This window comes from Bacillus sp. AY18-3 (assembly GCF_008042305.1).
Classification (GTDB): domain Bacteria; phylum Bacillota; class Bacilli; order Bacillales; family Bacillaceae_G; genus Bacillus_A; species Bacillus_A wiedmannii.
This window is the reverse complement of record NZ_QKQR01000021.1, coordinates 114,342-157,524: the sequence shown is the minus strand read 5'-3', so window position 1 is coordinate 157,524 and position 43,183 is coordinate 114,342. Positions and strand designations below refer to the sequence as shown.

The following is a 43,183-nucleotide window of genomic DNA, read 5'->3' as shown; positions in this document are numbered from 1 at the left end:
AAACCCAGCCGGCAAAGACCATTTCCCCTTTAATCCACTATATTTTTTCTTAACGAACAGCCACCTGCCATCTTTTGTAGCTACTAAGCCACCAACAGCTAGCCATACTTTCCCTCGCTTCTCCATGATGCAATACCCTCCTCTATCAGAACGGACAGAATATTCTTTCTTTTTTTATATATTATACTATATTTTTTAAATGAAAAAAGCAGAAACAGCTCTTAGCTGTTTCTGCTTTTTCTACTATATATTAAAAGAACTTTAATTTACCTTTTTTAAGAACTAATAAAGGTCCACCTAATAAGAATAGGTAACGGTTATCGATAACTTTCTTCATGAAGGAAGCTTTCCAACCTGTTAACTTTTTGCCCATAACAACGCCCATTGCATCGTCATGACCTAAAGAACATACAGATCCTTTATTGTCGAATGCGAATTTTTTCATTTCGCCTTTACCACGAACTAACACAGTTAAGTTGTGTGCAATGTTGTAACCTTCTTGAATTGCGATTTGTGCCGTTGGTGGGTATGGACGATTAATTTCTTCGTTAATGATTAACGCTGCGTCACCAACCATAAATACATCTTCGTATCCTGGAGCGTGCATGTACTCATCAACTTTTACACGTCCGCGCATTGCTTCAAAGCCAGACTCTTCTACAATACCGTTACCACGAACACCCGCAGCCCAAACTACTGTTTCAGACTTAATTAATTCAGTATCATCGCCGTTTGCAACGATAATACCTTCTTCAGTTGCTTCTTTAATTGCTGTACCGATGCGGAATTCTACACCTTTTTTCTCAAGTTGTTTTACAGCGTATTCTACTAATGCCGGATCGAAACCTGGAAGTGCTGTTGGAGCAGCTTCTACACAGATAATACGTGCTTTTTCACGTGGTACATTGTACTCTTTGCAAAGTTCAGGAACACGGTTTGCAAGCTCACCTACGTACTCGATACCAGTAAATCCAGCACCACCAACAACGATTGTTACTAACTCATCGCGCTTTTCAGCTGCATATTTAGCGAAACTAGCTTCCATATGCTCACGAATTTCACGAGTTGCATTAATGTTAGCAATTGAGAATGCATGCTCTTTTAATCCTGTAATTCCGAATGTTTCTGATTCGAAACCAAGACCGATTACTAAATAGTCATACTCTAGCTCGCCGTCTTTTAAGATGATGCGTTTTTCAGCAGCTTTAATTTCTACTACTGTGTCTTGTACAAAGTTCACTTTATTTGTATCAATAACGTCTTGAATATCTAGACAGATTTTTTCATCTTGTAATGTACCAGCTGCGCTCTCATGTAACCAAGTCGCTTGGTAGTGATAGCTGTTGTTGTTTACTAACGTAATTTCAGCTTCATTTACAGATAATGCTTTTTGCAGACGAACAGTCGTAATCATCCCGCCATAACCTGCACCTAAAACTACGATTTTTGGAGTCTTCACCAAATCACAACCCTTTTCTTTATATAATAGTAATGAAAAATAATACCAAGTACTAAAAACTATATTTGTCAAGAATGTGGAATTTATCACATTCTATATCATAACAAAACGCAGTCAAAAAATCGTACGAATTTTGTCATAGAAATTTAACATAATACTTCCCTATATTAGTCGGTTTTATTCCAGAATTCAAGCGTCTGGAGAATTATCAATATTTTAAAATAACATAGCGTTTTCAAGGGTTTTTCAGCCTTTTTTTCATGTATTTTCCTTTCACCATATTTTATACAATTAAAAAAGCATCTATGCGAAAACTTACACACAATTCAGTCGTTTTCAGAAGTATTATGAACTCAAATATGCTATCATTTATTTGAAAGTGTCATCATTTGCAGGATTTTCGTGTACATATGAACAATATATGAAATCAATATCAAAATTCCATCTATAGGGGGAATGAAAGTGGCAGAAAATCAAAAAGTTTACGACATAACGATTATTGGTGGTGGTCCAACAGGGCTGTTCACAGCATTTTATGGCGGTATGAGACAAGCAAGTGTAAAAATCATTGAAAGCTTACCTCAACTTGGAGGACAATTATCCGCACTCTACCCTGAAAAATACATTTATGATGTAGCTGGATTTCCAAAAGTGCGCGCACAAGAACTAGTTGATAACTTAAAAGAGCAAATGAAGAAATTTGATCCAACCGTTTGTTTAGAAGAAGCTGTTGATACGCTTGAGAAACAAGCTGACGGTATATTTAAACTTGTTACGAATAAGCAAACTCACTATTCTAAATCAGTTATTATTACTGCTGGCAATGGTGCTTTCCAACCACGCCGCTTAGAATTAGAAGGTACAGCAAAGTATGAAAAGAAAAACTTACATTATTTCGTTGATGATATGAATAAATTTGCTGGTAAGCGCGTCGTAGTATTTGGCGGCGGCGACTCAGCTGTTGATTGGACAATGATGTTAGAGCCGATCGCTGAAAAAGTTACAATCGTTCATCGCCGTGATAAGTTCCGTGCACATGAACATAGCGTAGAAAGCTTAATGAATTCTCGTGCAGAAGTAAGCACACCGTACATACCAGTAGAACTCATTGGTGATGACAACATTGAACAAGTCGTTCTTCAGCATATAAAAACGGAAGAAAAAATTATCATCGATGTGGATGATGTCATCGTAAACTACGGCTTCGTTTCCTCTCTTGGCCCAATTAAAAATTGGGGCTTAGATATACAAAAAAACAGCATTCTCGTGAATTCGAAAATGGAAACAAATATTCCTGGCATTTACGCTGCTGGTGACATTTGTACATATGAAGGAAAAGTAAAACTCATTGCTTGCGGCTTCGGTGAAGCACCAACAGCAGTAAACAATGCAAAAGCTTACTTCGATCCAAACGCAAAACTTCAACCGATGCACAGCTCTAGTATGTTTTAATATAGAAATGAAAAGAGCTCCTTTTATGCGAAGGAGTTCTTTTGTTATTGTGCTACCGTATCCTTCCAAAATATGTTACAATCGATAAGAACAAACGTTCTGATTAATAAGGGGGATATTTTAAAATGAAAGAACCTATTATCGTAAAAAAAGAAGCTTTCCAAGCAATCGGTATTTCGATTACGACGACAAATGAAATAGAGGCATCTACTGAAGGAAAAATTCCAGGGCTTTGGAACCAATACTTCCAAGAACAAATGATGCATCACATCCCAAATCAACAAACGACAGAAACATTCGCGTTCTACTCAAATTACGAATCAGATGAAACTGGTACATATCAATTTACGATCGGTATGCCCGTTTCTTCATTAGAAGACGCACCTGAAAATATGACAACTTTAACAATACCTGCTGCTACGTATGCGGTATTTACAACGAGAAAGGGTCCAGTTGCTGAAGTCGTTTGTGAGGCTTGGGAATATATTTGGCAATGGTCAAAAGAAAACAAACGTGCTTTTACAACAGACTTTGAGCTTTATGATGAAAAAGCAACAGATCCAACCAACGTACAATTGGATATTTATATTGCATTAGCCTGAACGACAAAAAAGAAGATACATCTTCTTTTTTGTCGTTAAATAGCCACTGTGCAAACCCAACATTATTGTCTACAATGAGAAAGTGCAGTATAGAAATATTAGAAACTGTATAAAACGATTGTTAATAGGTTTTTCAGTTTAAATTTGTCACATAGAAAGGAAGCAATATGGAGGAACTACAACAAAATAAATCTGCTTTAAAAGAAAATGCGAAACCGTTATTAAAAAATACGAATTTCCTTTTTCTTTGGGCAGCTACTCTTTTTTCAAGTTTTGCTTTAGCCTTTTTTACTTTTTCACAAACGTGGTACATAGCAAAAACATTAAACCTTGAGGCTTTACTCGGTGTTGTTTTCGTAGCTCTTAGTGTTCCAAGGCTTATTTTTATGATTATCGGCGGTGCTGTAGCTGATAAATTCCCGAAAAAAAACATTATGTTTTATTCTAATATTATTCGTGCTATTCTCGTCGCAACCATCCTTACATGGTTCATCGTAGGTGATGTAACACTATATACATTTGCTTTATTCGCTTTATTCTTTGGGCTTGCTGATGCTTTTTTCTGGTCAGCTGATGGATCTATCTTACCTGAACTTGTAGAAAAAAGCCGTTTAACACAAGCAAATTCACTTACACAAATGACAAACCAAGCATCGGTCATCTTAGGCCCTGTACTTGGCGGAATTCTTATCAAATTTACGAACTATGAAACGATCTTTTCGATCACGATTTTATTACTGATCGTCGCAGCCATACTCGTTCAAAAAATACAATTTACGATGCCAGAACAGCAAAATACAGACAAAGGCATGTTCACTTCTATTAAAGAAGGAATCTTATATGTAAAGGAATCACCATTCCTTTCAACTTTCCTTCTTTGTAGTGCCTTTTTAAACTTATTTTTAATCGGTCCAATGCAAGTCGGTTTCCCGCTTTTCGTTAAAAATGTTCTGCACGGTGACTCGCTTCAGTTTAGTTACTTAGAAGCATCTGTAGGAGGCGGAATGGCGATAGGCGCTGTCATTGTCGGTTTAAAAAATATTAATCGTAGACGCGGTCTATTTTGCATTATCATGATGCTACTATCTGGTGTATTCTTCTTATCCATCAACTTTAGCACCGTACTTTGGCAAGCATTATTAGCTGGCATGTTTTACGGTATTACAATTGCAATGGCTATCGTTCCGCTTATGGCGATGATTCAATCGACAGTAAAAGAAGAAATGATGGGACGCGTAATGAGTTTACTTATGCTCTCATCAATGGGCTTTATCCCGCTTTCTTATGCATTCACATCAATCGCACTTGCAATAGGAATTCCAATCGTAACCGTTATGAAAAGCGGTGCAATCGCCGTTATCGTCTTCGTACTATTTGTAGCGATTCGTGTTCCAGTTGTAAGGAAGTTTGATTAACTACTTGGAGTCATGTGTTATACGCATGGCTCTTTTTTAAACGGATCAAATAATGGTATCCCCTTACTTCTTCTCACGGCTGCCCCCCATTCTAATCCAATTTCTAAAAATAAATCCCGCACTGTACTATATAAAAGAGCCTTCACATTTTTACGGATTTCCCCGTATTTATACGCTCTCACAACACTCTTTACTCGCCAAATGAAATTTCCATACACTTCTTCATCAGCTAATATTTGCTCCAGTAAAACACCTTGCTCTAGTAACCCGCTCTTTTTATATGCAAGTTCCACCTTCCTCCAAAATATATTAATCTTTTTCGGATTACGCGTCATTGGCACAAGTGCGTATATAAAAGGCTTCGGTATATCATGACGGCAATACGTCTCATCAAGTTCGTACGTTTCTTTTCTATTCTCTTTTATTTGTGGAATGTTTTTAGAAAAAATTGTTTCCCCTTCACTTTTTTTCTCATTTTTACTACAGCCATCTACACGATCATCACTTTCACATGCGGACAGTTTCATACGGTCATCCATGCGGTCAATTGCAGATGTAAGAAATACATATAAGTTCGCACTATATCCGCCGCGCTTATGTCTTTCTTTTGTCGCAACACGCTTTATAATTCCTAGTTCCTCTAACTTTGCAATTGAACGGCGTACTGTACGAATACTTTTTCCAACATTTGTAGCAATCGTCTCCATTAACGGACAAGCAACTCCCACTGTTTTCTGTTTCTCATTCACCGCATACTTCCCTAAAAAATGAATGATGGTTGTATCCGTTTTATTTAATTCAAATCGATAGCACTTCAAAATTTGTCTTTGATATGTATTAAACTCTTCTTTACTTCGAAATTCACTATATGGTTTCATTAAATTATATAAGCTTCCCATTTTTATCACCTCATTTATAGGTAAGAGTCAGGAAGCAAAATTAGCGGGGTATTTTAAAATTTTTTGGAGGTGACAATATGATCGTAATTAGCGCTTGTTTAGGTGGCATCGCTTGTCGGTATGATGGAAATGACAATCTCGTTTCAAAAATACAGGAGCTACTGCAACAAGAAGATACAGTCCTCATTTGTCCTGAAGTATTAGGAGGATTACCAACGCCTCGTCCTTCAGCTGAAATTATTGGCGGGAATGGCGATGACGTTTTAGATGGAAAAGCAAAAGTGGTGACAAAAGACGGTGAAGATGTCACAGCAGCTTTCGTGAGCGGTGCTTATAAAGCTCTAGAACAAATGAAAGGTTTACACCCAGAATATATTATTTTGAAAGAACGCAGTCCATCTTGTGGTAGTTCTACGATTTACACTGGAGAATTTAACGGGAATAAACAAACTGGTTACGGGGTAACAACTGCTTTATTCAAAAGACATGGATTTAAAGTCATTTCAGAAGAGGATTTTGAGAATATAAAAAGGAATTGACCCTATTCGTCAATTCCTTTTTTCTGTCTTATTTCACGCCTAGTTTTTCTTTCACTTTCGCAGGAAGCTCATCTTTCTTTACTTCTTCCCAAGCTGTTACACCTTTTTTATCTGAGTGATATACACGTAAGAATGCATCTTTACGTAAGTTTTTTTGAGCTGTGAATTCTAATTCTTTTTCTTTTCCGTCTTTATCAAAACCAGTTAACTTATATTCGTAATCTTTATATGGTTCACCATTATCAGATTTACCATTATACTCTTTTCCATCTACTGTAATTTGAACATAATACTCATCTTTACCCATACGATTTAAATCACAACCAACTAATAGGCTTGCAAATACAACTAAAATACTAAAAAGTGCAATATATCTTTTCATTTCCTTCACCTCATGTGTTTTTCTTATATTGTTATCTTAAAGCCTAAGCTTTAAAGAAGAAATTCAAAAACATGACATGAACATTACACTTTTGTAAGATAATAATTATTTCTTCACTTTAGAAACCGTCATCCCATCACCAATTGGAATAAGTACGGATTCTAAACTCAGATGAGTTGCTATTACTTCATTAAAATTCTTCATACACATAAACCAACCTCTAATTATGCAAAAGACAACAATCGTAAGAAAATAGATGAAAAATACTAATTCCTTACTCAACCAACTAGCGGTAAGGACTTCGAGCGTGAGGGCTTTCAGAATATGCTTAAAGCAATGCGTGAAGGTGATACGCTCTATATAAAATCTATCGACCGACTAGGCAGAAACAAAGCGCAGATAAAAGAATACCTTGAATACTTCAAGAAAGAAAAGATTCGTGTTAAAATCATCGACTTACCTACGACTATGGCAGACATACCAGCGGGTCAAGACTGGGTTATTGATATGATTAATAATATTATTATCGAGGTTTATACATCTATCGCAGAACAAGAAAGAAGAACGATAAAAGAGCGTCAACGTGAAGGTATCGACGCAGCAGCAGCGAAGGGAAAACACCTCGGGCGTCCTGTTATGGCACTTCCCGAAAACTGGGATAACTTATACTGCGATTGGAAAGGCGGAAAGATAAAAGCAGTCGAGTTTATGGCGGCTGTTAATATGAAGAAAGCAACGTTCTATAAGAAGATAAAAGAATACGAGGCAGCGCAGTAATTGGCGGTGTCTTTTTTTTATGATTAGGTACGTAAAGAATAAACCCCGTGAGTTTTAAGACCTCCCTCCAGCAGAACGAGCAGCAGTTATATAGCCGCCAACCACAGCGCTACACACACGCCAATCTGACGATATTTCCCCCCGTGACATCGCTTATTTTGTAAATTTCCGTAACCATTTAAGTTACACGTAAATCATCGTAAACATTACAGTCGCAAGGGGTTCGCTATTTCATCGAAAATATTATACGAGTTTACATCAATTAACCTTTTATAGCTTTCGATAACTTTTACCAACTTTCGCTACACATAAATATAAAACGCTAACTTACTCCGCACATCAAATGGTAGATAACGCTACATTCTATTACATTCGAATGCAAATTAATAGCTTTTCATAGCTTTCGATAACTTTCATTACATACCGCAAATATGTCCTTTTATCACACATCGACCAATGCATATATATGGTATAATTTTCTTGCAAAAATATTAAGAAAAGAAGGGATGGTATGGTACAAATAAAAGTAACACCTGAACGTTTAGAGCAAGCAGCCAAGACAGTAAAGGACGTACGGTACACCTTAGAACAGATACATAACGATTTATATAATCAAACAGAACACATTGCCGCGACCTGGATAGGAGCAACCAGTCAACATTTCTATCAAATGTTTAACGAAGCTAAGCCGAAAATGTTCACTGTTTTAATGGAATTCGATAAAATAGCTGACGAACTAGAAAGAGCTGCGGAAAAATTCCGCACGGCAGATGCTGAGTACGACGGCAATCTAGTTGAAGGTGAGACCGCAGCTAGTGCATCTTCTTCGGAAAAAGGTGACGATAGTTTAGAGAAAGCTGCTAGAGACTTAGCGGGCGAGCTATCGGGTGAATACGATGTGCGACGCGTTATGGAAGGTGTTGGATCCTGACACTGGCGAAAAACTTTCGTGGTGGGATCGCACTGGCGCTGGTGTTATGGTTTTTGCGGGTCTTACTCCGCTAGGAAAAGGAATAAAAGTAGTTAAAGGTGCCAAAAAGGTAGCTGATGCCGTAGATACTGCGAAAAAGATAGACAAGACCGCGGAAGCAGTAAAAGCCCAAAGACAGGTACAAATAGGAATAAATCAAGCAACTGGGAGAGCATTTGAAAAAGAAGTATATAAGGACTTCTCAAAAGAAGTAGATACAGTAGTAGAACAAATAACTTTAAAGACTAATAAAACAGGGACAAAGACAAGGCTTGATTTTCTAGGGGCGAATAAAGATTTAGAAGATATAAGAATAGTTGAAGCAAAAGGTTCGCCAACTGCTCCCCTTACTAAAAAACAAAAAATTGCGATTCCCGAAATTGAAGAACACGGCGCAACAGTTGTAGGTAAAGGAAAACCACCATTTGTAGGTGGCACGGAAATACCTCCAACTAAAGTTGAAATTAGAAGAAAACAATAGATAAGAGGTGTTTTTATGTCTTTATATGAATTAGAAAAAGTTGACTTTATGGGCTACAATCAAGAAGAAAAAATAGCCTATTTAGTCATTGCTGATGAATTAGACTGGACTGATGAAGAAAAACATATTGAGTTACTGCAAGAAAAAATCAATTTGTATTTAGGTTTTATAGAAAGTGAAGAAGTTTACGAAAGATATCCCGAAGTAAAAGGGTATAATTTTGTTATTAAAATCTACGGTAAACATCGTTGCACTAAATGGGGCAAAGAGTTTTTAGAAAAGGTTGACGAAGTCCTTGTAGAAGCGGGATACGGTTTTCAATACGTGCATGAGCCATATGATGAGATTAAAGAAACAGATAATACAATTAACTAAGCGACGTATAAACGCCGCTTTTTTTTATTTCCCTCTCCGCTTTCGCCAAGCACCTATCATATCTGTAATATTTGCCGCAAATACAGCTAGTCCGAATCTTACTGCGACTGCACTAAGATTTTACTTTTATTTTCTGTAATGTAAATGGATCACAGCCGTTTAAAATCATATTTTTAGCCCACGTATGACGATAAATATGCGCAGTTACCTTCTTACCTTTAATACCTGCCTTTTCTGCGTAATACTTTAAGCGCTTATTAAAATGATTCGCTCCTAGTAACTCACCGAAGCAAGAAAGGAATATGCGGTCTGTTTTAAAATGCGCCCTATTCTCTTCGATAAGCTGTAGTAAGAGCTTCGCAACAAATGCCGATATTGGTACATATCTAGGTTTGCGGTTTTTATTCCGTTCACCCGTCAACGTTATAAAGCGTGTTTTAAAATCAATCTCTTCCACTCGTAAATTAAGAGCCTCATTAATACGTAACCCGCTATCTAATAACAAATTAATAATTACAAAGTCTCGAAAACCTACATAATCTCGTTGATTAGGTTGCGCTAAGACCGCTTTTACTTCATCCTCTGTTAAACAATTCGTAAGGTCTATGTCTTGACGCAACAATCTTACATTGTCCATCGGATTGTACTCTATTAACTCTCCACGCTCTAAGTAATTGAACATTGAGCGGTAAGTACGCAGCCTTATATTAATTGTCGTTTCTTTTACCCCTCTTTCTTCTCGATTAGTAATAAACTTGTGACCATCGTAACGTATGGCATCGTACTGTAAATAGTTAATATAGTTACGGAAAATATCTGCTGTAAGTTCGTTAACATAATCTATATCGGAATAATTTTCTGCAAGCCAATCGGTAAAATAGCCCCACATCTTCATATAGTCTGTTAGCGTTCGTTCTCGCAGACCCTCTGCTTTTTTACCTGCTATCGCTATATCGAGAGCTTGCTGTAAGGTTATCTTAGGGTACGACTTGTGCGTAGTGCGCTCAGCTCGCTTCTTCTTACGTTTTAATGCCAATAAAAAAAACCCCTCAACGAATGAATTTTGTAATTCACCGTCAAGAAGGGTCGGTATTATTAATCCTTATAGATGCGCAGTAGGGTTACGTAGATACACTTAGTTACTTGTGTATGGTCGAATTTCGAACGTTATCTACCGCCCTCAATTCTCCATCCTCACCCTATACGCTTCATGTTTACGAAAAGATTTCACGCTAATATCTCGATACTAAAAACGTTGATTTGACGCACTTTTTCGCACTAGCACTCTTCCGGCTTACCAGCATTCGTCGCTGTACGGAAAGATGATCCACATCCGCATGATGCGATTGCGTTTGGATTGTCGATTGTGAATCCACCGCCAAGCATAGATTGTTTATAATCAATTTTTACTCCTTTAACAATTGGAGCACTTTCTGTATCGATAACAAATTCAACACCGAAAAATTCAAGAACTGTGTCGTCTTCTTTTGGTTCTACTTCAAATCCTAAGCCGTAAGAAAGGCCAGTACATCCGCCGCCATGTACAGCAAGGCGCACGTACTTCTCTCCATCTTCAGCATCTTTTAACATATCTTTAATTTGAAAAGCTGCTTGTTCTGTTACTTCAATCATGAAATACACCATCCTTTCTGTTCTCATTCTATTATACATCTTTACGCTTCTATCTTGTACTCATACACTCCGCGGCAAATTACTTCCGCTGGTCCTTTCATTAACACATTATCTTCTTCTGTCCATGCAATCATTAAATCGCCACCAGCTAAATGAACTATAATTTCCTTACCACGTTCCATTTTCCCATTTAAAATAGAGGCTACAACTGCAGCACACGCCCCTGTTCCGCAAGCTTGTGTTACACCAGATCCACGTTCCCAAACACGGAAGTTCATCTCTGCATCATTCAAAATTTCGACGAATTCAACATTTACTCGCTCTGGGAACATTTCATGTGTCTCCAGGACTGGACCAAGTGTTGTAAGAGGTGCTTGCTCTACATCATCAACAAAAATAACCGCATGCGGATTCCCCATTGAAACAGCTGTAAATGCATAACGATGATTATTGTATAAGAAGTTTTCACGAATAAATGGTGTTTCACCTTCACCAAGCATCGGTATTTCTGCACGTGTTAAACGCGGTGCTCCCATATCGATTTTCGCTAATGTAACTTTCCCTTCTTCTACCGTTACTTCCGCTGTTACAATACCAGCTAACGTTTCAATTTTGAAAACTGTTTCTTCTACTAGTTTATGCTCATACGCATATTTCGCTACGCAGCGTAAACCGTTACCACAGCTCTTTCCTTCTGAACCATCATTATTAAACATGCGCATTTTCACCGGAGCTACGTCAGATGGACAAATTAAAATCATTCCATCTGCTCCAATACCAGTATTAATATTTGAAACCTTTTCCGCCACAAGAACTAAATCTTCTTCAGGAATTTGTTCTTCAAACATATTTACATATATATAACTATTGCCAAGACCATGCATTTTTGTAAAAGAAAATTGGCTCATTTGTATTCACTCCAAAAATAGTTTGTTATTTTAAGTATAAAATGCACGCTTTTAGAACACAATATGAATGTCCCCCGTTTCTCATATTTGACAACATTTGGCGATGAGCCATTCTTGCACAAATTGTGTAAGAAAAAAAGCCCTTCTACAAGGGCCTTTTTTATTTATATACAATATTATCCTCCCCCGCGAAAGAAGATTTTATCTAATAGAAAAAGGTGCTGCTGATTGCAACACCTTAAAACATTGGATTTTCATCCAAATACTCATATACATTATGGACAAGTTCTTCTACTGTAGCACCTTGTACGACTTCACCATTTACAAGTGCAAACGGCCCTTCAAAACAAATACCACAATATCCTAAACAACCATATTCCATTACATCTAAATTCGGATCTTTTTCTAATTTCTCTAAAGCTGCTTGTGAACCACTCGCAAGGTTACCTACACAAAATTCAATTAATGGTTTAATCAAAATTCTCCCCCCTGTACTACAAAACAAATTACCTTCTGACTATCTATAAGAAGAAAACTAAGCTGTCTCTTGTTGTTTTCGTTATACATTCTAAACTATTTAGTTACTTCACTATTTCACTTCAAAGTAGATGGACTTATTTTATATAACATGCTACTCGCAATGAAATAGTAATTAAAAAGGAAAAACAGTTTACTTTACTTTTCTTCTTATTGTACAACAGAGTATTCATTCATGCATTGTTATTTGTTCACAAATTCGATATAATTTGATTGAGTAAAGTCAAAATATTTTATTAATATAAAATTGTATGATTAGGGGATATTTCAACAGAAAAGGGGTAATCCATCATGAAACACCTCGTAATACTAGGTGGCGGCTACGGTGGAATGAGAATTCTGCAGCGGCTACTTCCAAGCAACCAACTTCCAGATGATGTACAAGTGACATTAATCGACAAAGTACCATACCATTGCTTCAAAACTGAATATTATGCATTAGTTGCGGGTACTATTTCAGAAACACATATTCGTATACCGTTTCCCGAGCACCCACGCCTCAATATTCAATACGGCACAATAACAAATATTGATCTCGAAGAAAAAGCTGTTCATCTCGATGGCGGCGAAGCAATCCCATATGATGATTTAATTATCGGTCTTGGCTGTGAGGATAAATATCATAACGTTCCTGGGGCGAAGGAATATACACATAGCCTACAATCGATTGAACAAACACGTAAGACATATGAACAATTAAATAGTCTAGAACCAAACGCAACAGTAGCTGTCGTTGGTGCTGGATTAAGTGGCGTTGAAGTTGCAAGTGAACTTCGCGAAAGCCGTTCTGATTTAAAAATTCACTTATTTGATCGAAAAGATAGAATTCTATTCCCATATCCAGAGAAATTAAGTAGATACGTAGAAGAATGGTTCGTAAAACATAAGGTTACTATTATACGAAACTCTAACATTACAAAAGTAGAACCAAATATTGTGTACAACCACGATGAACCACTTGAATGTGATGCAATCGTCTGGACAGCTGGTATTCAAGCAAATGAAGTTGTTCGAAACCTTCCAGTTGAACAAGATGGTAGCGGACGGGTTGTTTTAACAAAATATCACAATATTCCAAATAACGAGCACGTGTATGTTGTAGGAGATTGCGCAGCACTTCCACACGCTCCATCTGCACAACTTGCTGAAGGTCAAGGAGAACAAATTGTCCAAATATTATTAAAACGTTGGAATAATGAACCACTTCCTGACGAACTACCTGTAATTAAATTAAAAGGTGTTCTCGGCTCTCTTGGTAAGAAGCACGGCTTCGGTTTACTAGCAAACCAACCATTAATGGGACGTGTACCGAGATTATTAAAATCCGGTCTTCTTTGGATGTACAAATATCATAAAGGTTAATACTTTACAGACTGTCTACTAAATAGGCAGTCTCTTTTATGAGTTAAAATATAATTATCAGACACATCTTTCTCAATATGGATGATGATTTATTTTTCATTTTTATATTAAAAACTATTGATAAACAGTGTATGCTATTTATAAGTTGTTTTATTATTTCCTTTAAGACCGAAGTCATTCGGTCTTATTTTTTATGTTGTAAATACTTTTACAGGAGGTATTCCATTTCACTTATGAACTTAACGAAACTAAACGATCGAATAGAAGCGAAGAAGATAGAATTGATCTATCTCGTTGAAAAGTACGGATTCACTCATGATAAAGTGATTTCTTTCAGCCAAGAATTAGATCGTTTACTTAACTTATTAATAGAACTCAAGACGAAGAAAAAACGTTGCTCTTTATAACCGTTACCTTCTCTTTTTTGATACGATAGAACTAGAATCAGAAAGGAGCCATCTATGTTTATATTAAAAGACGTTACATATAAAGATATACTACACATTCCTTATTTACAGATTCAAAAAGAAAAAATTACATGTATTATCGGTGAGAGTGGGAGCGGAAAAAGTACATTGCTCCGCATGCTAAATGATTTGCAATCTCCAACATCCGGTACAATTGAATATAACGGAAAACAAATTTCCGATTATCCTCCAATTCAATTACGACGTGACGTAGTCATGCTTGGGCAAACGCCACCTATTTTTGATGGAACGATTAAAGACAATCTATTAATGGGACTTCGTTTTTCTGAAAAACCATTTCCAAATGATGATGCCTTGCGAAGCGCATTAACGACTGTTAGCTTAGAAAAAAATTTAGAAGACAACGCTAATTCATTATCAGGCGGAGAAAAACAACGACTTGCTTTTGCACGTATCGTACTTATGGATCCACCTGTTTATTTATTAGATGAACCAACCTCGGCACTAGATAGCGATACAGAACGCCGCGTTATGAAACAATTTACTATGCTAGCAAGAGAAAAGAAAAAAACAGTTATCTTCATTACACACTCACAACAACTTCCAGAAGAAATTGCAGACGATATTATTGAAATTAGTAAAACAAACGGTGCAACTAGAAAGGAAGTGCTCTCAGTTGAAGGGCGTTATTGAACTCCAAATTTGGCAACTTGCCGCTGCATATATTTTTATTCTTATTTTAATTGGACTTGTAAAATTAAAAGGGATTCCTCGTGAAAAACAAATTGCGCTCGCAACATTCCGTATGACGATTCAGCTCGTACTTGTTGCATATGTCCTTACATACGTATTTGAAAATAGTAATCCATTTTATACAATTGCTCTTATTACTTCTATTACTACCTTTGCAATTTTTAATATTTATAAACGAGTCAATATCCCGATGTCTAAAGAATTAAAACGAGTAGCCGCGCTTTCCATGGTTGCCGGATCAATTGGCCCACTTCTACTATTTATCTTTGTTATTATCGGGCACGACCCTTGGTATGCACCGCAATATATCGTTCCGATTACGGGAATGTTAGTTGGGAATGCGATGACAGGTGTTTCCCTTGGTGCAAATACGTTCTTAAATAATATGAAATCGCAAAGAGGTCAAATTGAAGGCGCACTTATGCTCGGCGCAACACCGAAAGAAGCCGCTGCGCCGCTCATACGAGACGCTTTTGACTCTGCTATTTTACCAACGATCAATTCTATGGTCGGAATGGGGATTATAAGCTTACCAGGCATGATGACTGGTCAAATCTTATCTGGTGTATCACCATTTACAGCCATTCAATATCAAATCGCCATTATACTTGGTATTTCAGGAAGCACTGCCTTTGCTGTTATTATCTTCTTACAGCTTGGATATAAAACATTCTTTAATAAGCGGTGTCAGTTGAAAGAGATTGACTATGGTGCACAGTAAATGTTGCACTGTTCATGGTAAATAAAATTATATCGACTTACCGATAAAAAATGACAATAAAAAAGAGGAGGCTAATCGCCTCCTCTTTTTATTTACGCCTTCTTAACGAACTGTGATTTTAATTTCATAGCTCCGAAACCGTCGATTTTGCAATCAATATCGTGATCGCCATCAACTAGACGAATACTCTTTACTTTCGTACCGATCTTCACAACTGAAGAAGTTCCTTTTACTTTTAAATCTTTAATAACAGTAACAGCATCGCCGTCTTGAAGAACGTTTCCGTTCGCATCTTTTACAACTTTTGCACCATCATTATTTTCAGTTTCTGCTTCTTGGCCCCACTCATGAGCACATTCTGGACATACGAAAAGAACGCCATCCTCATACGTATATTCTGAATTACATTTTGGACAATTAGGTAAAGTAGCCATAAATTCATTTCCTCCGTTCATTATTTATACGTAAAAATCAAAATTGATGTTTACATCTCGATAAATAAAATTTGTATAGCATTTCTTTATAGTGCCATAGTCTCACGTTATTGACAACCCTACCTCAAATTCTCATTTTTTATTGTATTTTACAAATTTTTAATTCGTATGGTGTTTCCAATAAAAAAGAAGAACCTTCACAAGATCCTTCTTTTCAAAATGAACGAGTTCTCACTAGAACCCCCAACCATTCTCTTCAATATAAAATTGATACTCTTCCAACTCTTCTTCACTTAACTTCTTATTATTCTCGTATACCTCTTGCCACTCGAAATAATCTTCATCGAAATAAACAGCAAATTTAATTTTTACGTTTTTCTTCTCTGTATAATCATAACCAGTAAATTCTACTACATCATAATCTTTTTCTTTCGTTACAAGCTTCCACGTTGGATTATCCGTCATAATCTCTAAAGTAAATCCTTCACCACTTGCACGAACAACGTTTTTTATATTTGGTTCAGTTGGTAAAAAGGAGAGTCCGAACGTGGCTCCGCCAAATACTAACCCTACTATGATGTGTAAACCAACCATACCAGCAAAACTAGCGCCACCCTTTAATTGTAAGTAATATGCCTTCTCATGATCTGGCATATTTTCTTCCTTATGTAAAATACGGACAGCATGCTTATAATATAAACGATTTCCTTGCCATCCAGTAAATATCATCATTCCTAATTGAAAAACTAAACTAATTGATAAAAAAATCCCATCTGGAATGTCTATAAAAGGGGGTATAAGTATACTAGGTACCGCCAGTAACGTAAGTATAATAAACAACTTATACATTTTACGATAAGCTAACCAAAAAGTTGGGAAGAAAAAGGCTACCCAATTCCACGTATTCCCTTGCGCTGGATTTTCTACTTTCCCCCACTTAAAGTCATAATACGCCGTATTCTTTTGAACGACTGTATGTAACTGTTGCGAAGAAATTGTTTCTTGTAAAACAGTGTCCCTCACGTACATCATCCTTTTCTCATTTCTACATACGTGTATTTTATAGAAATAAAAAGAAGGAATCTAACAAAAAGTACATATATTTCATAAAAATGAACGGAAATCGAATATATTCCGACAATTATCCGTTTATTATTTCATTTTACTTTTAAATATATTAGAATACTTATGAATGATACATTTAATACACTAAGTTAATCATTTTGTATATTTGATAATAAAAATGTTTCACATGAAACTATCTATATTTCGTATTACCTTTCCTCTACACAGTACATGTAAATCCATTTCTACAAAATACGAAAGACGCCCTTTTCAAAAGGCGTCTTTTTATAGTTGAAAATTTACTAATATGAAAAATGCATTATTTAATAAATGAATCCCCCATGGGACGAGTAAGTTATTTGTTTTCTTATACGTATAAGCTAAACATATACCACCACCAAAAATATATAAAACACTCCCTACTGTAAGGGGATGACCTAAAGTAAAGATAACAGCACTTATAACGGCACTACTAAGTGTAGAAAAGCGCTGAGATAATTTCGTGAAAAACATCCCCCGAAATAAAAGTTCTTCCCAAATCGGTGCAAAAGTGGTGAGTACAACTACATATACAATGATTTCACTTTTAGTAGGCTCTATTACTAGATTAGATTCATCCACACGAAGCCCCCATGTGGTAAAACTAAATTTAATACTGCAAGATATATAAGCAGTACGATCATCGTCATTACTATTGTTACATAATGTTTGAAATTATTGAACTGTATTGATTTTAATAACTGTACACAATAATTTCTTGCTGGCGCATATATTAAAATAATAGTAAGAAATGTTAAAGGTGGAATAAGATAATCTACATACCATGGATATAAGGAAGAGTCATATATAATGTTCAAAAAACCAATTCCATACATTACCCCACGCCCATCAAGCTAAGCTTATATAAGTTTAATTGCATGTGAGATTTTTTCTTTTTTCTAAAGATCCATTGTAAGCTCTTTAAAGATTTGCATGCCAAATAAACCCTATCGGGTTTCAATTTTTTAGATTACGCTACATGATTGTGAGACATAGAAAAGTTGTATACGACGCCTAAGATATCAAAGACTGTTTTCTTCTCATACCTATGGGATTTTCGTCCGTTTTTCTGTAAGAAATTGAACAGACGAAAGAGAATCTTTGTTAATTCTTGGATGCCTTTTTGTAAAGATTGATAAATAAGTGGAAAATAATCTTTGATGATATAAATTGCTTTATATTCACTTAATTCTCGTTTCTTCTTGATGAGGAGTAATTGGCGCATTTGAAACATGGTGGAGGAACAAAGAAGGATACTTATTAATTTTCCGTATAAGTGACATTCTAGTCGTTCTAATTTTACAGAATTACAGTGATGAATACGAAAAAACGATTTCCATGTTTTAAAGATAAGTTCAATTTGCCATCGTAAGGAGTAAAAATCGTATACTTGTTCCTTTGGTAGATATTCTAAAGGAATATTTGTAATGTAAAAATTAATTGCGCTAAGCCGCTTACTGCGTTCTTTATAGGTGATTTGCTTTTTATGTTCTTTAGATGCTAAATCCTTTTGTCTTCGCTCCATTTGTGTTTCAGTTAATTTATACAAAATTAATCTTGCAGGAAGTTTTTGATACATTCCAATATAAATCTCAGGAATCTCATATGTTTCCCCAGGTTGTAATTGGTCAATAAATTGCTCCATATCTAGTTGGATGTACTCAGAATGCTTTTTTATGGTTCCATTGTGAAAGTATTCAGGTTCTTTATTCTTCTGATATATGCGTGTATTGAGTTTTAACCTTGAAATAAAATAAGCACCACACTCATCTATAGTATGTAGATCTTTTAAATCGAAGTATCCTAAATCCCGTATACATACGTCGTTCGGTTGAAGAGACGTTAAACATGTAGAACCATAGGTTTTATCATTGTGTTTTCCCGATCCGACATGAACATGTAGAAACTGACCACTTAATAAATCGTATTCTAGTTGAATTTTCACACCAGCATTTTGCCCACTACCTCCTGAACCTTGATATGTAGAAGCAAATTTATCTGGAACCTGAAAATGTGTGGAATCCAATATACGAATCCGATGAAAGTAGTTTATATACGATGCTTGAATCTGGCTAGATGAACAAAATTGGTGATGGAGTAACGAGGCTAATATTTGTTGTAACAACTGTACAGCTTGAGAATTAAAGCGCTGATTTAGTCCTTCTGGACTCATAGAAATACCTGTGTTAGCTTCTAATCGACTACATAGTTGTGTCAATGAAGCATTTGCTATGTTTTCGCTTAACCAAACACAAAGAGCTACTAAATCTTGTGCACGATATTTACTTTTTCGTTGAACAAATCCTATCTCTCTAGCTAATTGCTCTAAAGCACCAGGTGACATATATCTTTGCAACTCTTTAGAAAACAATTCTAGTTTATCAAAAGTCGATAAATTCATGTCAAAAACGCCATCCTTTCCTATGATTCTACAGAAAGAATAGCGTATTTTTTCATTTTAAGGAAATTTAGTTTTGTTAGCTTGATAGCGATGCGGCAGCACCCCTATTAGGGGTCACTATATCATTCTGGGAAAATTGTACGCTAAGGATTATAAAACCTTACCATTACAGCATTCTTTAAAGGTAAATCAATGTTCAGAAAGATAAAAATCTATGTTTAATTGAACATTGATTTGTTTACACACTTTATGAACACGATTATAACTAGAAAACGTTGATATTATTGAATTTTATTCTCTGTTCATAAACATACGAGTTTTGGAACAAATAATAATATGTGTGCTTTTTTAACTTTGTTCAACAATCGGGCCATATTATTGAAAAACATTTTTTAACGAACGGCTCCAAAACGACGCTTGGCGACGTTCCACTACACTTGTTAGGTGTTTTTAATAAATCTAAAAGGCTATACATAAAAAAATTCTTTTTTTCTTCCCTTTTATCATGAGTTACATGAATAAAGGAAAGGCCTATTTTAAAACGCAATCGCTGCAAATGTTCACTTAAAAACATTTTTTGCCACATGAAGAAATTCCTTAACTGCAGGAGAAGCATTTGCAATAGAATGACAGGCAAGTGCTACTTCACGGCTGTTTTCAATATTTAGTTTGCTGATTTTTATGTTTTGCTGTGTCTTTAAATATAATTCTGGACCTATCGTAACGCCAAGTCCTTCCTGTACCATATTAGCGATGGTTGTACAGTCGTGTACTTCAAAAAGAATAGATGGTTTAATTTGCGCTTCTGCAAATAATTCCTCAACATGTGATTGGTACATCCCTGTTGGCATAATAAAGGATTCATCCATTAAATCATTCATTTCTACTGTTTCTTTAAAATGGAATTGATGATTAGGGTGATAAGCGACTACCATCTTATCTTTAATCAAAGGAACTAAATCGAAATTTGGGTTTGATTTTCCTTTTACTACAAATCCAATATCAATAATGCTTGAACCCAACCACTCCGTAATCTCTTCATAGGTTCCTTCGTAAAATTTAAATTCTATTTTAGGATGTTTTTTTCGGAATTTTGCAAGTAACTTAGGCAATAAGCAAGAAGAAGCACTTGCAAAAGTGCCTATACGAATAATACCTGTTTCCAAGCTTGTCATAAGCGCAATTTCTTGATTAATGACTTCCAGTCTTTTCAATATTTCTCTAATATGCGGCAGAATTTTTTGCCCTATTTCTGTAAGTGTTATTCCTTTTTTTCGATCACGAATTAATAAAGAAACCCCCCATTCAGATTCTAAACTCGCAACTGCATGACTCACGGCTGATTGAGTCATATTTAATATTTCAGCAGTTTCTGTAAAACTTCCTAGCTCGACTACTTTTGCAATGATTTCGTAGCGTACAATAGTCATGAGTAATTACTCATCTCCTTTATTAAAAACATCAATTTTACTTATGTTAACATGGAACATAAAATAAAAACAGTAGTTCAAATATAAGGAGATGTACAAATTGAAAAATAATATGAATCAACTAATCATCATACTTTTAGCTTTAGGGGCTTTTGTAACAGGAACAGCAGAGTTTGTTGTTTCTGGAATTTTAGAACTGATTTCTTTTGAATTAGATATTTCAATTTCAATGGCTGGTCAGTTGATTACGATTTATTCTTTATCTTATGCTATTGGAGCTTTGATCTTGGTCATGCTAACGTCTAAATTGGATCGTAAAAAAGTACTTTTATATGCTATCTCTATATTTATTCTAGGGAATCTAGTTGCATTTTTTAGCTATAATTTTGTCTTTCTTATGTTATCTAGAGTCATTATGGCGATGAGTGGAGGGTTATACATTGTTGTTGCCACCAATTATGCTGCGCAAATTGCAGTTCCAGAAAAAAGAGGTAGTGCTATGGCAACAGTCATTACAGGTTTCACTGTTTCATTAGTACTTGGAGTGCCTATCGGAACATTTTTAGCTGGACATTTTGATTGGCACTATATTTTCTTAATCATTGCGCTTGGCACAGTTTTTTTAATGATAGGACTTTACAAATTATTACCAGCTACAAAAGGAAATCAACCGATGCCATTTACACAACAGCTACAAATTATGAAAGATAAACGAATCCTTACGGGTTTAATGACAACGATTTTTTGGATTTTAGGTTATACGATGGTATTTGCCTACATTGCTCCATTATTAAGTCATACTGCTGGCTTTTCTATTGAAATGACAAGTATTGCTTTATTTGTTTTAGGCACTTTTGCTTTTATTGGTTCACGCTTTGGAGGATATGCGGTAGACAGATGGGGACCTAATAGAACAATATCATTAAGTTTATGTGTTCATATCATCTCTTTATTTGTACTAGCATTTACACAGTATAGGACAGTTGGTGTATTTGTCACACTAGCTTTTTGGGGAGTAGCAACTTGGACAACGACACCAGCAAAGCAGTTTTATCTGATTTCACTGAAACCACAATCCTCTGAAACAGTACTCAGTTTTAATACCGCCTTAATGAATGTGGGAATGATGCTTGGCTCTGCATTAGGAGGAATCATTATTCAATATACTAATATAGAAAATTTAAGCTGGATTGGTGGATTATTCGTTATACTTGCACTTATTTTTATCAGATATTCTTTCTACCTAAATAAAAAAGTTATGAAGCACCATCGACTTTAATGAATTAAAAAGTAATTTCTAAACTCAACTGCCTTGCTATTCGGTTGGATTTTTTTTTTAATACTCTCCGATATTTGGCATTTTATAAAAAAACTTGTTGGAGGTTATGAAAGGGGAAATCATCACCCACATTTGCAGTTGCGAAGGGAGAGGAAATGCATGTTAGAACGATCGTACCGAATGGCAAGTTCGCTGTGCATTTAACGCCTTTTGTAAACGAGTATTGAAGAAGAGAACAAAGAACTTTCATTAGAGTATGACTAATGAGTATAGGATTTGATGAATATCTTAGTTATTCCATTAAAGGGCGCTTTTCCGGAGTAACGATAAAAGCCCAATTTCTCAATTTTAATGCGAGAAATTGGGCTTTTTTATATTTACTTATAGTGCAAAATAGCGTTTAAAATAAGCGCAAATTACCTCCTAAAGTGACAGATATGAAAGTAGAGTTGTTTATAAATTTAAAAGAACGAATTTCAGATATGATTAAAGAGGGTTATACGGAAGAAGATGCCTTTAAAAAGGGAGTCATTTCAATAGGAGATTTGAGTGACCTAGTGGAAGAAATGCAATTGTATGGGCGAGATAAAATGAACCAATCTATTGATTCTAAAGAAGCGCAACATATTTCAACAAAAGGAATGATTGGTGGAATATTATTATTTCTATTTGGGGTCCCTCCACATGCCCATCAAGCTAACCAAGTAATTTAATAGTTACGAAATGATCCTTGTTTCAAAACTAGCAAGTGATAGAAAAGTAGGCATGCTAAAGAAGCCTATTAAAACGCGATTTTTTCGCTAGGCAGCTTGTCTATGCTTCACCGCCGTTTTATACACAATCCCTAGAATATCAAAGACGGTCATCTTCTTATACCTATGACATTTACGACCGTGTTTTTTGAGCAGCTGATAAAGGCGATGCAGAATTTTTAAAAGTTCTTCTGTGCCAACGGCTATCGCTTGAAACAGTAATGGAAAGTAATCTTTAATCATATAAATCGCTTTGTATTCACTCAGCTCCTGCTTTTTCTTTTCAAGCAGAAGCTGACGCATTTGAAACATCGTAGAAGAACAGAGGAGAATGCCGATGAGTTGTCCATATAAATGGCACTCTAGGCGTTCTCTTTTTATATTTTGACATTCATCAATTTCAAAGAATGACTTCCACGTTTTAAACAAAATTTCAATCTGCCAACGAAGTGAATATAATGGATGCACGTAGTTCGTCGGTACTTCTTCTAGCGACGTGTTCGTGATATATACATTCATGCCCATTAAACGTTTACTTTTATCCTTCATGACAATGCCTTTCTTCTTTTCACGTATCGCTTGGTTTTTAAGACGTGTTTGCGTTTGATTATCGGTTAAACGATGGATAATAACACGTGCTGGAAGTTTCTGATTTTGGCCAATGTATGCCTCAGGGATTTCTATCGTTTCACCAGGGATTAGATCAGACATCATTTGTGTCATATCAAGCTGGATGTATTCTGTCTGCTTTTTTAACGTACCATTGTTGAAGTATTCGGGTTCAGGGTTCTTGGTATAAATGCGTGTATTCAGCTTCAACCGAGAGATATAGTAAGCCTTTTTATCATGAATGGTTTGTAAGTCTCCTAAATCGAAGTAACCAAGATCACGTAAACACAAATCGCCTGCTTCTACGGTTTCAAGGCAGATGGTACCATATGTTTTATCATTATTCTTTCCTGGCCCAAGCTGCACGTTAAGAAATTGACCACTAAGTAAATCGTATTCTAATTGGATTTTCACGCCTGCCTTATTACTACTCCCACCTGAACCTTGATAGTCAGTAGCGAATTGATCAGGTAGTTGAAACACTGTTGCATCTAGAATACGGATACGATTGAAAGTAGAGATTATATGTGCAGAAAGTGAGTGATTTGAACAGAGTTTTTGTGTGAGAAGGGAAGTAAACACTTCTCGAAGAAATGCGACAGCTGCTGGATTAAAGCGTTGATTCAGTCCTTCTGGGCTAATGAGTGTAGCTGTATTTGTATAAAGCTGACTACATAATCGAGTAAGAGAATCGCTTGCTACGTGTTGACTAATCCAAATACATAAAGCGGCCAAATCTCATGCGCCATATTTACTTTTACGTTTTACGAAACCCGTCTCCTGTGCGAGCTGTTGAAGGATACTTGGGGATAGATATCGCTGTAATTCTTCAGCGAATAAATGAAACTCATCTTGAATCGATAGAGTCATACAAAACGCCATCCTTTCTGTATATTTCTACAAAAAGAATAGCGTTTTTTTGATTATATGGATACAAATTTACCTTAGATTGATAGCGATGTATGGTAACCCCAATTAGACCAACGATTTCTCCTTGGCTGAGTTTCGCTCCCCGACTTTTCCTATGGAAACGTAGAAAAACAAATGATTAAACAATTTATATTTTGTCTTTTTGTGGCTTTGTAAAATAGATTGATCATTTATAACAAAGTTTGATAATTAATAATAAAGATTGATGAAATTGTTAATTCAAATAAGACTTGTATTTGAATAAGGGAGCTATTTTTAATTATTCGTAATCTAAAATAATCAAATTTTATTTTACAGTAACATTAAAACAAAATTATTGACCACACGGTACAAAAAAGAGTATTCTATTAATGTTATCTTTAAAATGAGAGGAGGATACGATTGAATAAACGCGGCAGACCTCGAGAGTTTGATTATTCCTCAATTGTAGATGTTGCAATGAAAACATTTTGGTTAAGAGGATATGAAGGGTGTTCTACACAAGATTTATGCAGTGATACAGGACTTGGAAAAGGAAGTTTATACAATACTTTCGGTAGTAAACATGAACTGTATAAACAAGTATTAGAACGCTACCATGAAATTGGGATTAGGGAACAAAGGAAATTGTTAGATACTCCAATTCCAGTTAAAGAACGATTAAGTAATTTTTTTGAATGGGCATTGAAAGAAGACTTTGAGAATATTGATCAAAAAGGATGTTTATTGATTAATGCCAGTATAGAACGTGCTAAAAACGATTTAATGGTACAAGAAATTTTCTCGAAGCATGTTGAACTTCTTAAACAAGCTATTGAAGCAGTGATGGAGGAAGGATTGCAAACAGGTGAAATTTCAAAGAAGCAATCAGCTGAGGAATTAGCTAGTCTGCTTTTAAGCAGTTATTACGGATTCCGTGTTCTTAATGTATCGATGCAAAATCGGATGTTGTCTGAACAAGTTATCAAAGGAACAATGGAGTCTATTTGTGGCGCTTAGTGCGCTCTTTTTTCGCACTATTTTTGTACCAATCATTACAATAATGAATAAGGAGTGTTTTTATGCCATCGATTATTTATTTATTAGCTTTAGCAATCTTTTGTATGACTACATCAGAATTTATGGTTGCAGGTATGATGAATGAACTTGCTGTTGCATTCCAGGTTTCTGTATCATCTATTGGGTATTTAATTTCAGCTTATGCAGGAGCAATGGTAATAGGAGGCCCCATTTTAACTGCAATCCTCTTACGAATGCGCAGCAAACAAGCATTATTGTTTTTAATGTTCGTATTTTTAATTGGTCAATCGCTCGGAGCTATTGCTTGGAACTATGATATTATGATGATTTCACGTATTATAACTGGTATTGCTTCAGCTTCATCTTTTGGAGTTGCGATTTCCTTTTCTGCAACATTGGTTCACTCTGATTCAAGGGGAAAAGCTGCATCAATTGTACTTGCAGGTTTAATGTTCGCAACTGTATTAGGTTTACCTATAACAACCGTTGTTTCGCAATATTTTGGCTGGCGTATTAGTTTTGGGGCTGTTTCTGTTCTTGTGCTAGTATCAGGGATTATGATTCAATGGTTGTTACCATCATCTTCAAATAAAGAGCAATTGAATTGGAAAAACGAACTTCTGCGATTTAAGAATATTCATCTTTGGGCAGCGTACGTAACAAGTATGTTCATTATTGGTGGTACGTTTGCAGCATTTAGTTATTTCACTCCTATCTTTACAAATGTCACAGGCTTTTCAAGTGCAAGTATTCCATATTTACTTGCTCTCTATGGTAGTGCGACGGTAGTTGGGAATATAGTGATTGGCAAGTTTGCTGATAAATATACAATGAAAATACTGGTGAGCGGATTGATTATATTAATAGTAGCATTGTCTTTATTTGCTTTAGGTGCAGAGAATAAATACATTGCGGTTATTTCTACGATTTTTATTGGTTTAACTGGTGTAGCATTGAATCCGGCTATGGTTGCGAGAGTAATGAAAACAGCTAGTAATGGAACAATGATAAATACCGTTCATAGTTCTTTTATTACGCTGGGTATTGTTATTGGTTCCTCACTAGGTGGTCTTGGAATCAGTAAAGGATATGGTTTTGTATCTCCGCTATGGATTGGAGCTTGTTTAGCTATCCTTGGGGTAATTTCATTATTCCCATATTTACATAAAGGAAAGGCAGATTAAGATGTTTAAAATTTCTTTATATGGGGTCACCATACATGCCCATCAACTTAAGAAATTGGTAGTTCCCCAAAACGAAGAAATTTTCGTTCTGGGGGTATTATAATATCTTAACTTGATGGGCATGTACATTACCCCAAAAATAATTATTATCATGCTAATTACTTCGCGCATACTTATTGCTACATTCTTTTCTTCATAAGTAGTTAATTCTGTATTCATCCTATCCCCTCCAGTATAATTAAACCTTTTAATCCATTATATACCATTCTCAACACAAAAACCGACGATACAATTTACTGTATCGTCGGTTTTTCCCCTACCATTTCTCTCTACATGTTTCAATTAAATGCAATAAGTACTTCCTCGTCATATCTGCCCTTCTCCACCTTGAGAGCATTCGCTTTTCTTTTGGATTCTGCCGTATTCTCGCTACTTCTTTTAATAAAAGCTCCCATTCTTCCCCTGAACGTTCTAACAAGTATTGCAATCCACTATCTTTTGAAACGATTGTTTTATGATTTAGTGTATATAAAATACGGCCCATCGTAACGACAGCTGATTCTACCCACTCTTCTATGAAAAATAAATACGGCTGCTTCGCTTTTTCACTCCAGTACTGTTCTACGTTGTATTTCATCGTATTGACTACATCGTCCCACCTTATTTGAAACGGAAGATCTTCCGCTTCTTTCCCGGTAACTGTAATACCTTGATTTTTCAATGTCCACCATGTGACCGCATTAATATCCCAATGACCTACATTCGCTTTACCATCTGCACAATACACGTACTCATTCATTTCATCATTGTATTTCCCTAAATCAGCAAGCGGAATATACATACCATCCATTCTCTTACCTAACGTACTACCACTAATTTTCTTATGAAGTTCGACAAGTTGCTGTTTTTCAGCTTCATTCACGGAATCACTTATTACTGTAATAAAATCAACATCGCTCGTTTCTGCATGAAATGCACCGAGTGCGATGGAGCCGTAAATATATACCCCGACTATTTTTTCATCTAAAAAAATTTCTTTTAATTCTACTGTGTACCGCTCCATTAACTGTCGTACTTCTGTTGGTAACGCATGCTTCACTCCATTTTTCACATCTATCCCTCCATTAAAAAAAGCCTTCGCAAATTCGCAAAGGCTTCCTGTTTTATAAATATTTCTCGATTTCTTCGTAAACATCCTTCAAACGAGGATTTCCTTCTCCAACAATTTCTCCATTTACAAGAACGACCGGATAAAATAGATCTTCTTCCACTACGCGCTCTGCGAATGCTTTTTTATCTTCATCTTCTTGTTCTTCTTGAAAATCAATATACTCGAAATTAAATTTATTTTTTTGTCCTTCATATTTACGACCAATCGCCGCTTGTAGCCACTCAAATGTTTCTGTTGAAGATGGCATTCCAACGCAGCTCGCACAAATTACTTTCGTCCCATACACTTGCACATTAACCATTTCTTTTCCCCCACTTCTTGTTTCAACAGTATATTCAGATGTCTTAGTACATAAGCACATCATTTTACAAACTTATTCCATACCCCTATACTGAAAAAACACGTTGTAAACATGATAAAAAATTTCGACATTAAAACAAGAACAGAAAAAATAGATTTTCCCCTCTATCTTGATTATAATAAAACTGATGAAAGGAGTCGATAAAAATGGAAAACCCACATATGGAAGAACAAGTACTAGAAGTATTAGATAAATTACGTCCATTCTTACTTCGCGATGGCGGAGACGTTGAATTAGTAGACATTGAAGAAGGTATCGTAAAATTACGCCTTATGGGTGCTTGCGGAAGCTGCCCAAGTTCTACAATCACACTAAAAGCTGGTATCGAACGCGCATTACTAGAAGAAGTACCAGGCGTTATTGAAGTAGAACAAGTATTTTAATCTAAAAGCAGAAGCGGCTCATTCAGAACAGGAGGTCATTGGAGCTCCTGACGAAGAGGCGCTTTTTGCCTCACAGGAAGGCGCGAAATGGCCGACTGTTCTAGCCGCTGGAGCTGGATATTAATCTAAAAGCGGAAGCGGCTCGTTCAAAATGTGAGGAGGATGGAGCTTCTGACATAGAGGCGCTTTTTGCCTCGGCGGAAGAAGCGAAGCCACCGAATATTTTAGCCGCTGGAGCTAGATATTAATCTAAAAGCAGAAGCGGCTCGTTCAGAATCGCTTCCTAGAAAGAGACCCATTTGGGTCTCTTTTTTTATTCAAAAAACACTTCTCCTTTAACATCATAAAACAAAATTGGAAATCCTTCTCAAAAAGTGAGATAATTAATACTATAGAATCGTTCACACATATAAAAGTAAAAAACATAGGGGGACGACACATGCCAAAAATGGGGAACACTTTCTTAACAATTCAAGAACTAGAAAAGAAAAAAGAGTATTTATTAGATCTTTCATCCGTTATACCAACATGGAATGCGAGCTATCAATTTTTATTTAAAGAAATTCAGCAAGAATTATTGAGTAAAGTAAATGAAAAAATTGAAAGACATCAATTCATTTTAAATATATGTGCAGATCAACAGGTAGGGGCATAATGTATTACATACAATTGTGATATATAAAAAAGAGACCTCAATCGGTCTCTTTTTTATATTTTAAGATAGCCAATCTAATTTCCTAATCCCTAACTTATCGACTGGTAAACGAAGTGAGCCATAAAAGTGCTTCATAAATTGCTCAGAGCGGTTCACATCGTGTAAAATGGCTTCTAAGCGATCTCTATATATGCTTTTTTGTTCTTCATTTCCCGTTTGGTAATATCGTTCGACTGTTTCAAAGTAGTGAAGTGGGAACAGGAGCCTTGCAAATAATAGGCGCCAACCAAATGAGGATAGCGAATAATTCCGTTCATAATCTGTAACAAATTGAACGATTGTTTGCTCCCAGTCTTTCTTTTTTTCTATCATCATATAGCGGATTAATTCTGCCATATCTCGAGTTGGGTGATCATACACCCAATCGAAAGGAAGTTTGAGGCGCTTCGTTTGATGCCATAATAAGGGTGTGAATCGTTCTTGGCAAATTGTTGCTGCATCAGTCATTTGCGGCGTATCATCCATCTCTGTATCGACAACATACTGAATTGCATTTTCTGCAACTCCTAAGTAATACGGGAAGGATTCAATAAACAATTGATCGAATACGTCTGTAGGGTGGTTCATCACTTGTGATTGCCAAAACTTTTCTAATTGATCGAGCCTTTTTTCCCATAACGCTTTCCATTCGCCTATGCGGCTTAATTGCTCGATTTCTTCTGGAAAGAATGCACCTCGTTTATGGAATATAGAAAGCTCACTTCCTAATGATGTAGCATGTCGTTCTAACGCACGCATACCTTTTAATAAGCAGTAATTTTGTTCTTCTATCTCACTTACATAGTAGCCGTGTATAGTCGGAACGAAAGTCGCTACAGTTATATCCCCTTGCTGGTTCATATAATCACTGAGCTTTTTCATCTCTACAAGTACTTCTTCCTCCATTTCTCCAATTGGAACAAGTACATAAATTTTGTTGCGAATCCAAAAGCTTTTATAGGGGCCAAGGGGGATTAATTCTTTAACATGCATATGATAATGCTCATAAATATGATGAATCATCGCAGTCGCCACCTATGGTTTTTCTTTATATATATGAGCTTGTGCTCGCCTTTCATTCCTATGCACATGATAAAGCAACGAAACGTATACAAATACTAAAAAGAAAAAAAGGTGATAAACATGAAAGAATCAAATCAACTACAAGAAAGAGCATTACAACTATTACAAGAACGTGGTGTAACAATTGACGATATTGCTGAGCTTGTTCATTTTCTTCAAAAAAAATATCATCCAAATTTAGAGATGTCAGAATGCCGTTATAACGTTGAGCGTGTATTATCAAAACGTGAAGTACAAAACGCACTGATTACTGGTATCGAACTCGATGTCCTTGCTGAAAAAGGAATGTTAAGTGAGCCGTTACAAGATATCGTAAAACGTGATGAAGGCTTATACGGAATTGATGAAGTGATCGCACTTTCTATCGTTAATGTGTACGGCTCTATCGGTTTCACGAACTTTGGATATATCGATAAATTAAAACCTGGTATTTTAGAATTCTTAAATGATAAATCATCTGGAAAGGTGCATACATTCCTTGATGATATCGTTGGCGGGATCGCTGCCGCTGCTTCAAGCCGTTTAGCACACAGAGCTGAGCATTCGGAATAATAAAATATGAAAGACCGTCAGTTTCATACTGACGGTCTTTCATATTTCATGAGCATAAATTCTCTTCCGCGACTCAAAAAAATAGGACCTTGCTGAAAACCTATGTTTTTATATAGCTTAATCGCTCTTGTATTAAACGTCGCTACACTAAGTCGAAACGTTTTCGGCCTAAATGCTTTAACAGCAAACGCTATGCCAGCTTGAAAAAACATTTTCCCCAGCCCTTTCCCTGTTAACGCTGGCTTCATGCCAAGTCCGATATCAATTACATCTTCTCCATCATATAAATGAGCATCTCTTCCCCCTGGCACTTGTGCATTTTCTCCAAAACAAAAATAGCCGATAAACTCCCCATTATCGTCACAACAGCCATAATACGTCCCATCTAATAATTCTTCTATTACTTCTTCCTCGCCTGAAAAACTATATAAATTATAAGGTTCTTCGTACGTCCACGTATTTATCTCATTTGCTTCTTCTACCGTTAACTTATGTATATCCATCCTTCTCTCCCCTTATCAAATATTCTATATATACTCATTCATTTTTCGTGCCTCATTTCCCTCTAATTGCAATATGCAGAATTACATACGCACAGCCATTAAACAAGTGGTACAATTTATTTGAATCGCTGTTGCTACACTTCTTGATCAAAGAAAAGGCGTTAAAACGGATATTAGCGCCTTATCAAACTCAAGCAATTGGCACATTTTGTCATCATGAAAGACACTCAAAAGAGTGTCTTTTTTTTATACCTCACAAGGACTTACTCATTTCAACATATAAACACATAAAATAATGTAACTCTTTACACGCATGAATCCTTTTCTAAAAGTTGTGAAGTAGATTCAAAATAAAAAAGCACTCCAGCCAGAGTGCTTTTTACTTTCAAACAAGGAGGTTACATATATGGATAGTACTCTCGTATTTAATTTCGGCATTGGTATTGTCATCATTTTATTTGTTTTCTTTGTTCTTTGTATGAGTGGGGTATAGCAATCTTTTATGCTGATAACTCCTTTAAAGTATCACTTAATTTAAACTTTCTTAATTGTAAGGAAGCAATCAATGCTGCCCCTGCCCCAAGCATCAGACTAGCTAGAGCCAATATGAAGACTTGATTATACGGAATGATAATAACTGTTAGCTCAAGACTTGATAACACAATATAGCTAAACAAAATCCCACCAAAAATGCCAATACAACCAGCTATCGCTCCAAGTAAAGTTCCCTCTAATAAAACGATCCGTCTCATTTGCTTCGGAATAGCTCCTACCGCACGAATCATACTAATTTCAGCACGTCTTTCATGCAAACTTGCGACAATTGCATTCATTAATCCTATGCCAGAAATAATGAAAACAATTACAACTAACAAGCGAATTAACATCATCATTTGCGATAATAACTGCTCTTGTTCTTTCAATAAATCATAACTGTTTATAACTTCTACATTCTCTTTATTCTTTGTAATTTCTTTTACTTGCTTCTTAATCCCTTCAAATGATTGATTAGAATTAGTCATAATTTGAATTGCTTCATATCCTTGTACGTGAAACTTATCGCGAGCCCATTGTTCATTCACAAAAATATCCAAACTCCTTAACCTTAATCCTTGCTCAATAATCGAAACGACTTTAATTCTTTGTTTTTCTTTCCCTTTTCCTTGTACGTCAACCGTATCATGCAACTGAAGCCCTAAGTTTTTAGCCACTTCTTTCGTAATGACTCCCTCACCATCTTGTAATGGCTTATTTAAAGGTTGTCCTGCAATCACTTTCGCCTTTGTTACTTTCTGGTACGCTACAATATCGCTACCTACAACTTCCATTGAATCATAGTTCAAATTGTTTTTTTTCATAAATTCATACCACTCTTGATTCGCTTTTTTAAAGTCATAATTCACAAGCTTTGCTGTAAAGTCAGTAGCATTCCCAACACTCGATTCCACACCATCAATTTTTCTAACCTTCTCCATCCAACTAAACGGTAATGTTTCTATTCCTTGCGACTCTACTGGAATTCTTACTACTAAGTCCGCTGGTAAATGTTTTTGTAACCCTTTTTTCATACCTTCATACATAGAATTTACATACATCGTTCCAACAAGTGCTAACATAAAACCAAATGCTAGTATAGCAACCGACACAGCTGCCTTATTCCGATAACGAATTACATTCCGGCTACTAATCGTCGTTTCAATTCGTAATATCATTTGGAACGGTTTTGCAATCACTGGTGCTATTACGCGAATAAATAACGGAATCGCCAATAACAAACCAACTGCAAATAACAGCGCCCCTATCGCACTTGGATTAAAACCGATATACTGCTCTAATATGTTGCCCGTGAGTCCAATAACAGTACCAATGATTAAAATGCTAAGGCTAAAAGTACTCCATCTTTTTTCTTTTTTCTCATTACTAGGAAGACCTGGCCGAAGTGCTTGAACTGGTGGAATCTTTCTAACCATAAAAGCTGGTATAATGGCCCCTATGATAGACATAACAATCCCTAATAAAAAAGTAATGAGTAAAATCTCACCTGAAATCGAGAATGATGCTTTCCCTGCCCCCTCAATATTCACCCATTTGTTAATGAATGATGCTGCAATTGTTTGCGTACCTGCCCCAAGAATAACCCCTGCTAGCGATCCGATTGCTCCGATACATAAAGCCTCTAATAAAACGACTAATATAATTTGATTTGGGTTACTACCGAGTGCACGTAATAATGCCCACTGCTTAAACCGACTTCTAACAGATAAGAAGAAACTTCCCATTATTAAAAGGGCTACTACAAATAAGGCAATACCACCTAAACTAAAAATTAACGGCTTCATTACATTTAGCCGTTCAAATGCCTTATCAACATAAGTACGTTGGTCCACCTTTATATTTTCAATCCTTTTATGTACATCAAAAGCAATTGCTTTTTTCACATTTACATCTTGTACTTTCACTTGAATGAGATTGAATTGATTTGGTAAATTTAATTCTTTTTGAAGCCAATAGATTGGAAAATAAGCACTATGCCCCATTGATGCCATTAACGGTGGATTTAAAATACCGACGACTTTCACAGTCTTTTCTCCATACTGCGGGAATGGCAGTTTAATCGTATCTCCTACACGTATATTTTCACGATCTGTATACCCTTTTGTCAGCGCTACTTCAGCACCTTCTTTCGGATATCGCCCTTCTACTATTTTATAAGAATGCATTTCTGGAGAATCTTGCTCAACACCCCAATAAGATGGCTTTCCCGATAACTCTTTATAATGTGGAAAAGGATACGGTATAAGTGCTTTTGATATTTTTTCGGCATTTTCTAAGCCATCTATTCCTTTTAAACTTTCATTATTTAAATACATATCATTTTTTATATAGCCAAATTGTAAATTATAATCTCCATACCGGCTTACTACTTGTTCCTTCACACTTTGTTCTACTGATTGATTACCTAGTAATAACATCGTCGCTAACATAACACCTAAAGCTGCACCGAGGGCAATCAACATATTTCGCAGCCAATTTTGTTTCATCGATTTTACCGCATACTTAATTACCCATCGCATCACCTTTACCTCCTACTTTAAAGTGACGATTCATAATTTCTTGAATGTGAGTAACTTGTTGCGAGATATTTCGAAACTTCCACCCTTTACTTTCAGCGTGTTCATGAATCACTTCACCATCTAATAAGAAAACAACTTTATCCGCATGAGCCGCTACGAACGGGTCGTGCGTTACAACAACAGCTGTTTGTCCTAACTCATCACACGCATTTCGAAGTGCCGCGATGATATTTTTGCTGTTTTCTGAGTCTAATGCCCCTGTTGGCTCATCCGCTAATATAATTGCCGGCTCATTTGCAAAAGCTCTTGCTATCGCAACCCTTTGCTGTTGCCCACCTGATAACTGCGCTGGTAAATGCTTTTCTTTTCCTTTTAACCCAACAAGCGCTAATAAACGAGTTGCTGTCACCGTTGCCTTCTTTTGCGATACATTATCCAACAGTAACGGTAATCCTACATTTTCCTCTGCACTAAACACCGGAATCAAATTAAACTGTTGAAAAATAAAACCGATTTTATGTCTTCTAAATAAAGCGAGCTCTTTTTCTTTTAACGTTGAAATCTCTGTACCGTCAACTCGAATACTACCTACTGACGGAATATCTAATCCACCTAATAGCTGCAATAAAGTTGTTTTCCCTGAACCACTTGCCCCCATAATACAAACGAAATCTCCTTTTTGAATTTGAAGATTAATACCTTTTAATATTTTTACTTTACTATCCCCAATATCAAACGATTTTTCTAACCTTTCAATTTCAATAATATTCATCCCCATATCCCCTTCTCTCTCTATTTACCAATCTATATATTCTATTCAAAAATACAAAATCCCTACTATTTTGTATTTTTTTGTCACACACTAATATTTCTCATGTCAGAAAAATTGACTCTCGTAAAAAAAGTAACCATAATAGTTACACGAATACATAAAAACTATTCACATATCCACAAATAGGAGGAAGAACAATGAAACATGTAATCGTTTATGCACACCCAAATACAGAAAGCTTCAACCACGCAATTTTAGAAACGGTAAAAAGTGAATTAGAAGAAAAAGGTCATGAAGTACGCGTTCGCGATCTATACGAATTAAACTTCAATCCAGTATTAGGCGCTTCCGATTTCATCTCATTTTCTCAAGGAAACACACCAGAAGATATTAAAGAAGAACAAGAGCATATCTCTTGGGCTGATAGCATTACATTTATTTACCCAGTTTGGTGGGCGGGTCTTCCTGCTATTTTAAAAGGATACGTTGACCGTGTATTTAGTCACGGCTTCGCTTATGCTTACGGTGAAAACGGTATTGAAAAGTTATTAAGCGGTAAAAAGGGCTTATTATTATCTACAATGGGAAATTCGAAAGAAGCATACACAGCAGGCGGTATGTTTGACGCAATGAAGAAAACAGCGGATGTTGGTATTTTTGAATTTACAGGCATTGAAACAATTGAGCATACATTCTATACGAGTGTTCCTTCTGTGGATAACAGTGTGCGTAAGCAATATCTTGAAGAAGTTAAAGATGTTGTGAATCGTGCATTCTAATAAAAAACTCCGGTTGTTAAAACCGGAGTTTTTTTATTTCATCATTAATTTCGGAATATATCTTTGAAGAATGCTTTCTAATTCATTCATATCTTCCTGTCTAATAAGTAAATTTACATTGTCATTCATTTTTTCTCGCCCGCGATATAAAAATATATTTTCTTTTGGATTTTCCCATGTTGATGTTTTATAGCCTTTTAATTCTTCGTATGAATAAAAGTTTAATCCATCTACTACACCTTTTTCATATATTTGTACACTTTTAATAAGATGGATAGCTATTAAAGTCATAAAACAACTTGCTACAGCATGAATACCTAGCTGAATGAGAAACTGTTCAACTGTATCAATATCGCCACTTACGTACTGAGCATATATATACATACATTGCCCAATGAAATATGCTGGTCCAAGTAATGCAATCCAACGTCTTTTCACTCGAGGATACATTGCAATGAGTTTTCCTGAGCTTTTTTTCATTTCATTTATTTTATATATCTTCCATAGAACAAAAAACAAAACACATAATGTAAAAACAAACATAATACATGACATCCAGTACACTCTGATCCCCCCTTGTATCATTACATATAAATTTTACATTTTATATAACAACAGCGAATATGCAATTATGCATAAAAAAACAGGTAACCTATTCCGGTTACCTGCATTTCATTACATCTTCTCAATCCACTCCGTCAAGTTATGCACAACTTGCGTTGGTTGTACTTCATATTCTGTTAACTTCTCCACAGTTGTGACTCCAGTGTGGACAAGAAGCGTATGCATGCCAGCATTTATTCCCGCTAAAATGTCTGTATCGTAGTTATCCCCAACCATTAATGCGTCATTTTTTTCTATACCAAGCACTTTTAGAGCTTGTTCCATAATGATTGATTCTGGTTTTCCAATAAAGATTGGATCTACGCCTGTTGATACGGCTACAACTGATGTTAATGAACCGTTACCTGGTAATAATCCGCGTTCAGTCGGAATGGCAATATCTCCGTTTGTAGAAATAAACGTTGCGCCGTTACGCACAGCAAGACAAGCTTTTGCTAATTTTTCATATGTGATGTCACGATCTAAACCAACAACAACGAAATCAGGATTTTCATCCACAAGTTCAAATCCTTTTTCCACAAGTGCATCATGTAAGCCTTCTTCACCAATCATATATACAGTTGCGTCTTGTTTACGTTCATAAATGAAGTTCGCTGTCGCCATACTCGTTGTGAATACTTGCTCTGCTTTCGCTGGAATATCGAAACGAACAAGTTTTTCTGCCACTTGTTCTGGTTTACGCGTTGAGTTATTCGTAACGAATAAATAAGGAATGCCGCGCTCTCCTAATGCTTTTACGAAGTCGCTCGCTTCTTCAATTTGTTCTTCTCCGCGATACATCGTACCGTCTAAGTCAATTAAGTAACCTTTATACATCATTATGTCTCTCCTTCTATGCTAACGTTCTCACCTTATCATACCACTCTTATATTACCCGCTTTTCAAAAAGAAAAAAACGCTTTACCTTAAAGCGCCCCATAACGTTCATTTTTTCTCTTTTACTTGGTAAGAACAACTACAATCGCCCTCACACATGTTTGCTAACGTCTTTACATCTGCTCCTGCAAATAAACGATTATACATCTCTTTTTCATCTTCACATACTTGCGGGAATCTCTCTGCAATTTCTTTTAACGGACAGTTTTGTTTTTCAATTACGAAAGAGTTCTCTCCATCTCTCTTTATTTGAACCATATAACCATTTTTCTCTTGCATAGCTGCTATCTCTTGCACTTTATATGCTAAATTCTTTTGATTACTCACTCGCTTTTGCAACTGTTCTTCCATTCGCTTCGTTCTCTCTGTTAAAACGTAACGAAGTATTTTTTCATCACCCATTCGAGCTAAATCTTCTAGCATATCAATCGCAAATTGCTTATACTCCTTCGGGAATGTATCTTCTCCCTTTTCACTTAATCCATATAAATAAGTTGGTCTTCCGACATGTTGTCTTACCATCTTAGAATAAATGAAACCATCTTTCTCAAGATTACTTAAATGTCTTCGGATCGCCATTTCTGTAATCTCTAAAACGTCAGCTAGTTCCGCTACTGTGTGCTCTCCCTTAACTTTCAACAATTGTACAATTTCATCTTTCGTCGTACGTGCTTCCCCCATGCTTAACCCTTCTCCCTTTTCCCTTTACTTTCTCACATACAATATAAGATCCCCAAAAGGCAGTCCCGGGGATCTTATAAGCATAATTATTCTGGTACAAATGCAGATACAGGTCCTAATTCCTTCTCTAAATAACTACGAATATTTGCTGGGTATTTCTCTACCACTGCAATATGTTTTTGAATCGTCTTATATAATTCATCATGATTCATTTGAATATAATCTTGCGTAAGCATTTTTCGAAGAAGGATAATTTCTTTCATTCCTTGTCCTTCTTCTGCACTTATCACTCGCTCGTCCATCAAAATATCAATAATATCTTCATAACTTCCTGGATCGCGCATAATAAATCCATCAATCATCGCATTCCCTACATCTAATACACAATCAATAATTAGATGAGCTATACGTTCTAATGCGTAAAATTCAAACTCGGTTTCATATATCTTTTTCTCTTGAAATGTACTTGTTGCTCGTTCTAAACATACTAGCATTTGTTCTATTTTCTTTCTGTCTACAAAATACATGAATGTCACCTACCTGGAAATTAAAGCATTTACATTTTAATTGTAACGCTTTCTTCTGAAAAAATCGACAATTTTTCGAATTCACCTTTTCTCCGTTATTTGTTATAGTTATATTTGTATGATTTTTGAAATTGGAGGAATGGAATCTTGGAACGTGAACTCGCACTAGAAATTGTCCGTGTAACAGAAGCAGCAGCATTAGCATCCGCACAGTGGATGGGCCGCGGAAAGAAAAACGAAGCAGATGATGCAGCAACTACAGCAATGCGTGATATGTTTGATTCAGTAAACATGGCAGGTACAGTTGTAATTGGTGAAGGAGAACTTGATGAAGCACCGATGTTGTATATTGGTGAAGAACTAGGAACAGGTAACGGTCCAGAAGTAGACATTGCCGTTGATCCATTAGAAGGTACAAACATCGTTGCAAAAGGTCTTGCAAATGCAATGGCAGTTATCGCAATCGCAGATAAAGGAAACCTTCTTCATGCTCCTGATATGTACATGGAAAAAATCGCGGTTGGTCCAAAAGCAGCTGGTAAAATTAGCTTAGATGATCCAATTGAAAAAACAATTGAAATTGTAGCAGAAGCTAACAATAAAAAGATTCGCGATCTAACAGTTATCGTGCAAGAACGTGAACGTCATCAAGATATTATTGACCGTGTTCGTGCAAAAGGTGCACGCGTAAAATTATTTGGTGATGGTGATGTTGGTGCGTCAATCGCAACAGCACTACCTGGAACGGGTATTGATTTATTCGTAGGTATTGGCGGAGCTCCAGAAGGTGTTATTTCTGCAGCAGCATTAAAATGCCTTGAAGGTGAAATGCAAGCTCGCTTAGTTCCAATGAACGAAGAAGAAGAAGCTCGTTGTCGTGAAATGGGATTAGAAGATCCTCGTCAACTTCTTATGTTAGATGACTTAGTATCTGGGGATGATGCAATCTTCTCAGCAACTGGTGTATCTGCTGGTGAGTTATTAGACGGCGTGAAATTCCTTGGCGGAGATCTAGCTGAAACATATTCTATCGTTATGCGTTACAAAACAAGAACGGTACGATTCATTAAAACGCATCACCATTTAGATCATAAACCACACTTAAACTTAGATATTTAATAAAGGAGCCATGTGTATGGAAGAACGTTTCTTTCTGTACGACGATACAGTCGCTACAAGAACTCGTTTCGTTAGCTTTATGGGAGAAAATGAGCGTCATGATTTAGCGCTTTTATACTCCGATCGTCATTACGGTAAAACAATTGTCCTTGATATACAGCGCAATAGATTTGCAATCATCGGTCCTGACGATTTAAACGAACCAGGCTACTTAGAGCATGCATTTTCTATGACTGAAGAAATTGCAGAAGAATTACGCTCATTTTTATTTGAACTTATATAATTTATCTTAGGCACCAGCTATTTTAGCTGGTGTTTTTTCGCTTTAAGTATTTTGAATTTTCAATCTTATATGTTATAATTAAGAATAAATCTATTTGGATAGAAAGGACGTTATCTACGTATGCCAACATTTACTTTGTAATGGACCAGCAATTGGATAGCATTACTCTCAAAAAAGCACCGTGCTTTTTCAAGGGAGTAGTCTGCCCATTCCCATTACAAAGGAACGTAACGCATCTGTAGTATGATGTTTACGGAGGTTCCTAAGGGAATCTCCTTTTATTTTTGTCTTTTTATCATGTCTTCATACTACAAGACATCCAAATAGCTGTATTACGTTCCTTTACCACTACTATAAGAGGTGAAGGAAAATGCAGAAAGTACAACTTTCTTGGAGTTTATATGAAAATGAGCAAAACACAATCGAAAAGTATTGTAAAAATTGCAGACGCACTACCTTATTTACTGACACGAATATTCGTAGGCATAACGCCAACGGAAAAAATATATATCGTTTTGCCATTTATAAATGTCCGAAAGATCATACGTGGAATCAAAAGCTTCGTATTTATAAAGCATTCACTGATCACGTTGAAACATTCGACATGACGCAGCAAGATCAAATAGAAACAACTACTACCATTTCCATTACACAACATAAAGAAAACGGCATAGCCGAAATCACGATCGTATTAGATATCGTTTTCGGTTCCCACCGAATGGATAAAGCCTTATCCACATATATTTCCGACTGGAGCCGTACACGCATTGTGGATAAAATTAAAAATGGGGATATTCAATTGAACGGACAACAAATGAAACCAAATACAATACTTTCTGAAGGCGATCATATCTCGATTTGTTTATAAGTGAAAATATGCAAAAAATCCTCTTACAATCGTAAGAGGATTTTTTTATTTCTTCACTTTTCGTAATACGAAGTGTGCACAACCGAAATTACAGTACTCGTATAAATACTCCGTTAACGTACTAATTTTCGTATCATATGTCGAACGTTGATTACTATCATCAAAGAAACCGCGCAATCTAAGTTGCTCATAACCCCAATCCCCTACGATGTAATCATATTTATTTAAGATTTCTGCATAACGCTCTTTAAATGCTTCTTCATTAAAACCGTCACGAAAGTTTTTAATTACTTCGTACTGAACATTATTAATGCTCACCGTAGCATGCATCTCTTGCTCTTGCTTTTGCTCCATCATTAACTTCCTCTCTAAGCATTCTTCTTTTTATCGTATCACAAAGCATACCAACCAACAATTTCAAATACAAAAAATTGAAAATTAGTGCATGCTATGGAGAAGGAGGTGATACATCGTGAAAAAACAAATTATACTCTCTCTCCTCACTCTTTCCTTATTTGCAGGCTGTCAATCATCTAATAAAGCCGAAATGGAACGTGAAGAAGGAAGTCGTGTTCTTGTTTCCAATAAAAACGACATGTATCATACGGAAAATACAAATACAAGATTAACGAGAGTCGGTTATTCATCTAAACAAAAACATGAAGTATCTAACAAACAAGTAGGAGCCATTAACCGTGAGAAAGTCGCTGAAATGATTACAAGCATGACAGTCAAACTTCCTGACGTTACAAACGCTGCTACGCTCGTTACCGATGATGAAGTATTTGTTGTATACCGTGCAAACACAACGGATCCAAAACTCGTAGCGGATCAAGTATATAAAGCTGCTTTGTCCATCGTCCCTCGCTATTATAAAGCATATGTATCAACAGACCAAAAGTTGATTTCTCAAATTCAAGGCCTTCAATCAGGTAGCTTAAATGATACAGAATATACACAGAGCCTCGACATGCTAAAGCGAGAAATGAGCAAAAATCCTCATTTAAACAATACGGGGGATCAGACTTTGAATGATATGATTAAAAAATAAAGAAGGTGGAGAAAACCTCCACCTTTTTTACTATTTCTTACGATCCGCATAAACCTCCATCGCATCACACATAAACTGTGCTAAACCTTCACCAAACTTATCGATATTTTTCGTAAAGCGCTCATCAGCGACGTACATTTGACCGAGTCCTTTAAAAGCATCTAGTGAATATTCTCCAAAGTTTTGCAAGTAATCGTACCATACCCCGATTGCTTCCTGTGCCTCTTTAGAATCTGGTGCGCCGTGTCTAAGCGCCGCTAAATTTCTGTAAATAGTATTAAACTCTTCTTGATTATCTTTTGACATACCTTTCGCGTATTCATTCGCTTTATCTACAGCTGCGTCTCCCCATCGTTCACGCGCTTCTTCTTCGTACGGATTATGGCTGAAATCGAAGCCTTCAAATTTCTCTTTATTCGTCATTTCAATCTCTCCTTTTGTATGCTGAATTGTTTTATCAATTGTCGCAATCACCTTATCTAATCTGGCACGTTTTTCAAGAAGCATTTTCTTATGAAGCTGTAGTGCTTCTTCGTGGTCAAATGATGGACTCATGATAATTTCTTTAATTTTCTTCAAAGGGAAGCCTAGCTCTTTAAAAAATAAAATTTGCTGCAATGTCTCTAAATTTTTATTGGAATACAGACGATATCCAGACTCTGTCGTCTCGTCTGGGGTTAACAACCCAATTTCATCGTAATGATGCAGTGTGCGCACACTAATTCCAACTAAATTAGCTACTTCTTTTACCTTCATTGTCATGTGTATCTCCCCCTTAATACATACGATAAAGTATGACGCAACGTTAGAGTCAATAAGTAAATTCATTTTTTGTTAAAAGTTTCATCTCCACTATATTTCATGCATAATAGATATGTACATATATTAGAAAGCGGTGAAAGTATGGTTTCAAGTACGGTAATTGCCAGTATCACAATTCAACTTGTGATTTCGATTCTGGTACCTAT

General features: G+C 36.0%; 48 protein-coding genes and 5 pseudogenes (1 of these 53 running past the window's edge). 25 read left to right on the top strand and 28 right to left on the bottom strand.

The window, feature by feature from the left end:
* Positions 1 to 126 (bottom strand): annotated as a pseudogene (locus DM800_RS19435) (NUDIX hydrolase); the annotation flags it as partial.
* A 124-nt stretch (positions 127 to 250) separates the two neighbouring features.
* Complete coding sequence (locus tag DM800_RS19430; RefSeq protein WP_147787370.1) at positions 251 to 1,459, bottom strand: NAD(P)/FAD-dependent oxidoreductase; 1,209 nt, start codon at positions 1,457 to 1,459, stop codon at positions 251 to 253.
* A gap of 462 nt (positions 1,460 to 1,921) precedes the next feature.
* Between DM800_RS19430 and DM800_RS19425 the strand changes: the two genes are divergently transcribed.
* From DM800_RS19425 to DM800_RS19415, 3 genes are all read left to right on the top strand, one after another.
* Positions 1,922 to 2,911, top strand: a complete 990-nt coding sequence (locus DM800_RS19425) for an NAD(P)/FAD-dependent oxidoreductase (RefSeq protein WP_048542263.1) — start codon at positions 1,922 to 1,924, stop codon at positions 2,909 to 2,911.
* 125 nt (positions 2,912 to 3,036) lie between these two features.
* Positions 3,037 to 3,513, top strand: coding sequence for a GyrI-like domain-containing protein (locus tag DM800_RS19420; protein WP_147787369.1), 477 nt, complete (start codon positions 3,037 to 3,039; stop codon positions 3,511 to 3,513).
* Positions 3,514 to 3,680: 167 nt separating this feature from the next.
* Positions 3,681 to 4,928 carry an MFS transporter gene (locus DM800_RS19415; protein WP_147787368.1) on the top strand — a complete coding sequence of 416 codons (1,248 nt, stop codon included), beginning with the start codon at positions 3,681 to 3,683 and terminating at the stop codon, positions 4,926 to 4,928.
* A 17-nt stretch (positions 4,929 to 4,945) separates the two neighbouring features.
* On the opposite strand, the gene DM800_RS19410 is transcribed toward DM800_RS19415, so the two are convergent.
* Positions 4,946 to 5,827, bottom strand: a complete 882-nt coding sequence (locus DM800_RS19410) for a helix-turn-helix domain-containing protein (RefSeq protein ID WP_147787367.1) — start codon at positions 5,825 to 5,827, stop codon at positions 4,946 to 4,948.
* 77 nt (positions 5,828 to 5,904) lie between these two features.
* Here DM800_RS19410 and DM800_RS19405 point away from each other — a divergent pair, with 77 nt between their 5' ends.
* Positions 5,905 to 6,366 carry a 2-thiouracil desulfurase family protein gene (locus DM800_RS19405; RefSeq protein ID WP_147787366.1) on the top strand — a complete coding sequence of 154 codons (462 nt, stop codon included), beginning with the start codon at positions 5,905 to 5,907 and terminating at the stop codon, positions 6,364 to 6,366.
* A 28-nt stretch (positions 6,367 to 6,394) separates the two neighbouring features.
* Here DM800_RS19405 and DM800_RS19400 read toward each other — a convergent pair whose 3' ends face one another.
* Entirely contained in the window at positions 6,395 to 6,748 is a 354-nt protein-coding gene (locus DM800_RS19400; protein ID WP_106102082.1) for a YxeA family protein, read from the bottom strand.
* Positions 6,749 to 6,853: 105 nt separating this feature from the next.
* Complete coding sequence (locus DM800_RS19395) at positions 6,854 to 6,958, bottom strand: methyltransferase (protein ID WP_242475727.1); 105 nt, start codon at positions 6,956 to 6,958, stop codon at positions 6,854 to 6,856.
* Between the two features lie 78 nt (positions 6,959 to 7,036).
* On the opposite strand from DM800_RS19395, the pseudogene DM800_RS19385 reads away from it, so the two are divergent.
* The 4 genes and pseudogenes from DM800_RS19385 to DM800_RS19375 form a co-directional block, all read left to right on the top strand.
* Positions 7,037 to 7,525: pseudogene (locus DM800_RS19385) on the top strand (recombinase family protein); the annotation flags it as partial.
* 511 nt (positions 7,526 to 8,036) lie between these two features.
* A complete protein-coding gene (locus tag DM800_RS29670; protein ID WP_255447013.1) occupies positions 8,037 to 8,456 on the top strand; it encodes a WXG100 family type VII secretion target in 420 nt (139 codons plus the stop codon).
* Positions 8,422 to 8,976 (top strand): pre-toxin TG domain-containing protein, encoded by a 555-nt coding sequence (locus DM800_RS29665; protein WP_255447012.1) that lies wholly within the window; start codon positions 8,422 to 8,424, stop codon positions 8,974 to 8,976. Before DM800_RS29670 ends, DM800_RS29665 begins: the two co-directional genes overlap by 35 nt.
* Positions 8,977 to 8,991: 15 nt before the next feature.
* Positions 8,992 to 9,351, top strand: coding sequence for a DUF6572 domain-containing protein (locus DM800_RS19375; protein WP_087986034.1), 360 nt, complete (start codon positions 8,992 to 8,994; stop codon positions 9,349 to 9,351).
* Positions 9,352 to 9,463: 112 nt separating this feature from the next.
* Here DM800_RS19375 and DM800_RS19370 read toward each other — a convergent pair whose 3' ends face one another.
* The 4 genes from DM800_RS19370 to DM800_RS19355 form a co-directional block, all read right to left on the bottom strand.
* Positions 9,464 to 10,387, bottom strand: a complete 924-nt coding sequence (locus tag DM800_RS19370; protein WP_255447011.1) for a tyrosine-type recombinase/integrase — start codon at positions 10,385 to 10,387, stop codon at positions 9,464 to 9,466.
* Positions 10,388 to 10,629: 242 nt separating this feature from the next.
* A complete protein-coding gene (locus DM800_RS19365; RefSeq protein ID WP_000573830.1) occupies positions 10,630 to 10,983 on the bottom strand; it encodes a HesB/IscA family protein in 354 nt (117 codons plus the stop codon).
* 41 nt (positions 10,984 to 11,024) lie between these two features.
* The gene (gene dapF, locus DM800_RS19360; RefSeq protein WP_147787364.1) at positions 11,025 to 11,891 is read right to left on the bottom strand and encodes a diaminopimelate epimerase; all 867 of its coding nucleotides are present in this window, start codon (positions 11,889 to 11,891) and stop codon (positions 11,025 to 11,027) included.
* A 238-nt stretch (positions 11,892 to 12,129) separates the two neighbouring features.
* Positions 12,130 to 12,369: a YuzB family protein gene (locus DM800_RS19355; RefSeq protein ID WP_000595024.1), complete on the bottom strand. Its 240-nt coding sequence runs from the start codon at positions 12,367 to 12,369 to the stop codon at positions 12,130 to 12,132.
* Between the two features lie 350 nt (positions 12,370 to 12,719).
* Here DM800_RS19355 and DM800_RS19350 point away from each other — a divergent pair, with 350 nt between their 5' ends.
* The 4 genes from DM800_RS19350 to DM800_RS19335 all read left to right on the top strand — a co-directional run bounded on the left by DM800_RS19350 (position 12,720) and on the right by DM800_RS19335 (position 15,692).
* Positions 12,720 to 13,790 (top strand): NAD(P)/FAD-dependent oxidoreductase, encoded by a 1,071-nt coding sequence (locus tag DM800_RS19350; RefSeq protein WP_000682062.1) that lies wholly within the window; start codon positions 12,720 to 12,722, stop codon positions 13,788 to 13,790.
* Positions 13,791 to 14,023: 233 nt separating this feature from the next.
* Positions 14,024 to 14,197, top strand: coding sequence for an aspartyl-phosphate phosphatase Spo0E family protein (locus DM800_RS19345; protein WP_060488142.1), 174 nt, complete (start codon positions 14,024 to 14,026; stop codon positions 14,195 to 14,197).
* A 54-nt stretch (positions 14,198 to 14,251) separates the two neighbouring features.
* Positions 14,252 to 14,911: an ABC transporter ATP-binding protein gene (locus DM800_RS19340; protein WP_147787363.1), complete on the top strand. Its 660-nt coding sequence runs from the start codon at positions 14,252 to 14,254 to the stop codon at positions 14,909 to 14,911.
* Positions 14,895 to 15,692, top strand: a complete 798-nt coding sequence (locus DM800_RS19335) for an ABC transporter permease (RefSeq protein WP_088608534.1) — start codon at positions 14,895 to 14,897, stop codon at positions 15,690 to 15,692. The genes DM800_RS19340 and DM800_RS19335 overlap by 17 nt, the downstream gene beginning before the upstream one ends.
* Positions 15,693 to 15,784: 92 nt before the next feature.
* On the opposite strand, the gene phnA is transcribed toward DM800_RS19335, so the two are convergent.
* The 5 genes and pseudogenes from phnA to DM800_RS19310 form a co-directional block, all read right to left on the bottom strand.
* Positions 15,785 to 16,126: an alkylphosphonate utilization operon protein PhnA gene (gene phnA / locus DM800_RS19330; protein WP_048528370.1), complete on the bottom strand. Its 342-nt coding sequence runs from the start codon at positions 16,124 to 16,126 to the stop codon at positions 15,785 to 15,787.
* A 234-nt stretch (positions 16,127 to 16,360) separates the two neighbouring features.
* Positions 16,361 to 17,155 (bottom strand): DUF2628 domain-containing protein, encoded by a 795-nt coding sequence (locus tag DM800_RS19325; RefSeq protein WP_147787362.1) that lies wholly within the window; start codon positions 17,153 to 17,155, stop codon positions 16,361 to 16,363.
* Positions 17,156 to 17,476: 321 nt separating this feature from the next.
* Positions 17,477 to 18,066, bottom strand: a pseudogene (locus DM800_RS19320) (lysostaphin resistance A-like protein).
* Between the two features lie 134 nt (positions 18,067 to 18,200).
* Positions 18,201 to 19,631 (bottom strand): IS4 family transposase, encoded by a 1,431-nt coding sequence (locus DM800_RS19315; RefSeq protein ID WP_048563148.1) that lies wholly within the window; start codon positions 19,629 to 19,631, stop codon positions 18,201 to 18,203.
* Positions 19,632 to 20,191: 560 nt separating this feature from the next.
* The gene (locus DM800_RS19310) at positions 20,192 to 21,061 is read right to left on the bottom strand and encodes a LysR family transcriptional regulator (protein ID WP_046954857.1); all 870 of its coding nucleotides are present in this window, start codon (positions 21,059 to 21,061) and stop codon (positions 20,192 to 20,194) included.
* A 91-nt stretch (positions 21,062 to 21,152) separates the two neighbouring features.
* Between DM800_RS19310 and DM800_RS19305 the strand changes: the two genes are divergently transcribed.
* Positions 21,153 to 22,340 carry an MFS transporter gene (locus DM800_RS19305; protein WP_088112905.1) on the top strand — a complete coding sequence of 396 codons (1,188 nt, stop codon included), beginning with the start codon at positions 21,153 to 21,155 and terminating at the stop codon, positions 22,338 to 22,340.
* A 437-nt stretch (positions 22,341 to 22,777) separates the two neighbouring features.
* Positions 22,778 to 23,053 carry a permease prefix domain 1-containing protein gene (locus DM800_RS19300; RefSeq protein ID WP_000861928.1) on the top strand — a complete coding sequence of 92 codons (276 nt, stop codon included), beginning with the start codon at positions 22,778 to 22,780 and terminating at the stop codon, positions 23,051 to 23,053.
* An 87-nt stretch (positions 23,054 to 23,140) separates the two neighbouring features.
* On the opposite strand, the pseudogene DM800_RS19295 reads toward DM800_RS19300, so the two are convergent.
* Positions 23,141 to 24,571, bottom strand: a pseudogene (locus DM800_RS19295) (IS4 family transposase).
* A gap of 441 nt (positions 24,572 to 25,012) precedes the next feature.
* On the opposite strand from DM800_RS19295, the gene DM800_RS19290 reads away from it, so the two are divergent.
* Positions 25,013 to 25,609, top strand: a complete 597-nt coding sequence (locus tag DM800_RS19290; protein ID WP_001042192.1) for a TetR/AcrR family transcriptional regulator — start codon at positions 25,013 to 25,015, stop codon at positions 25,607 to 25,609.
* A 62-nt stretch (positions 25,610 to 25,671) separates the two neighbouring features.
* On the top strand, positions 25,672 to 26,814 hold the full coding sequence (locus DM800_RS19285) for an MFS transporter (RefSeq protein WP_001139236.1): 1,143 nt from the start codon (positions 25,672 to 25,674) through the stop codon (positions 26,812 to 26,814).
* Between the two features lie 123 nt (positions 26,815 to 26,937).
* Here DM800_RS19285 and DM800_RS19280 read toward each other — a convergent pair.
* The 3 genes and pseudogenes from DM800_RS19280 to DM800_RS19270 all read right to left on the bottom strand — a co-directional run.
* A pseudogene (locus DM800_RS19280) lies at positions 26,938 to 27,033 on the bottom strand (CPBP family intramembrane glutamate endopeptidase); the annotation flags it as partial.
* Positions 27,034 to 27,130: 97 nt separating this feature from the next.
* Positions 27,131 to 28,009, bottom strand: a complete 879-nt coding sequence (locus tag DM800_RS19275; protein WP_147787361.1) for a nucleotidyltransferase domain-containing protein — start codon at positions 28,007 to 28,009, stop codon at positions 27,131 to 27,133.
* Positions 27,978 to 28,286, bottom strand: coding sequence for a YuzD family protein (locus tag DM800_RS19270; protein WP_088608542.1), 309 nt, complete (start codon positions 28,284 to 28,286; stop codon positions 27,978 to 27,980). The genes DM800_RS19275 and DM800_RS19270 overlap by 32 nt, the downstream gene beginning before the upstream one ends.
* Positions 28,287 to 28,492: 206 nt before the next feature.
* On the opposite strand from DM800_RS19270, the gene DM800_RS19265 reads away from it, so the two are divergent.
* Positions 28,493 to 28,729, top strand: coding sequence for a NifU family protein (locus DM800_RS19265; protein WP_000431158.1), 237 nt, complete (start codon positions 28,493 to 28,495; stop codon positions 28,727 to 28,729).
* 439 nt (positions 28,730 to 29,168) lie between these two features.
* Positions 29,169 to 29,384 (top strand): hypothetical protein, encoded by a 216-nt coding sequence (locus DM800_RS19260; protein WP_001125489.1) that lies wholly within the window; start codon positions 29,169 to 29,171, stop codon positions 29,382 to 29,384.
* Positions 29,385 to 29,444: 60 nt separating this feature from the next.
* On the opposite strand, the gene yutH is transcribed toward DM800_RS19260, so the two are convergent.
* A complete protein-coding gene (yutH, locus tag DM800_RS19255) occupies positions 29,445 to 30,446 on the bottom strand; it encodes a spore coat putative kinase YutH (protein ID WP_000581274.1) in 1,002 nt (333 codons plus the stop codon).
* 120 nt (positions 30,447 to 30,566) lie between these two features.
* On the opposite strand from yutH, the gene DM800_RS19250 reads away from it, so the two are divergent.
* Positions 30,567 to 31,058, top strand: coding sequence for a phosphatidylglycerophosphatase A family protein (locus DM800_RS19250; protein WP_000665100.1), 492 nt, complete (start codon positions 30,567 to 30,569; stop codon positions 31,056 to 31,058).
* A 23-nt stretch (positions 31,059 to 31,081) separates the two neighbouring features.
* Here the strand turns inward: DM800_RS19250 and DM800_RS19245 are convergent, their stop codons facing one another.
* The 3 genes from DM800_RS19245 to DM800_RS19235 form a co-directional block, all read right to left on the bottom strand.
* Positions 31,082 to 31,561 (bottom strand): GNAT family N-acetyltransferase, encoded by a 480-nt coding sequence (locus DM800_RS19245; RefSeq protein WP_147787360.1) that lies wholly within the window; start codon positions 31,559 to 31,561, stop codon positions 31,082 to 31,084.
* A 500-nt stretch (positions 31,562 to 32,061) separates the two neighbouring features.
* Complete coding sequence (locus DM800_RS19240) at positions 32,062 to 34,635, bottom strand: FtsX-like permease family protein (RefSeq protein WP_147787359.1); 2,574 nt, start codon at positions 34,633 to 34,635, stop codon at positions 32,062 to 32,064.
* Positions 34,619 to 35,407: an ABC transporter ATP-binding protein gene (locus DM800_RS19235; protein WP_064449150.1), complete on the bottom strand. Its 789-nt coding sequence runs from the start codon at positions 35,405 to 35,407 to the stop codon at positions 34,619 to 34,621. Before DM800_RS19235 ends, DM800_RS19240 begins: the two co-directional genes overlap by 17 nt.
* 197 nt (positions 35,408 to 35,604) lie before the next feature.
* Between DM800_RS19235 and DM800_RS19230 the strand changes: the two genes are divergently transcribed.
* Positions 35,605 to 36,186 (top strand): NAD(P)H-dependent oxidoreductase, encoded by a 582-nt coding sequence (locus DM800_RS19230; protein WP_147787358.1) that lies wholly within the window; start codon positions 35,605 to 35,607, stop codon positions 36,184 to 36,186.
* Between the two features lie 33 nt (positions 36,187 to 36,219).
* Here the strand turns inward: DM800_RS19230 and DM800_RS19225 are convergent, their stop codons facing one another.
* The 4 genes from DM800_RS19225 to DM800_RS19210 all read right to left on the bottom strand — a co-directional run bounded on the left by DM800_RS19225 (position 36,220) and on the right by DM800_RS19210 (position 38,894).
* Complete coding sequence (locus DM800_RS19225; RefSeq protein WP_087986025.1) at positions 36,220 to 36,750, bottom strand: iron ABC transporter substrate-binding protein; 531 nt, start codon at positions 36,748 to 36,750, stop codon at positions 36,220 to 36,222.
* Positions 36,751 to 36,861: 111 nt separating this feature from the next.
* Positions 36,862 to 37,626: a TIGR01457 family HAD-type hydrolase gene (locus DM800_RS19220; protein ID WP_147787373.1), complete on the bottom strand. Its 765-nt coding sequence runs from the start codon at positions 37,624 to 37,626 to the stop codon at positions 36,862 to 36,864.
* Positions 37,627 to 37,734: 108 nt separating this feature from the next.
* Positions 37,735 to 38,367 carry a helix-turn-helix transcriptional regulator gene (locus DM800_RS19215; protein ID WP_000503338.1) on the bottom strand — a complete coding sequence of 211 codons (633 nt, stop codon included), beginning with the start codon at positions 38,365 to 38,367 and terminating at the stop codon, positions 37,735 to 37,737.
* An 86-nt stretch (positions 38,368 to 38,453) separates the two neighbouring features.
* Positions 38,454 to 38,894 carry a DUF86 domain-containing protein gene (locus tag DM800_RS19210; RefSeq protein WP_000274003.1) on the bottom strand — a complete coding sequence of 147 codons (441 nt, stop codon included), beginning with the start codon at positions 38,892 to 38,894 and terminating at the stop codon, positions 38,454 to 38,456.
* Between the two features lie 147 nt (positions 38,895 to 39,041).
* On the opposite strand from DM800_RS19210, the gene glpX reads away from it, so the two are divergent.
* The 3 genes from glpX (at position 39,042) to DM800_RS19190 (ending at position 41,164) form a co-directional block, all read left to right on the top strand.
* Complete coding sequence (glpX, locus tag DM800_RS19205) at positions 39,042 to 40,013, top strand: class II fructose-bisphosphatase (RefSeq protein ID WP_000439090.1); 972 nt, start codon at positions 39,042 to 39,044, stop codon at positions 40,011 to 40,013.
* Positions 40,014 to 40,029: 16 nt separating this feature from the next.
* Positions 40,030 to 40,296 carry a DUF3055 domain-containing protein gene (locus DM800_RS19200; protein ID WP_000392614.1) on the top strand — a complete coding sequence of 89 codons (267 nt, stop codon included), beginning with the start codon at positions 40,030 to 40,032 and terminating at the stop codon, positions 40,294 to 40,296.
* Between the two features lie 370 nt (positions 40,297 to 40,666).
* Positions 40,667 to 41,164: a cytoplasmic protein gene (locus tag DM800_RS19190; RefSeq protein ID WP_088064724.1), complete on the top strand. Its 498-nt coding sequence runs from the start codon at positions 40,667 to 40,669 to the stop codon at positions 41,162 to 41,164.
* A 45-nt stretch (positions 41,165 to 41,209) separates the two neighbouring features.
* Here the strand turns inward: DM800_RS19190 and DM800_RS19185 are convergent, their stop codons facing one another.
* Positions 41,210 to 41,494 (bottom strand): YutD family protein, encoded by a 285-nt coding sequence (locus DM800_RS19185; protein ID WP_370512873.1) that lies wholly within the window; start codon positions 41,492 to 41,494, stop codon positions 41,210 to 41,212.
* Positions 41,495 to 41,636: 142 nt separating this feature from the next.
* Between DM800_RS19185 and DM800_RS19180 the strand changes: the two genes are divergently transcribed.
* Positions 41,637 to 42,215, top strand: a complete 579-nt coding sequence (locus DM800_RS19180) for a YhcN/YlaJ family sporulation lipoprotein (RefSeq protein WP_046954398.1) — start codon at positions 41,637 to 41,639, stop codon at positions 42,213 to 42,215.
* 30 nt (positions 42,216 to 42,245) lie between these two features.
* Here DM800_RS19180 and DM800_RS19175 read toward each other — a convergent pair whose 3' ends face one another.
* The gene (locus DM800_RS19175; protein ID WP_060488132.1) at positions 42,246 to 42,977 is read right to left on the bottom strand and encodes a MerR family transcriptional regulator; all 732 of its coding nucleotides are present in this window, start codon (positions 42,975 to 42,977) and stop codon (positions 42,246 to 42,248) included.
* 99 nt (positions 42,978 to 43,076) lie between these two features.
* Here DM800_RS19175 and DM800_RS19170 point away from each other — a divergent pair, with 99 nt between their 5' ends.
* Positions 43,077 to 43,183, top strand: partial view of a YhfC family intramembrane metalloprotease gene (locus DM800_RS19170; protein ID WP_116868002.1) — the 5' end (the start) only. It continues 709 nt past the right edge of the window; the window shows 107 of its 816 coding nt (coding positions 1-107); the start codon lies at positions 43,077 to 43,079; its stop codon lies off the right edge, out of view.

Excerpts from the sequence above, each read along its gene's own strand:
- DM800_RS19260 (WP_001125489.1), top strand. The coding sequence starts at position 29,169 with ATGCCAAAAATGGGGAACACTTTCTTAACAATTCAAGAACTAGAAAAG.
- DM800_RS19215 (WP_000503338.1), bottom strand. The coding sequence starts at position 38,367 with ATGGGGGAAGCACGTACGACGAAAGATGAAATTGTACAATTGTTGAAA.
- DM800_RS19210 (WP_000274003.1), bottom strand. The coding sequence starts at position 38,894 with ATGTATTTTGTAGACAGAAAGAAAATAGAACAAATGCTAGTATGTTTA.
- DM800_RS19240 (WP_147787359.1), bottom strand. The coding sequence starts at position 34,635 with ATGCGATGGGTAATTAAGTATGCGGTAAAATCGATGAAACAAAATTGG.
- DM800_RS19270 (WP_088608542.1), bottom strand. The coding sequence starts at position 28,286 with ATGGTTAATGTGCAAGTGTATGGGACGAAAGTAATTTGTGCGAGCTGC.
- DM800_RS19350 (WP_000682062.1), top strand. The coding sequence starts at position 12,720 with ATGAAACACCTCGTAATACTAGGTGGCGGCTACGGTGGAATGAGAATT.
- DM800_RS19235 (WP_064449150.1), bottom strand. The coding sequence starts at position 35,407 with ATGAATATTATTGAAATTGAAAGGTTAGAAAAATCGTTTGATATTGGG.
- DM800_RS19345 (WP_060488142.1), top strand. The coding sequence starts at position 14,024 with ATGAACTTAACGAAACTAAACGATCGAATAGAAGCGAAGAAGATAGAA.
- DM800_RS29670 (WP_255447013.1), top strand. The coding sequence starts at position 8,037 with ATGGTACAAATAAAAGTAACACCTGAACGTTTAGAGCAAGCAGCCAAG.
- DM800_RS19230 (WP_147787358.1), top strand. The coding sequence starts at position 35,605 with ATGAAACATGTAATCGTTTATGCACACCCAAATACAGAAAGCTTCAAC.
- DM800_RS19420 (WP_147787369.1), top strand. The coding sequence starts at position 3,037 with ATGAAAGAACCTATTATCGTAAAAAAAGAAGCTTTCCAAGCAATCGGT.
- DM800_RS19190 (WP_088064724.1), top strand. The coding sequence starts at position 40,667 with ATGCAGAAAGTACAACTTTCTTGGAGTTTATATGAAAATGAGCAAAAC.
- DM800_RS19245 (WP_147787360.1), bottom strand. The coding sequence starts at position 31,561 with ATGGATATACATAAGTTAACGGTAGAAGAAGCAAATGAGATAAATACG.
- DM800_RS19185 (WP_370512873.1), bottom strand. The coding sequence starts at position 41,494 with ATGCATGCTACGGTGAGCATTAATAATGTTCAGTACGAAGTAATTAAA.
- DM800_RS19375 (WP_087986034.1), top strand. The coding sequence starts at position 8,992 with ATGTCTTTATATGAATTAGAAAAAGTTGACTTTATGGGCTACAATCAA.
- DM800_RS19315 (WP_048563148.1), bottom strand. The coding sequence starts at position 19,631 with ATGAATTTATCGACTTTTGATAAACTAGAATTGTTTTCTAAAGAGTTG.
- DM800_RS19405 (WP_147787366.1), top strand. The coding sequence starts at position 5,905 with ATGATCGTAATTAGCGCTTGTTTAGGTGGCATCGCTTGTCGGTATGAT.
- yutH (WP_000581274.1), bottom strand. The coding sequence starts at position 30,446 with ATGATTCATCATATTTATGAGCATTATCATATGCATGTTAAAGAATTA.
- DM800_RS19285 (WP_001139236.1), top strand. The coding sequence starts at position 25,672 with ATGCCATCGATTATTTATTTATTAGCTTTAGCAATCTTTTGTATGACT.
- DM800_RS19400 (WP_106102082.1), bottom strand. The coding sequence starts at position 6,748 with ATGAAAAGATATATTGCACTTTTTAGTATTTTAGTTGTATTTGCAAGC.
- DM800_RS19300 (WP_000861928.1), top strand. The coding sequence starts at position 22,778 with ATGAAAGTAGAGTTGTTTATAAATTTAAAAGAACGAATTTCAGATATG.
- DM800_RS19220 (WP_147787373.1), bottom strand. The coding sequence starts at position 37,626 with ATGTATAAAGGTTACTTAATTGACTTAGACGGTACGATGTATCGCGGA.
- DM800_RS19200 (WP_000392614.1), top strand. The coding sequence starts at position 40,030 with ATGGAAGAACGTTTCTTTCTGTACGACGATACAGTCGCTACAAGAACT.
- DM800_RS29665 (WP_255447012.1), top strand. The coding sequence starts at position 8,422 with ATGTGCGACGCGTTATGGAAGGTGTTGGATCCTGACACTGGCGAAAAA.
- DM800_RS19275 (WP_147787361.1), bottom strand. The coding sequence starts at position 28,009 with ATGTTTACGAAGAAATCGAGAAATATTTATAAAACAGGAAGCCTTTGC.
- DM800_RS19175 (WP_060488132.1), bottom strand. The coding sequence starts at position 42,977 with ATGACAATGAAGGTAAAAGAAGTAGCTAATTTAGTTGGAATTAGTGTG.
- DM800_RS19310 (WP_046954857.1), bottom strand. The coding sequence starts at position 21,061 with ATGACTATTGTACGCTACGAAATCATTGCAAAAGTAGTCGAGCTAGGA.
- dapF (WP_147787364.1), bottom strand. The coding sequence starts at position 11,891 with ATGAGCCAATTTTCTTTTACAAAAATGCATGGTCTTGGCAATAGTTAT.
- DM800_RS19250 (WP_000665100.1), top strand. The coding sequence starts at position 30,567 with ATGAAAGAATCAAATCAACTACAAGAAAGAGCATTACAACTATTACAA.
- phnA (WP_048528370.1), bottom strand. The coding sequence starts at position 16,126 with ATGGCTACTTTACCTAATTGTCCAAAATGTAATTCAGAATATACGTAT.
- DM800_RS19305 (WP_088112905.1), top strand. The coding sequence starts at position 21,153 with ATGTACAAATTGAAAAATAATATGAATCAACTAATCATCATACTTTTA.
- DM800_RS19340 (WP_147787363.1), top strand. The coding sequence starts at position 14,252 with ATGTTTATATTAAAAGACGTTACATATAAAGATATACTACACATTCCT.
- DM800_RS19325 (WP_147787362.1), bottom strand. The coding sequence starts at position 17,155 with ATGTACGTGAGGGACACTGTTTTACAAGAAACAATTTCTTCGCAACAG.
- DM800_RS19410 (WP_147787367.1), bottom strand. The coding sequence starts at position 5,827 with ATGGGAAGCTTATATAATTTAATGAAACCATATAGTGAATTTCGAAGT.
- DM800_RS19365 (WP_000573830.1), bottom strand. The coding sequence starts at position 10,983 with ATGATTGAAGTAACAGAACAAGCAGCTTTTCAAATTAAAGATATGTTA.
- DM800_RS19395 (WP_242475727.1), bottom strand. The coding sequence starts at position 6,958 with ATGTGTATGAAGAATTTTAATGAAGTAATAGCAACTCATCTGAGTTTA.
- DM800_RS19265 (WP_000431158.1), top strand. The coding sequence starts at position 28,493 with ATGGAAAACCCACATATGGAAGAACAAGTACTAGAAGTATTAGATAAA.
- DM800_RS19415 (WP_147787368.1), top strand. The coding sequence starts at position 3,681 with ATGGAGGAACTACAACAAAATAAATCTGCTTTAAAAGAAAATGCGAAA.